Annotated in this window: 42 protein-coding genes and 1 tRNA gene; 14 read left to right on the plus strand and 29 right to left on the minus strand. The window is 58.9% G+C overall.

The genetic code is table 11. From position 1 onward, the window contains the following. Positions 1 to 204: 204 nt before the first annotated feature. The 20 genes from tyrS to uvrA form a co-directional block, all read right to left on the minus strand. On the minus strand, positions 205 to 1,470 hold the full coding sequence (gene tyrS, locus HMPREF2736_RS00015; protein WP_070422900.1) for a tyrosine--tRNA ligase: 1,266 nt from the start codon (positions 1,468 to 1,470) through the stop codon (positions 205 to 207). 18 nt (positions 1,471 to 1,488) lie between these two features. Next, positions 1,489 to 1,668 (minus strand): Trm112 family protein, encoded by a 180-nt coding sequence (locus HMPREF2736_RS00020; RefSeq protein WP_070422901.1) that lies wholly within the window; start codon positions 1,666 to 1,668, stop codon positions 1,489 to 1,491. After that, the gene (locus HMPREF2736_RS00025) at positions 1,665 to 2,315 is read right to left on the minus strand and encodes a hypothetical protein (protein WP_070422902.1); all 651 of its coding nucleotides are present in this window, start codon (positions 2,313 to 2,315) and stop codon (positions 1,665 to 1,667) included. The genes HMPREF2736_RS00020 and HMPREF2736_RS00025 overlap by 4 nt, the downstream gene beginning before the upstream one ends. After that, positions 2,302 to 3,891: a VWA domain-containing protein gene (locus HMPREF2736_RS00030; protein WP_070828599.1), complete on the minus strand. Its 1,590-nt coding sequence runs from the start codon at positions 3,889 to 3,891 to the stop codon at positions 2,302 to 2,304. The genes HMPREF2736_RS00025 and HMPREF2736_RS00030 overlap by 14 nt, the downstream gene beginning before the upstream one ends. Further along, positions 3,891 to 5,078 (minus strand): hypothetical protein, encoded by a 1,188-nt coding sequence (locus HMPREF2736_RS00035; protein WP_070828600.1) that lies wholly within the window; start codon positions 5,076 to 5,078, stop codon positions 3,891 to 3,893. Before HMPREF2736_RS00035 ends, HMPREF2736_RS00030 begins: the two co-directional genes overlap by 1 nt. 48 nt (positions 5,079 to 5,126) lie before the next feature. Beyond that, the gene (argH, locus tag HMPREF2736_RS00040; RefSeq protein ID WP_070828601.1) at positions 5,127 to 6,563 is read right to left on the minus strand and encodes an argininosuccinate lyase; all 1,437 of its coding nucleotides are present in this window, start codon (positions 6,561 to 6,563) and stop codon (positions 5,127 to 5,129) included. Next, a complete protein-coding gene (locus tag HMPREF2736_RS00045) occupies positions 6,564 to 7,766 on the minus strand; it encodes an argininosuccinate synthase (protein WP_070828602.1) in 1,203 nt (400 codons plus the stop codon). It lies immediately after the preceding gene. 65 nt (positions 7,767 to 7,831) lie between these two features. Then, positions 7,832 to 8,329: an arginine repressor gene (locus tag HMPREF2736_RS00050; protein WP_070449951.1), complete on the minus strand. Its 498-nt coding sequence runs from the start codon at positions 8,327 to 8,329 to the stop codon at positions 7,832 to 7,834. Further along, positions 8,329 to 9,267: an ornithine carbamoyltransferase gene (gene argF / locus HMPREF2736_RS00055; RefSeq protein WP_070828603.1), complete on the minus strand. Its 939-nt coding sequence runs from the start codon at positions 9,265 to 9,267 to the stop codon at positions 8,329 to 8,331. The genes HMPREF2736_RS00050 and argF overlap by 1 nt, the downstream gene beginning before the upstream one ends. Before the next feature lie 4 nt (positions 9,268 to 9,271). Further along, entirely contained in the window at positions 9,272 to 10,450 is a 1,179-nt protein-coding gene (locus tag HMPREF2736_RS00060) for an acetylornithine transaminase (RefSeq protein WP_070828604.1), read from the minus strand. After that, complete coding sequence (gene argB, locus HMPREF2736_RS00065) at positions 10,447 to 11,379, minus strand: acetylglutamate kinase (RefSeq protein ID WP_371326392.1); 933 nt, start codon at positions 11,377 to 11,379, stop codon at positions 10,447 to 10,449. The genes HMPREF2736_RS00060 and argB overlap by 4 nt, the downstream gene beginning before the upstream one ends. Before the next feature lie 15 nt (positions 11,380 to 11,394). Further along, the gene (gene argJ, locus HMPREF2736_RS00070) at positions 11,395 to 12,555 is read right to left on the minus strand and encodes a bifunctional glutamate N-acetyltransferase/amino-acid acetyltransferase ArgJ (protein WP_070828605.1); all 1,161 of its coding nucleotides are present in this window, start codon (positions 12,553 to 12,555) and stop codon (positions 11,395 to 11,397) included. A gap of 53 nt (positions 12,556 to 12,608) precedes the next feature. Continuing rightward, positions 12,609 to 13,661, minus strand: coding sequence for an N-acetyl-gamma-glutamyl-phosphate reductase (gene argC / locus HMPREF2736_RS00075; protein ID WP_070828606.1), 1,053 nt, complete (start codon positions 13,659 to 13,661; stop codon positions 12,609 to 12,611). A gap of 54 nt (positions 13,662 to 13,715) precedes the next feature. After that, positions 13,716 to 16,238 (minus strand): phenylalanine--tRNA ligase subunit beta, encoded by a 2,523-nt coding sequence (gene pheT / locus HMPREF2736_RS00080; RefSeq protein WP_070828607.1) that lies wholly within the window; start codon positions 16,236 to 16,238, stop codon positions 13,716 to 13,718. 14 nt (positions 16,239 to 16,252) lie between these two features. Continuing rightward, on the minus strand, positions 16,253 to 17,323 hold the full coding sequence (gene pheS, locus HMPREF2736_RS00085; RefSeq protein ID WP_083322912.1) for a phenylalanine--tRNA ligase subunit alpha: 1,071 nt from the start codon (positions 17,321 to 17,323) through the stop codon (positions 16,253 to 16,255). Positions 17,324 to 17,456: 133 nt separating this feature from the next. Further along, positions 17,457 to 18,275, minus strand: coding sequence for a TrmH family RNA methyltransferase (locus HMPREF2736_RS00090; protein ID WP_070828609.1), 819 nt, complete (start codon positions 18,273 to 18,275; stop codon positions 17,457 to 17,459). Between the two features lie 86 nt (positions 18,276 to 18,361). Beyond that, positions 18,362 to 18,748 carry a 50S ribosomal protein L20 gene (gene rplT, locus HMPREF2736_RS00095; RefSeq protein ID WP_070422916.1) on the minus strand — a complete coding sequence of 129 codons (387 nt, stop codon included), beginning with the start codon at positions 18,746 to 18,748 and terminating at the stop codon, positions 18,362 to 18,364. A gap of 52 nt (positions 18,749 to 18,800) precedes the next feature. After that, a complete protein-coding gene (rpmI, locus tag HMPREF2736_RS00100; RefSeq protein ID WP_070422917.1) occupies positions 18,801 to 18,995 on the minus strand; it encodes a 50S ribosomal protein L35 in 195 nt (64 codons plus the stop codon). Between the two features lie 36 nt (positions 18,996 to 19,031). Then, positions 19,032 to 19,553 (minus strand): translation initiation factor IF-3, encoded by a 522-nt coding sequence (gene infC, locus HMPREF2736_RS00105; protein WP_083279489.1) that lies wholly within the window; start codon positions 19,551 to 19,553, stop codon positions 19,032 to 19,034. A 281-nt stretch (positions 19,554 to 19,834) separates the two neighbouring features. Beyond that, positions 19,835 to 22,693: an excinuclease ABC subunit UvrA gene (gene uvrA, locus HMPREF2736_RS00110; RefSeq protein ID WP_070828617.1), complete on the minus strand. Its 2,859-nt coding sequence runs from the start codon at positions 22,691 to 22,693 to the stop codon at positions 19,835 to 19,837. A gap of 83 nt (positions 22,694 to 22,776) precedes the next feature. Here uvrA and HMPREF2736_RS00115 point away from each other — a divergent pair, with 83 nt between their 5' ends. The 3 genes from HMPREF2736_RS00115 to HMPREF2736_RS00125 all read left to right on the plus strand — a co-directional run bounded on the left by HMPREF2736_RS00115 (position 22,777) and on the right by HMPREF2736_RS00125 (position 26,770). Further along, positions 22,777 to 23,379: an MBL fold metallo-hydrolase gene (locus tag HMPREF2736_RS00115; protein WP_070828610.1), complete on the plus strand. Its 603-nt coding sequence runs from the start codon at positions 22,777 to 22,779 to the stop codon at positions 23,377 to 23,379. Positions 23,380 to 23,476: 97 nt separating this feature from the next. Next, positions 23,477 to 24,505, plus strand: a complete 1,029-nt coding sequence (locus tag HMPREF2736_RS00120; protein ID WP_070422920.1) for a DoxX family protein — start codon at positions 23,477 to 23,479, stop codon at positions 24,503 to 24,505. A gap of 75 nt (positions 24,506 to 24,580) precedes the next feature. After that, positions 24,581 to 26,770: a HelD family protein gene (locus HMPREF2736_RS00125; RefSeq protein ID WP_070422921.1), complete on the plus strand. Its 2,190-nt coding sequence runs from the start codon at positions 24,581 to 24,583 to the stop codon at positions 26,768 to 26,770. Positions 26,771 to 26,782: 12 nt separating this feature from the next. Here HMPREF2736_RS00125 and HMPREF2736_RS00130 read toward each other — a convergent pair whose 3' ends face one another. From HMPREF2736_RS00130 to uvrB, 3 genes are read right to left on the minus strand one after another with little or no spacing between them, the layout of a single operon-like run. Continuing rightward, on the minus strand, positions 26,783 to 27,229 hold the full coding sequence (locus HMPREF2736_RS00130) for a universal stress protein (protein ID WP_070422922.1): 447 nt from the start codon (positions 27,227 to 27,229) through the stop codon (positions 26,783 to 26,785). A 60-nt stretch (positions 27,230 to 27,289) separates the two neighbouring features. Further along, complete coding sequence (locus HMPREF2736_RS00135) at positions 27,290 to 27,748, minus strand: universal stress protein (protein WP_070422923.1); 459 nt, start codon at positions 27,746 to 27,748, stop codon at positions 27,290 to 27,292. A gap of 18 nt (positions 27,749 to 27,766) precedes the next feature. Further along, positions 27,767 to 29,866, minus strand: a complete 2,100-nt coding sequence (gene uvrB / locus HMPREF2736_RS00140) for an excinuclease ABC subunit UvrB (protein WP_070422924.1) — start codon at positions 29,864 to 29,866, stop codon at positions 27,767 to 27,769. Positions 29,867 to 30,014: 148 nt separating this feature from the next. Here uvrB and HMPREF2736_RS00145 point away from each other — a divergent pair, with 148 nt between their 5' ends. Genes HMPREF2736_RS00145 through HMPREF2736_RS00165 form a run of 5 tightly spaced genes read left to right on the plus strand, consistent with a single transcriptional unit; the run spans position 30,015 to position 36,932 of the window. Beyond that, positions 30,015 to 31,559 carry an ABC transporter substrate-binding protein gene (locus HMPREF2736_RS00145; protein WP_224212741.1) on the plus strand — a complete coding sequence of 515 codons (1,545 nt, stop codon included), beginning with the start codon at positions 30,015 to 30,017 and terminating at the stop codon, positions 31,557 to 31,559. A gap of 6 nt (positions 31,560 to 31,565) precedes the next feature. Beyond that, the gene (locus tag HMPREF2736_RS00150) at positions 31,566 to 32,513 is read left to right on the plus strand and encodes an ABC transporter permease (protein ID WP_070422926.1); all 948 of its coding nucleotides are present in this window, start codon (positions 31,566 to 31,568) and stop codon (positions 32,511 to 32,513) included. Continuing rightward, positions 32,513 to 33,502 (plus strand): ABC transporter permease, encoded by a 990-nt coding sequence (locus HMPREF2736_RS00155; RefSeq protein WP_070422927.1) that lies wholly within the window; start codon positions 32,513 to 32,515, stop codon positions 33,500 to 33,502. Before HMPREF2736_RS00150 ends, HMPREF2736_RS00155 begins: the two co-directional genes overlap by 1 nt. A 19-nt stretch (positions 33,503 to 33,521) precedes the next feature. Next, positions 33,522 to 35,171, plus strand: coding sequence for an ABC transporter ATP-binding protein (locus HMPREF2736_RS00160; protein ID WP_070422928.1), 1,650 nt, complete (start codon positions 33,522 to 33,524; stop codon positions 35,169 to 35,171). Positions 35,172 to 35,195: 24 nt separating this feature from the next. Then, positions 35,196 to 36,932 carry a choline/carnitine O-acyltransferase gene (locus HMPREF2736_RS00165; RefSeq protein WP_083284717.1) on the plus strand — a complete coding sequence of 579 codons (1,737 nt, stop codon included), beginning with the start codon at positions 35,196 to 35,198 and terminating at the stop codon, positions 36,930 to 36,932. 6 nt (positions 36,933 to 36,938) lie between these two features. On the opposite strand, the gene HMPREF2736_RS00170 is transcribed toward HMPREF2736_RS00165, so the two are convergent. The 3 genes from HMPREF2736_RS00170 to rpsA all read right to left on the minus strand — a co-directional run bounded on the left by HMPREF2736_RS00170 (position 36,939) and on the right by rpsA (position 39,527). Next, positions 36,939 to 37,292: a DUF4259 domain-containing protein gene (locus HMPREF2736_RS00170; RefSeq protein ID WP_070483611.1), complete on the minus strand. Its 354-nt coding sequence runs from the start codon at positions 37,290 to 37,292 to the stop codon at positions 36,939 to 36,941. A gap of 77 nt (positions 37,293 to 37,369) precedes the next feature. Continuing rightward, the gene (coaE, locus tag HMPREF2736_RS00175) at positions 37,370 to 37,963 is read right to left on the minus strand and encodes a dephospho-CoA kinase (protein WP_070771736.1); all 594 of its coding nucleotides are present in this window, start codon (positions 37,961 to 37,963) and stop codon (positions 37,370 to 37,372) included. A 100-nt stretch (positions 37,964 to 38,063) separates the two neighbouring features. Beyond that, positions 38,064 to 39,527, minus strand: a complete 1,464-nt coding sequence (rpsA, locus tag HMPREF2736_RS00180) for a 30S ribosomal protein S1 (protein ID WP_070422931.1) — start codon at positions 39,525 to 39,527, stop codon at positions 38,064 to 38,066. 290 nt (positions 39,528 to 39,817) lie between these two features. Here rpsA and HMPREF2736_RS00185 point away from each other — a divergent pair, with 290 nt between their 5' ends. Beyond that, positions 39,818 to 41,050, plus strand: a complete 1,233-nt coding sequence (locus HMPREF2736_RS00185; RefSeq protein WP_070449996.1) for a YkvI family membrane protein — start codon at positions 39,818 to 39,820, stop codon at positions 41,048 to 41,050. Positions 41,051 to 41,485: 435 nt separating this feature from the next. Here the strand turns inward: HMPREF2736_RS00185 and polA are convergent, their stop codons facing one another. Next, positions 41,486 to 44,089: a DNA polymerase I gene (polA, locus tag HMPREF2736_RS00190; RefSeq protein WP_070828618.1), complete on the minus strand. Its 2,604-nt coding sequence runs from the start codon at positions 44,087 to 44,089 to the stop codon at positions 41,486 to 41,488. Between the two features lie 152 nt (positions 44,090 to 44,241). Between polA and HMPREF2736_RS00195 the strand changes: the two genes are divergently transcribed. Next, a tRNA-Leu gene (locus tag HMPREF2736_RS00195) sits at positions 44,242 to 44,315 on the plus strand. Positions 44,316 to 44,447: 132 nt separating this feature from the next. Here the strand turns inward: HMPREF2736_RS00195 and HMPREF2736_RS11800 are convergent. Both HMPREF2736_RS11800 and HMPREF2736_RS00205 read right to left on the minus strand, forming a co-directional pair. Beyond that, positions 44,448 to 45,506 carry a tyrosine-type recombinase/integrase gene (locus tag HMPREF2736_RS11800; RefSeq protein WP_167617104.1) on the minus strand — a complete coding sequence of 353 codons (1,059 nt, stop codon included), beginning with the start codon at positions 45,504 to 45,506 and terminating at the stop codon, positions 44,448 to 44,450. Between the two features lie 4 nt (positions 45,507 to 45,510). After that, entirely contained in the window at positions 45,511 to 45,894 is a 384-nt protein-coding gene (locus tag HMPREF2736_RS00205; protein ID WP_070828612.1) for a hypothetical protein, read from the minus strand. A 480-nt stretch (positions 45,895 to 46,374) separates the two neighbouring features. Between HMPREF2736_RS00205 and HMPREF2736_RS00210 the strand changes: the two genes are divergently transcribed. The 4 genes from HMPREF2736_RS00210 (at position 46,375) to HMPREF2736_RS12090 (ending at position 50,311) form a co-directional block, all read left to right on the plus strand. Continuing rightward, entirely contained in the window at positions 46,375 to 46,596 is a 222-nt protein-coding gene (locus HMPREF2736_RS00210) for a hypothetical protein (protein ID WP_070828613.1), read from the plus strand. Positions 46,597 to 46,740: 144 nt separating this feature from the next. Continuing rightward, the gene (locus HMPREF2736_RS12840; protein WP_371326393.1) at positions 46,741 to 46,911 is read left to right on the plus strand and encodes a helix-turn-helix domain-containing protein; all 171 of its coding nucleotides are present in this window, start codon (positions 46,741 to 46,743) and stop codon (positions 46,909 to 46,911) included. Positions 46,912 to 47,151: 240 nt separating this feature from the next. Beyond that, a complete protein-coding gene (locus HMPREF2736_RS00220) occupies positions 47,152 to 48,906 on the plus strand; it encodes a DNA primase family protein (RefSeq protein ID WP_070828615.1) in 1,755 nt (584 codons plus the stop codon). A gap of 241 nt (positions 48,907 to 49,147) precedes the next feature. Continuing rightward, on the plus strand, positions 49,148 to 50,311 hold the full coding sequence (locus HMPREF2736_RS12090; RefSeq protein ID WP_141761558.1) for a hypothetical protein: 1,164 nt from the start codon (positions 49,148 to 49,150) through the stop codon (positions 50,309 to 50,311). Positions 50,312 to 50,828 lie beyond the last annotated feature (517 nt).

Raw genomic sequence — 50,828 nt, forward strand, 5'->3', positions numbered from 1 at the left:
CACAACGTAAACCAAAGTCAAACCCAAGTTCAACCAGCGTTTACCTTGAACACGTAACCTCATGAAATTAACTTGTTCCCTCTCGCCAGCCCCTCAAGGCCGCTCGAAGCAACGGATGAAGATATAACCACGAACTCACAAACAACACAAACACCCAGGCAGATGGTGGTTTCTGCCTGGGTGGTGTCGTCGATAAGCAGTTGCTTATGCGCGCTTAGCGCCTGCGAAGTTCTTCTTGCCTCGGCGCAGGACCAGCCATGTGCCGTGGAGGAAATCCTGGTCAGACGGCGCCCACGCCTCGTCTTCGACGCGCTCGTTGTTCACGTACACGCCACCTTCCTTGATGGAGCGGCGCGCTGCACCCTTCGACTCTGCAAGACCAGCACCGACGAGAAGCTCCACGATATCCGTGGTTTCGCCGGCTGGGATCTCAAAGACAGAGGTTTCAGAGACTGCCGATGCGAGGGTCTTCTCGTCGAGGTCAGTAAGTTCTGCGCGACCGAACAGAGCTTGCGATGCGAGTTCGACAGCCTCACGGGCTTCCTTGCCGTGGACCAGATCGGTCATCTCCTGCGCCAAGCGACGCTGGGCTTCACGCTTGAATGGGCGCTCCGCCACTTCGGTCTCCAGGCGGTTGAGCTCTTCCTGGTCAAGGAAGGTGAACCAACGCAGGTAACGGATGACATCGGCGTCCGCAGTGTTTACGAAGTACTGGTACCAGGTGTACGGACTGGTCATCTCGGGATCCAGCCACAGCGAGCCGCCACCAGTGGACTTGCCGAACTTCTTACCTTCGGAATCCGTCACCAGCGGAACAGTCAACGCGTGAACCTGCTCGCCGTCCATACGACGATTCAGGTCAACGCCCGCAACGAGGTTGCCCCACTGATCGCCGCCGCCAACCTGCAGCACGCAATTGTGGTTGCGGCGCAGCTGCACGTAGTCATTCGCCTGCAGCAGCATGTAGGAAAACTCGGTGTAAGAAATGCCGTCGTTCTCCAGACGACGCTTCACCGTGTCGCGGCCGAGCATCGTGGACAGCGAGAAGTGCTTGCCCACATCACGCAGGAACTCGATAACGCCAAGGTCTTTAATCCAGTCGTTGTTGTTGACCAGGCGTGCTGCATTGTCGCCATCAAAGTGCACGAAGCGCTTGAGCTGGCCGCTGATCCGGTCCGCCCAATCACGGACGGTGTCCGCGGAGTTCATAGAACGCTCCCCCACATCGCGGGGGTCACCGATCATGCCGGTAGCGCCACCAGCAAGCACGATCGGTGTGTGGCCTGCTTCTTGGAAGCGGCGCAGCATGAGCAGCGGAACGAGGTGGCCGGCGTGCAGCGAGGGACCAGTCGGGTCGAAGCCGCAGTACAGCACGATCGGCTGCTCGGTTTCCTTCCGCAGTGCGTCGAGGTCCGTGGACTGGTTGATCAGCCCGCGCCACTCAAGCTCATCAATGATGTTTTTGCTCATTGGGTTTTTCTCCGTCTTCTACTTTGCCGAGATGTATGGCTCTGCTTCGTCGATGAGCAGAACTGGGATGCCGTCGTCAATGCGATAGGCAATGCCGAGGCGTTCGTTGACCAGCAGCTCCCGCTCTTGGTCATACTCCAGCGTTCCCTTGTCTTTGGGACACGCGAGGACGTTAAGAAGCTTCGGATCCAGACTCATGCTTTCGGATCGTACCCGCTGCCTCCGTGGTAGCTGTCGTCGAGTCCGGGCAACTCACCGAGCTCTTGACGCAGGAACTGCGCTTGTGAATCCATGGCGCGCAGATTGTCGTCCAAAATCCCCTGCTGCACCCGCTCAGCAGCGCGAGTGAGCGTGGTTAAAGAGTCCACAACCACGCTCACCGCAGACTTGTCTCGGTACTGAGGGGCATCAAGGTACGTATCGACGACCTCCGGGTAGTACACATTGACTACATTCCACATCGTCTGCCGGTGCTTAGGCGTCGGCTCGAGGTGTTCCCACTCGGACAATACGAACTTGGAGGCTTTTTCAAACGCTCGCGCCTGCATCATCACCTGACGTGGTGGCTTCGCCGATTCCAACCGATCAGTCGTTTGCCGCAGCGCATTCTCGAGAACTTGCGACGTGGGCAGGGTTGGTGCTGCTGGAAGTTCCTTGGTTTTCCGGGACGGCGCAAGAGCCGCGCCGGCGCCATACGCGGCCGCCGCGGCGACCGGCCAGAACAGTCCGATACCTACCGCAATATGAACCACAACCACGAGGGTGGCCAGCACCAACCCAAGCTGGTTCTTGGGTGAGGCGAAATACCGGGCTGCTTTTCCCGCAGACGAATTATTGGAATCCACGAATCTCCTTAAAGGCAGCAGCCAGGTCGCCACCAAGCGCGTCAAACACCTCACCACCGGTGAGATCTGCAAGTGCTTGCATCTCTATCGCATTAGCATCGCCGTACAAGATAACGAACACAGGCACGTTACGCAGCTGTTCTGGCAATGCTTCATACTGCCTCTTGAATTCGACATAGTCTGGGGCAACGGTGCTTTCACCATCACTCAGCAAAACTATCGACGGAATACCTCCGTTCGGGTCCGTATTCCTCAATGCCTTCAGCAAGGTTTCATACACCGCGGTTCCGCCCTCAGCCTGGAGACCATCGACGAAGTCAGATAGTTTTTCAGCAGACTTCGGATCTTCCCGGGAGAAGCGAACTGTCAACGGTTCGTGTGGTGCGAAATCAAAGGCTTGCAACGTGACGGTTTCCCGGTCGCGTAGGGAGACGTCACCGGTGAGTGTTGAAGCGGAGCCGTCGATAAGCGAGTGCATGATGCTTTTCAGCGACGCCAACCGCTGCCCTTCCATCGACCCGGAAGTATCTAGCACAAACGTTGTTCGGCCTGGTTTGCGGTAGGAGTTGTCGTACGCATAAAGCAGCTCATCGACGACTCCCTCGTTGGCTGGGAACGGCAGCTCGATGACGTGTTGGTTGGCTATCTCCACCGGCACGTTATCCACGCCGGTCACAGGCCTGCGATAGGTCTGAGCGATGTCCTCTTGGTGTTCCAGGAGCCAGCGCGACAGCTCTTCTACCCGACCCCGCGCGTCTGCATGCGCAGGGTTAGCCAGTGCCGATAACGGGTAATCTGCGGAAATCACGCCATCGGCGGGGACAACAACCTCAATAGGCACACCTTGGGCCTTTAGCTGGTGAAGTGTTGCTTCGTAGTTGATGATGCCATCGCCTCGGGACGAGTCATTGACAAACGTCTCAGCCAGCCACCCGGAAGAACCGGAAACCATAGATTGCGCTTCGAACATTTCCTTGAGCTGTGGCCCAACGCGCTCCAAGTCAGTAGGGGAAATCGCATCGCCGGTGTCTGCGAGCGCAGTCGCCACCGAGACGAGTGCGGAGAATCCCGAGTTCGAGGCTTGCGGGTTGGTCATCCCGAACGTGAACTTGCCGCTTGCGGCAGCGTCGGCAAACTCGGCCCAGGTGGGCTGCTTGGTGTCCCAGCCGAGACGCTTTGCGCTGTCCTCCCATACACCGAACGCGACGGGGCTTGTGGCAATCTTTGTCTCACCGTCCAACTTGTCGGAGGCGCCGATCAGGTTGACGTAGCGGTTCGTAGCAAACCATGTGGCATCCACTTCCCCATCGAAACCTCCCTGTTTGAGCGTTTGGGAGTTTTCTAAAGTTCCGCCGGGGAACTGCATGTCGATAGTGAAGCCGAGCTCCTCTGCTGCACGATCAACCAATTCTTCGACGTCTTTGAGCTCGGTTGCAGCGACAATGGTCAGATCGGCATTACCGCTGGGCCCTGCGCCGGATGTATCAGGAGTATTGGAAGTGCCTTCTTCGAAAGTGCTACACGCGACGAGCACCAGAGACATGAACGCAGCAAGCGCCGCGACGAGGCGATTCATTATTCCTCCTCCTTCACCGGTGCGGGTTCTCCGCCATAGCGTTGACCGACACCGTCGATGAGTTGTTCAAGCCTGTCGTAGGAGGGTGGGTCGATGGAATTGACGTAGTCCGCAGGCGCATCGAGCCCTCGATCCTCCATCTCTTGGGCCAGGTTGCCTGAGGTCGCGGGCCGGAATCCGTGGTACGCGGCCAGCTTTTGTAGCTCGGGGTCGTTGGTGAGCAGACGACCGAGTTCTCTACCTCCCTCGCTCACCCCGACGATGCCGTGGTTAGCCAGCACTGTCGGACTGAGTTGCAGCAGCACCATATCGTCGCGGATTCGGGAACTATCTCGCATCTGCTCACCAATGAACTGTGCTTCGTACACCATCACCATCGGTACCGCTCCCATGCCTTGGCTGAGGTAGTCCGCAAAAGGGCCAGAGGATGACGCTTCGCTGTATCCCTGAGCGGTGAAGAAGGGCGCGATCTCGTCGACAAGAAAACCAACGTCATTGGCGCGATCGGGTTCTCGCTGTGCTACCTCCCACGCCAACAGCGACAGATACATCGCGGCGGAGTTTGAGGTGCGGATATCTGTCGAGCGGATCTGTACATTGCGTGGCGACGGAAACGCGTCCCCGAGGTCGCGCCATCGTTTTCCGGAGCGGGCCAAGTCCATGTACTTGTTCACGTCCAGTGTGTAAGCGCCGTTCTGCTCAGCCACGACTCCCTCAGCTACCAGTAGATCCGCAATCGGCTTCCAGCTCGCTACCGCCATCGGGGAGAAGAACGGGAAATCCACCGAGTAGCCACTGCCCTGTTCGCGCACCTTTTGCGTGGCAGGCCCGGAAGACGGGAAAACGAAATCTTGTGCGGCAATATCCGTGGTGGTAGCTATCTGGCGGGACCCCGCTGTTGTCACGCTGACGCTGTAGCCCAACGCTGCAAGTCTGTCCTTGACCTTGGGGTCTTCAAAGAAAGCCCGCTTTTCAGAGCCGATTACTCCGTGGAGTTGCTGCACGTTGCCCTGAGACTGGCGATTTGATTCACCGCCACTGTCTTTTTCGTCGCCATCACTGCCAAAGGGAAGAAGCCCCCGGCCTAAAGCGACTGCGGCGATGACCACTGCAATAAAAATGAGGCCAAGCACCACGGAGACTGACCGTCCCCGGGGCTTGGCTTCATAGGTATTTGGCGCATCCATATCCCAATGCTAAAGGGAAACTCTGAACTGCGCTCTGCGAACGTGTATTTACTTCTTCCGTACTGGCTGCTCTGCCCACTGGCGCGCAGCCTTGTTCGCTTCGCGCACACGCTCCCGCTGCTCCACCACACGCGGTTTCGCAGTACCGCCGCGGGTATCGCGGGATGCGACCGCCCCATCGACAGTAAGTACCTCGCGCACTTCGGGGAGCAGACGCTTATCGACGCCCGCTAGCTCCTCATCCGTCAGATCCACGAGATCGACACCACGGGATTCTGCGATGCGAACGCAGGCTCCCGAAGCCTCGTGTGCTTCGCGGAATGGAACGCCCTGGCGCACCATCCATTCGGCAAGGTCGGTGGCCAATGTGAACCCTGCTGGAGCCAGTTCGCGCATGCGGTCTTCGTGGAACGTCAACGTGGAAACCAGTCCAGTGAACGCCGGCAGGAGGATGGAGAGCTGCGTGACCGAGTCGACCAACGGCTCCTTGTCTTCCTGAAGGTCACGGTTGTACGCCAGCGGCATAGCCTTCAGCGTGGCGAGCAAACCGGAAAGGTTACCGATCAAGCGACCAGCCTTGCCGCGGGCAAGTTCCGGAACGTCCGGGTTCTTCTTCTGAGGCATGATCGACGAGCCGGTCGACCACGCGTCATGCAGCGTGACGTAACCGAACTCTGGTGTGGACCACGCGATGATCTCTTCGGCGAAACGAGAGATATCAATCGCAATCTGTGCCAGGACGTACGCGGATTCTGCAGCAAAGTCGCGCGATGAGGTGCCGTCGAGCGAGTTGTCGGTTGCAGAATCGAAACCAAGCTCCTCTGCGATCGCCTCTGGGTCGAGGTGCAGCGACGAACCAGCCAGCGCTCCGGAACCGTACGGCGAGACTGCCAGTCGCTTGTCGGCATCCTTGATCCGGTCCAGGTCACGCAGCAGCGGCTGGGCATGCGCCAACAGCGAGTGCGCAAGCAGGATCGGCTGTGCAGCCTGGAAGTGGGTCTTGCCAGGCATGATCGCGTCTGGGTGGGCTTCCGCCTGTGCGACGATCGCGTCGATCAGATCGCTGACATCGAGTGCGACACTTCGCAGGGCATCGCGCAGCCACATCCGGAACATGGCCGCAACCTGGTCGTTGCGGGAACGTCCAGCACGCAGGCGACCACCGATCTCGGGCCCGACACGGTCGATGAGTCCACGCTCCATCGCACCATGGACATCCTCATCGGTCGGCAGCGGACCGAACGAGCCGTCGGCAACGTCGCGGCCGAGTTGGTCCAGGCCGTCGAGCATGACGGCGAGGTCGTCGTCGCTAAGCAAACCTGCCTTGTTCAGCACCTTCGCGTGCGCCTTGGATGCGAGCACATCGTATGGCGCAAGCACCCAGTCAAAATGGGTAGACACGGACAGGGCGAACATGGCTTCCGACGGGCCGCCGGAAAAACGACCGCCCCAGAGCGCACCTTCGTTTGTCTTGTGCTGCTCCATTTACTTGCCGGCCTCGCGGTCGCGCTTGTTCGCGATCTGGGAGGACAGACCGTGCAAACGCACGAAGCCCTTAGCCAGGGTCTGGTCGAAGGTATCGCCGGTGTCGTAGGTAGCCAGGTTGAAGTCGTACAACGAGTGGTTGGAACGACGGCCGTTGACCGTGATCTGGCCAGCGTGCAGGACCATGCGGATATCGCCGGTGACGTGCTCCTGGGTGGACTCGATGAACGCATCCAGGGAGCGCTTCAGCGGGCCGAACCAGAGGCCGTCGTACACCTCCTCGGACCAGCGTGCATCGATAAGACGCTTGTAGCGAGCCAACTCGCGCTCAACGGTGACGTCCTCAAGAGCCTTGTGAGCGGTGATCAGCGCGACGGCGCCCGGCGCTTCGTAGACCTCGCGGGACTTGATGCCAACCAGACGGTCCTCAACCATGTCGAGACGGCCAACACCCTGGGCACCTGCGCGACGGTTCATCTCTTCGACTGCTTCGAGGACCGTGACCTTACGGCCGTCGATAGCCACCGGCTTGCCGGACTCGAAGGAGATGATGACCTCGTCCGGAGCGTTGCCGAGCGCCGGGTCCTCGGTGTAGGCGTAGAGGTCCTTTGTCGGCGGGTTCCACAGATCCTCAAGGAAGCCGGTCTCAACTGCGCGGCCCCACACGTTCTGGTCGATGGAGAACGGCGACGCGGCAGACTGCTCAATCGGCAAGTTCTTGCCCTCTGCGTACTCGATGGCCTTATCGCGGGTCCAGGCATAGTCACGAGCCGGAGCGATGATCTCCAGGTCCGGATCCTGGTTCAGGAATCCGACCTCGAAACGAACCTGGTCGTTGCCCTTGCCGGTGCAGCCGTGGGCGACGTGGGTGCCGCCGTACTTGTGACCAGCCTCAACGAGATGCTTGACAATCAGCGGGCGCGAAATCGCGGAAACCAGCGGGTACTCGCCCTGGTACATACCGTTTGCCTTGATGGTGGGCAGGCAATACTCCTCGGCAAACTCATCCTTGGCGTCCACAACAATGGACTCCACTGCACCGCAGTCCAATGCGCGCTGGCGCACTGATTCCATGTCCTCGCCGCCCTGTCCAAGGTCGAGGGAGACCGCGATCACTTCACCGCCGGTCATTTCAGCCAGGTACGGGATAGCAACGGACGTGTCCAAACCGCCTGAATATGCAAGAACAACGCGATTAGTCATGGTAGAACGATTCTCCTTCGAAAGATTTCATGAATAGTATGAGGTTACCTGCAGGGTAAAACTTTTTAGTCGCTGCCCCGGGCGTGTCCGCCGAAGAGTTCCACGGCAAGTTCTACGCCGGTGAGCGGTTCGCGTGCAAGAACAAAAATTGTGTCGTCGCCAGCAATGCAGCCGACAACCTGGTCGAGGCCTACGCGGTCAATGTAGCTGGCCAGGTACTGCGCCGCACCTGGGGGCGTGCGCAGCAGTGCAAGTTGACCCGAGCCATCCGCGGATACGACCAACTCGTCGATCATGCGGCGGAGCTTCTCACGGGGGCCAGTCTGCGCGTTTTCAAAACCATCGGCATCGCCGTTGATCGTGTAGTAGGCACGGCCGCCGCCAGATGGGCGGATCTTCTTCGCACCAAGTTCATCCAAGTCCCTCGACAGGGTCGCCTGCGTAATGTCGATGCCTTCTGCGAGCAGCAGCTCTGACAGCTGAATCTGCGAGGAAACACGAGTCTGCTCAAGCAACTCGAGGATCCGTGCTTGGCGTGCGGTACGGGATACAGGTTGGGACATTATTGGTGCTCCAGAAGCCAGGTCAGCAACGCTTTCTGCGCATGTAAACGGTTTTCAGCCTCGTCGAAGACGCGCGACTGCGGGCCATCAATGACCTCCGCGGCGACCTCGTTCCCGCGGTACGCGGGAAGGCAATGCAAGAATATTGCATCGTTTGCCGCGCGCGCCATCAGGTCCGCATCAACCTGGTAGGGCAAGAACGGTGTGCAACGATCCTTGCCGTCTTCTTCCATGCCCATCGAGATCCAGGTGTCGGTGATCACGACGTTCGCGTCTTCAGCAGCTGCAACATCATCAGTCACGGTGACACGGGCGCCGGTTTCTGCGGCGCGCTTCTCGGCGCGCTCGACAAACTCGGCACGCGGCTGGAATTCCTTGGGCGCGATAACAGTGATGTCCATCCCCGCTGTAGCGAAACCGATCAGGTACGAGTTAGCCATGTTGTTGTCACCGTCGCCGAGGTACACCGCTTTCAACCCCTTCAAACCAGCGGCACCTTCCTCGGGGCAGAACTCCTCGATGATGGTTTGCAGGTCCGCCAGGATCTGGCATGGGTGCAGGTCATCGGTAAGTGCATTGACCACAGGAACGGTGGCTGCCTCAGCCATGTCCACGAGGTTCTGGTGATCGTAGGTGCGCCACACAATTGCCTGTACGTAGCGGGACAGTACGGCACCGGTGTCCTGGAAAGATTCGCCCTTGCCCATCTGTGCGTGCCCAGTCTCAGTCACAATCGCCTGACCGCCAAGTTGCGCAATACCAGCGTCGAATGAGAACCGCGTACGTGTCGAGGTCTTGTCAAACAGGACTGCCACTGAAAGCGGCCCTTCCAACGGCCGGTGCGACAGCGGAGCCTTTTTCAGCTCCGCTGCGAGTGCAAGGACTTCAGCCTGTTCTGCTGGGGTGAGATCGTCGTCTGCGAGAAAATGACGAGCCATTGGTCTAGTTCCTTTCTGCGGCTTGTGCGATTGCGGCTGCGAGACGCTCAACCGCCTGCTGGATCTCGTTGTCGCTAATTACCAGGGGTGGGGTGAGTCGGATGACGGTGTCGGACGGCGCGTTCAGAATGACGCCGTGTTCGAGCCCATGCTTGACGACGAGCTTCGCAACCGGTTGCTCCAGCACAACGCCCAGCATGAGTCCCCGGCCGCGCACTTCCGCGACGCCGGGAACGTCCGTGGTTTCGTCGATAAGCACTGCTGCTTTGCGACGAACATTGGCCAGGAACCCATCGTCAATCGTGTCCAGCACCGCGTTTGCCGCAGCACATGCGACGGGGTTGCCACCGAAGGTTGTGCCGTGGCTGCCCGGAGTGAACAGTGTCGCGGCTTTACCGCGGGCTATCGTCGCGCCGATGGGCAGTCCCCCGCCGAGACCTTTGGCCATGGTGATGACATCCGGCACGACCCCTGCGTCTTCGAAGGCAAAGAAGGTCCCGGTGCGACCGACACCGGTTTGAACTTCGTCGGTGATGAAGAGGATGCCGTGCTCGTCGCAAAGCGAGCGCACCGCCTGCAAGAAGCCTTCGGGCGCCGGGATGACGCCGGTTTCGCCCTGAATCGGCTCCAAGATGATGGCGGCAGTATCGGTAGGGTTCTGCTCAACCAGAGCCGTCAGCGCATCAATGTCGCCATACGGGTAGAACTCCACGCCGGCGGGCAATGGCGCGAACGGGGCCTGCTTCTCTGGCTGTCCGGTCAGCGCGAGCGAGCCCATGGTGCGGCCGTGGAAACCATGCTCGGCTGCGAGGATGCGCCCCCGACCAGTGAGACGGGCAAGCTTAAACGCGGCCTCGTTGGCCTCTGCGCCGGAGTTGCTGAAAAACACACGGGCGGTCTCGTCGCCGACGCGTGCGCGCAGCTTCTCCGCTACTTCAACCACCGGATGGGAACCAAACAGGTTAGATACGTGGCCGAGAGTGGCCACCTGCTGCGACACCGCCTGCACGATGGCTGGGTTGGCATGTCCCAACGCGTTCACGGCGATGCCTGCGAGCATGTCGATGTACGTTTTCCCGTCGGCATCGGTGACGGTAGCGCCATCGCCAGAGACGAGTTCAACCGGCGGGGCTGGGTACGTGTCTAGCAGTGACTCCGACCAGCGTGTAGCGAAGTTGCTCATGCCTCATCCTTCCTAAAGATTGTGCCGTCTGGGTAGTGGGTGCGGTCATAATCGTCTGGAAGCACCATCGTGCCCACACCACCCATGGTCAGTAGTTCGAGAAGCACTGAGTGGGCCACACGACCATCAATAACGTGTGCCGCTTTCACCCCGCCCTGGACCGCGGTCAGGCAAGCTTCCATCTTCGGGATCATCCCGGTGTCTAGGCCCGGCAGCATCTTCTCAAGCTCGGCCGCCTCGATCTTGGACAAAAGCGAATCGCGGTTGGGCCAATCGGTGTAAAGGCCCTCCACGTTGGTGAGAACTACGAGGCGTTCCGCGCCGATCGCAGCTGCCAGCGCACCCGCGGCTTCGTCAGCGTTGATGTTGTAGACCTCGCCGTTTTCGCCCGGAGCGATGCCAGAGACGACCGGGATACGGCCGGCGTCGATGATGTCCATCACCGCTGCCGGGTTCACGTCGGTGATCGTGCCCACGAGACCGATGTCAACGAGCTCACCTTCCACTTCAACCTGGCGACGCTTGGCCGTAAACAAGCCGGCATCCTCGCCCGAGGTGCCTACCGCGTACGGGCCGTGGGAGTTGATCTTGCCCAGAAGATCCCGTCCTACCTGCCCAAACAGCACCATGCGCACGACATCCAGGATTTCCGGCGTGGTGACGCGGAACCCGCCGACAAACTCGCCGCCATCGAGGCCCAAACGCTTGAGCATCGCGCTGATCTGCGGCCCGCCGCCGTGCACGACCACGGGCTTCGCGCCCACAGTGCGCAGAAACACCATGTCTGCGGCGAACGCCGTCTTGAGGTCTTCATCAATCATGGCGTTACCGCCGTACTTCACCACCACAATCTTGTCGCGGTAGTGCTGCAGCCACGGCAGTGCTTCAGCAAGGACGGTGGCGCGCTGTTCACTCGTTAGATTAGGCATCAACTCACCCACCTCCTAGCTCGAGTACGCGGAATTGATCTCGACGTAGGCGTGCGAGAGGTCGGTTGTGCGCACGGTTGCGCTGCCCGCTCCCCCGGTGCCCAGGTCCACAACAACGTCGATGTCGGCTCCGCTCAAGTCAACGTCGCGGGCGCCCGGTGCGCCGGTCGACTGCTCGCAAACGGTCTGACCGTTGAAGGTTACGGAGATGTTCTCCGCATCCATCTCGGCATCGGCCATACCTACGGCTGCCAGCACGCGGCCCCAGTTCGGATCGGAGCCGAACATCGCAGTCTTGACCAGGCTGTCACGGCCGATCGCGCGCGCTGCGTTGAGCGCTTGTGCATCGTCGAGCGCTCCTTGGACGGTGATCGCGACACGCTTGGTCACGCCTTCCGCATCCGACTGCATCATCGCCGCTAGCTTCGCGCACGCTTCGTGCACTGCGGCGTTGAGTTCTGCTTGCGTTGGGGTCACGCCACTGGCACCGCTTGCCATTGCGACGACCGTGTCGTTGGTGGAAGTCGAGCCATCAATATCCAACGTGTTGAACGTCGTGGCACAGGCTTGCTCGAGCGCAGCCTGCAACGTGGCGCTGTCAGCCTTTGCGTCGGTGGTGATGCAGACAAGCATCGTCGCCAGCGACGGCGCCATCATGCCGGCGCCCTTTCCCATCGCTCCCACAGTCCAGCCGTCGCCCTTGACGACGACTTCTTTCGCCACCGTATCTGTCGTCCGAATCGCATCTGCAGCACCCGCTCCATCATCGCCGAGTTGCTTGACGACGACACCGATACCGGCTTCCACCTTGTCCATCGGAAGTGTGTCGCCGATCAGCCCCGTCGAGCAGACCGCAACGTGGGCTGGGTCGACCCCGATGCCTTCTGCGGTAAGGCGCTGCATGGCCTTTGCGTCTTCGTATCCTTGTGCGCCGGTACACGCGTTCGCGTTTCCCGAGTTCACAATCAGAGCTTTAATGGTGCCGCCAGCTGCAGTCTCACGGCTCACTTTCACTGGCGCTGCAAACACTTTGTTCCGAGTAAATACGGCTGCACCAGCGAACTCCGGGCCTTCGTTGACAACCAATGCGAGATCACGGTTGCCAGACGCCTTGATCCCGGCGCTGATACCTGCAGCGCTAAAGCCCTTCGGGGCAGTTACTCCGGTGGTGGTCATGAATTGTTCGTTTTTCCTTTCAACAGGGGTGGAGAGTCGTTGTGAAGTGGCGGTTACGGAGCCACCGCAGCTCGCGATAGTCCTGCCCCTTCGTCCCACCCGAGTGCAAGGTTCATGCATTGCACAGCGGCACCACCAGTGCCCTTGGTCAGGTTGTCGATGGCACTCGTCGCCACCAACTTGCCGGCGTGCTCGTCCACTGCAACCTGCACGGCACACATGTTCGCGCCCACGACATGCTGGGTCTGCGGCTGCGAGCCTGCCGGAAGCAGCCTGACAAACTGTTCTCCCTGGTACGCCTGTTCGTACGCGCTATTTACCGCCTCTGCTGTAACGCCCTGCACCAATGGTGCGGTCACTGTGGTGAGAATCCCACGCGGCAGCGGTGCCAGTACCGGGGTAAAGCTCACGGAAACCCTGGCGCCAGCAACACTCTCGAGATTCTGTTGGATTTCTGGTGTGTGCCGGTGCGTCCCGCCGACGCCATAGGCTTTCAAGGAGCCCATCGTTTCCGCGCCAAGCAGATCGACATTGGCCTTCTTGCCGGCACCGGATACACCGGTAATAGCAACGATGGTCAGATCAGGCTCCACGAGCCCCGCTTCGAGTGCCGGCCAGGCCGCAAGCGTTGCCCCAGTGGGGAAACACCCCGGGACAGCGACACGGTTTGCCCCCTGCAGGGCGGCCCGCTGACCCGGCAGTTCGGGAAGCCCGTAAGGCCAAGATCCTGCATGCTCAGAGCCGTAGAAACGCTTCCATTGCTCGGCATCGCGCAACCGAAAATCTGCAGCGCAGTCAATCACGACGACGTCCTCGCCGAGCGCCTGTCCGATCTCGGCGGAGTGGCCGTGCGGCAAGCCGAGGAACACAACATCGTGGCCAGCAAGCACATCGATTGTTGTTGGCTCAATGACCCGATCTGCAAGTTCCGGCAGATGCTGCATAAGATCGCCGACCTGCTGGCCAGCGGTTGATGCTCCGGTTAGCGCACCAATCTCTAACGTTCCCGCCAGGTAGGCGGGGTGGCCGAGTAGCAGGCGGAGGATCTCACCGCCCGCATACCCGGTGGCTCCGGCGACCGCAACCTTGATCACACTTTCTGACATAGCGGACAGTGTATCAGTTATGCAGTGCGCCGTAAGTTATTCACGGATTAATATTTACCCGCGCATTTCTGCGCCGAAGCGCTCCTTAGCCAACTCGGCTGCCTTGAGGCGAGCCTCCGAGCCTTCCTCTTCCTTCAGCGTGCGATCGGGCGCACGGAAGGCCAGGCCGAATGCGAGAGACTTCTTGCCCTCGCCGAGGGATTCCGAACGGTAGACGTCGAAAAGCGTTACGTCCTCGACAAGCTCACCTGCGCCCTCAACGAGAGTGCGACGGACGTCTTCAGCCGGAACTTCCTCATCGACGACGAGCGCGATGTCCTGGTGCAACAGCGGGAACGACGACAGGCGCGGCGCCGGAAGACGCTCCTCCAGCGGGATCGCAGTCAGGTCGAGCTCCATCGCGCACGTGCGCGCTGGCAGGTTTAGCTTCTCCAGAATCTGCGGGTGCAGCTCGCCAGCATGGCCAACGACGATACGCTCGCCAGCAGCATCGCGGACAAAGAGTTCCGCACAGCGCCCCGGGTGCCACGGCAGAACCTCGGCAGCGACGATGTCGAGTTCAACACCGCATGCGCGGGCGACGATCTGCGCAGACTGGATCGCGTCCGACCACTCATAGGCGCGCCCATTGCCCCACGGCCCCTCGAGCTCGACGTTGCCGAGCGCCACCGTTGCGGCATGCAGATTCTGCTTTGGCAGCGACTGAATAAGTTCTGCGACAACGTCGTCTGCTGGACGCTGGGTAACGGCCGGCAACGGCGAAACATCCGCGCGCTTCTCAGAGGTCTGTGCAACCGAGTAGAGCGCAATATCGCCACGGCCGCGGGCAACATTGCGGCCTGCTGCCTCGAGCATCGACGGCAGAAGCGTCGTGCCCAAGATGCCGTAGTCAGCATCCAACGGGTTCTGCACCTTCACCGTGTTGCGGCGCGGATCGTCTGCGTCGAGCCCCCACACGTCGAACGTGTCGTTGGCAATAAACGGCGTCGGGATGATCTCCGCGTAGCCGGAGTACGCCAGCGCGTGCGTGACCGCGCGACGGCGACGCTGCAGCGGGCTCAAGCCGCGACCACCACGCGGTGTTGGCAGGATCGACGGGATATCGTCGAGTCCCTCAAGGCGCACGACCTCTTCGACAAGTTCCACCGGAACGGTGATATCGGTACGCCATGTCGGCGGCGTGACCTGAAGGTTCTCACCCTCGCCTGCGATAGTGCAGCCGACCTCCTCAAGACGGCGCACAACCGTATCGCGGGAGTAGTCCACACCGATGAGCTCCGACGGGCGCGAGGCACGCATGGCAATCGGCTCACGCGGTTTAACGTCACCGACAAGCGTACGGCCAGCCTCGATCGAGCCGCCAGCGATCTCGACGAGGAGCGCACAAGCGGCATCCAGAGCGAACTCGACGATGGCGGGGTCAACGCCGCGCTCAAATCGACGAGAGGCCTCCGAGCTCAGCTTCAGGCGACGTGCAGTACGAGCAACAGTCAGCGGATCCCAGGTTGCAGCCTCGAAGTGGACGTTCACGGTGTCGTCGGAAATCTCCGACGTCGTGCCACCCATAACGCCGGCGAGGGACTGGATGCCGTTGTCGTCGCTGATCACCACATCGTCTGCGGTCAGCGTCCGCTCAACGTGGTCGAGCGTTTCAAACTTCTGACCGACCTCAGCATTGTGCACCCGTAAGCCGCCGGAGATCTTGTCGGCGTCGAATGCGTGCATCGGCTGACCAAGCAACAGCATGACGTAGTTAGTCACGTCAGTCGCCGCGTTTACAGAGCGAACACCGCTGAGCATGAGTTCACGCTGCATCCAGAACGGTGCCTGCGCCTTCGGGTCGATGCCCTTCACAGTGCGCAGGCCGAAGCGCTGCGCCTTCGTCGAGGCCTCAACCTCGACGGGGATGCTCTCGCCTGCCGGCTCCGGAACAGCAGACATATTAACGCCTGCGATCGACGGATCCTGCGCGACATCCTTAAACGCCAGGTCGAAGGCGGATGCGATCTCACGGGTCAGGCCGCGCGCAGACAGCGCGTAGCCACGGTCCGGGGTGACGTTGACCTCGAACACGGTGTCGCCGGAGCCGAGGATCTCGCGAGCGTCATCGCCCGGGGTCGCTGCCCCCGCCTCCAGTGTGATGATGCCTTCGCTCTTTGTAGCCAGGCCAAGTTCTGCTGCGGATGCCATCATGCCGTTCGAAATGTGGTCATAGGTTTTGCGCGCGGAGATAGCAAAGCCACCTGGCAATACCGCACCCGGAAGCGACACGATGACTAGGTCGCCTTCCTTGAAGTTTCGCGCGCCACAGATGATGCCCTGCAGTTCACCTGTGCCGTTGGCCTGTCCGACATCAACCTGGCAGTAGCGGATGGGCTTCTTAAACCCGGTCAGTTCCTCGATCTCGGCTACTCGGCCAATGACGAGCGGGCCGGTCACCTCAGGCAGCGGCTCGTAGCCCTCGGTCTCAAAACCGACGCGGACAAAACCGGCGTCCAATTCCTCGTCGGAGGGATTGAAGCCCTGGTTGCCTGCCTGATTAAGCAGGCGGGTGATCCAATTCTTGGAAATAAGCATTCTTGGTTCTCCTTTTACGCCTGCACGCCGAACGGAATAGTGAAACGGACATCGCCTTCGACCATGTCGCGCATATCCGACAGGCCATTGCGGAACTGCAGCGTGCGCTCAAGGCCCATGCCGAACGCAAAACCGGTGTACTCCTCCGGGTCGATGCCAACAGCACGCAGCACGTTCGGGTTGACCATGCCGCAGCCGCCCCACTCAATCCAGCCAGCGCCGCCCTTCTTGTTCGGGAACCAAACGTCCACCTCGGCAGACGGTTCGGTAAACGGGAAGTAGTTCGTACGCATACGGGTCTTGGTTTCCGGGCCGAACAGCACCTTAGCCAGGTGGTCGAGCGTGCCGCGCAGGTGCGCCATCGTCAGTCCCTTGTCCACAGCGAGACCCTCCACCTGGTGGAACACAGGGGTGTGGGTGGCATCAAGCTCGTCGGTACGGAACACACGGCCCGGGCACGCAATGTAGATCGGCACATCGCGCTCAAGCATTGTTCGCACCTGCACCGGCGAGGTGTGTGTACGCATGACCTGCTTGGAGCCTTCTTCGCCGATGTAGAAGGTGTCCTGCAGTGTGCGGGCCGGATGGTCCGGAATGAAGTTCAGCGCGTCGAAGTTGAAGTACTCCGCTTCAACCTCGGGGCCTTCGGCCACTTCCCAACCCATGCCGATGAAGATGTCGGCGATGTGCTCCGACAGTGTGGTGATCGGGTGCATCGCGCCGGCGTAAGCACGTGCGGTAGGCAACGTGACGTCAACCTTTTCCTCACGCAGCTGCTTCTCGCGGTGCTCTGCTTCGCGGACCTGGCGCAGCTGGGCATAGACCTTTTCGGCGCGGCCACGCGCCATGTTCACAAAGCGACCAGCGTTCTTACGCTGATCCTTTGGGATAGAGCCCAGCGACTTGCGCGCCTGCATGATTGGGGCCTTCTCCCCCAGGTGCGCGCGATGTGCCTCTTCGAGTGCTGCGAGATCCGCAGCCGCTTCGAAAGCAGCAACCGCGTCGTCTGCTGCCTTGTTCAGGGCTTCCTCGGTCAGTTCAATATCCGGAAGTTGTGTTGCGTTGTCGGCCACGCTTACGCTCACCCGCGCCTTTCCACAAGTGCTCTGCAGCTCAGGGCGTCTGCAGCGATGTCGGTTCAAAAGCGTCCACCACTTTACCCGTGGAGCCGACACATGAATGCGCTAGGGGGACATGCGATAGGTGTCGGTATCGCGATTACCTTTCGTCTGCGTCGAGCGCCTTTGAGGATTCCCAGAGGCACATGGATGCAGCGGTAGCGAGATTCAGCGATTCCGCGCTGCCCTTAATCGGGATGGAGATCCGGTGATCAGCATTGGTGAGAAGCTCATCGCTAAGCCCGTGGGCCTCGTTGCCAAACAGCCACGCTGTTGGGCGTGCAAGCACCTCGTCCGCTTGCGCGAGGGATGTCTCCCCCGACGCCGAGGTTGCCACCGTAGCTAATCCTGCAGAATGCAGCTGCCCAATTACCCGGTGGACATCACGGTCACGTGCCACTGGTACGTGGAACAACGATCCTGCGGTGGAACGCACCACTTTCGGCGACTCTGGATCGACGGTGTCCCCAGCGAAGATGACTGCATCCGCACCCAGCGCATCTACTAGGCGGATGATCGTGCCTGCGTTGCCCGGGTCGTTGGTCTCCACACACACTGCGACTAGACGGGGCCGGCCCTTGAGGATCGACGGCACCGTCCACAGCACCGGCCTACACACCGCGAAAATACCCGTGTTGGTCACCGCGTCGGCGAGGTGCTGAGCAGCTTTGTCGTTGATGGCATGCGTGTAGACATCCATGTAGCCAGCGGCGCGAACGATTTCCTCGAAACGCTCAGCCGCTGCTTCGGTGACAAACAAGTCTGTTGCTGCACCCGTAGCCACCGCCGCTTCCACGGCGTTCTCCCCTTCCGCGAGAAAAGCTTTTGCTTTGCGACGACCCGCCGCGCGTTTCAGCTTCGCAGCGTTGACCACACGCGGGGTGCGCTCAGTAAACGGCTGCTCAGAATCCAATGCCATGGCCGATACCTTACCGCGAACAAAAACCGCCCCGTCCCACCTGGTGTGGTGGGACGGGGCGGTGTGTCGTCGAAAAGCGAAAGCGCTTATGCGGCGTTCTTCGGAGCGTTGACGTCCTCCGGCAGAGCGTTCTTTGCAACCTCGCACAGGGCGGAGAATGCAGCGAAGTCGCTGACAGCGAGCTCGGCGAGGATCTTGCGGTCGACCTCAACCTCAGCCAGCTTCAGGCCGTGGATGAGGCGGTTGTAGGTGATGCCGTTCATGCGTGCACCAGCATTGATGCGCTGGATCCACAGCTTGCGGAACTCACCCTTGCGCTTACGACGGTCGCGGTAAGCGTAGGTCTGGGAGTGCAGCCACTGTTCCTTAGCCTTGCGGTAGAGGCGGGAACGCTGGCCACGGTAGCCCTTCGCGGACTTGAGGATTGCGCGGCGCTTCTTCTTAGCATTGACTGAACGCTTCACACGTGCCATGAGTCAAACTTCCTTTTCTTATCTCGTAATCGGTTGATTGATCGGGCAGTGCTTAGGACATGCCGAGGAGGCGCTTTGCGCGCTTGACGTCAGCCTTAGCGACGTCGGTGGTGCCGGAGAGCTTGCGGCGACGCTTCGAGGAGAGCTTCTCGTTCAGGTGGCGCTTACCAGCCTGCTCGCGGCGCAGCTTGCCCTTGCCGTTGACCTTGATGCGCTTTGCGGTGCCCTTGTGGGTCTTCTGCTTCATGGTGAAAGCCCTTCAGAGTGTCGGTTATTTCAAAACTTACTTTTTGCCCTTGCGAGCCGGTCCGAAGACCATCGTCATGTTGCGGCCGTCCTGCTTCGGGCGGGACTCGACCACACCCAACTCGCCGATATCCTCAGCGAGACGCTCCAGCAGGCGGTAGCCCAGCTCAGGGCGGGACTGCTCGCGGCCGCGGAACATGATGGTGACCTTGACCTTGTTGCCCTTCTCCAGGAAGCGCTCAACATTGCCCTTCTTGGTCTGGTAGTCGTGCTCATCGATCTTGGGACGGAACTTCTGTTCCTTGACCACGGTCTGCTGCTGGTTCTTACGGGCCTCGCGGGCCTTCTGATCCTGCTCGTACTTGAACTTGCCGTAGTCCATGATCTTGGCCACAGGCGGCTTAGCGTTCGGCGCCACCTCAACCAAGTCGAGATCCGCTTCGTACGCCAGCTTGCGGGCATCATCCGTACGGACAATGCCGACCTGCTCGCCGGACGGGCCGACAAGGCGAACTTCGGGGACGCGGATTCGATCGTTAATCCGAGCTTCAGCGCTGATGAGAACTCCTAGAGACTTCGAGAAACAATGTCGTTGCCGCTCTGGGTCACATTCGGGGTGATCTCACGCGAAAAACCCGCTCACCGAAAAACGGTGGCGGGAGATCGTCCAGGCATGCCAACATCTGGCACACCATTTGACCCGTATCCAACTCGGCTCAACGCCAGCGGCTTGGGGTGGGATTCACTCCTCTTGTGGCCCGCGCATCCGTGAAATGGACACGCTGGGCGGTGCGAAGTGAATAGTACACGCATTACACGCGTGCACCAAATCGAGCTCTCCTACCCTTTTATCAACACATCCTGGAGGAACTCGCCGGTGAAGGACCCTTCGACCTTGGCCACGTCCTCCGGGGTGCCCTGCGCAACCACGGTGCCGCCGCCTGAGCCACCTTCCGGACCCATGTCAATGATCCAGTCAGCGGACTTGATCACATCCAGGTTGTGCTCAATGACCAGCACGGTATTGCCCTTCTCCACCAGCCCGTTGAGCACCAGCATGAGTTTGCGGATGTCTTCGAAGTGCAGGCCGGTGGTCGGCTCGTCGAGAATGTAGATCGTGCGACCGTTAGAACGCTTCTGCAGCTCCGCGGCGAGCTTCACGCGCTGTGCCTCACCGCCGGACAGCGTGGTTGCGCTCTGCCCGAGTCGGACGTAGCCGAGACCGACATCTACCAGCGTTTGCAGGTAGCGGTGGATCGAGGTGATCGGCTCGAAGAACTCGGTTGCCTCGGAGATCGGCATGTCGAGCACCTCGGCGATGTTCTTGCCCTTGTAGCGCACTTCGAGCGTCTCGCGGTTGTAACGTGCACCCTGGCACACTTCGCACGGGACGTAAACGTCCGGCAGGAAGTTCATCTCGATCTTGATCGTGCCGTCGCCACGACAAGCCTCACAGCGGCCGCCCTTGACGTTGAAGGAGAATCGCCCGGCCTTGTAACCTCGAACCTTCGCCTCCTGAGTCTCGGCGAACAGGTTACGAATTTTGTCAAACACGCCCGTGTATGTCGCGGGGTTCGACCGCGGCGTGCGCCCAATCGGGCTCTGGTCCACCTGCACGAGTTTGTCCAGGTGCTCCAGGCCTTCGACCTTCTTCACACGCCCGGGCACTTGGCGCGCACCGTTCAGTTGGTTTTGCAGGGTTTTCGCCAGAATCTGGTTCACCAGCGTCGACTTGCCCGAGCCCGATACACCCGTGACAGCCACAAGTACGCCCAGCGGGATACTCACATCGACGTTGTCTAGGTTGTTCTCGCGGGCACCAACAACCTTGAGCATGCGCTGCTTATCGACGACACGTCGCTGCTCCGGAACCTCAATCTTCTTACGTCCCGCCAGGTAATCACCAGTGAGCGAGTCCTTCGCCTTCAGGATGCCCGCCGGATCTCCCTGGTAGACCACCTCACCGCCATACTCGCCAGCCTTGGGTCCGATATCGACGAGCCAGTCGGCCTCACGGATCGTGTCCTCGTCGTGCTCGACAACAACGAGCGTGTTGCCGAGGTCGCGCAGCTTCTTCAGCGTTGCGATCAGGCGCTGGTTGTCTCGCTGGTGCAGTCCAATGGACGGCTCGTCAAGCACGTACAGGACGCCGGCCAAACCGGAACCGATTTGCGTCGCCAAGCGAATGCGCTGTGCTTCACCACCGGACAGCGTGCTGGCAGAGCGCGCGAGCGTCAGATAGTTCAGGCCGACGTCGAGCAGGAAGTGCAAGCGCGCCTGGATTTCTCGCAGCACTGCGCCAGCAATCATTTCCTCGCGGTAGCCCAACACCAGGTTGTCCAGGTACTCGGACGCATCCTCGATGGACAATTCCGTCAGCCCTGCGATGGACTTCTCCCCGTGCGTCGTTGATACGAGACGCACTGCGAGGATCTCCGGCTTCAGGCGGGCACCCTTACAGGTCGGGCACGGCACCTCGCGGGTAAACGCAAGGAGGCGCTCTTTTTGCGTATCCGATTCGGCCTGTTCAAGCTTGCGCTCGATGTAGCCCACAATGCCCTCGTAGGCGGCGGTGTAGGAACGTTGACGGCCGAAGCGGTTCTTGTACCGGACGTTGATCTTGGTCGACGAGCCGTGAATCAGGTGTTTCTGCTGCGTTTTCGTCAGCGAACTCAGCGGAGCGCTTGCGTCGAAACCCTCTTCCTTCGCCAGTGCCTCGATGAGTTTGGTGAAGTATTTCTTGTTCGGGCTCGAGTTCCACGGCTGGAACGCATCAACCGCAGGCGCATCCGGATCGGGAATGATCAGGTCAACATCAATCTCTTTGCGCACGCCAAGGCCGTCGCAGGCCGGGCAAGCGCCGAATGGCGAGTTGAACGAGAACGCGCGCGGCTCGTACTCCTCCACGTTGAGCTTGTGCCCGTTCGGGCAGGCCATCTTCTCGGAGAAGATCTGTACGCGCTCCGGGTCGTCAGCGTCGAGATCCACAAAGTCGAAGCCCACGAGGCCGTCCGCCAGCTTCAGCGCTGTCTCCACGGAGTCAGTGAGACGCTGCTTTTGGCTCGCCTTGACCATCAAGCGGTCCACCACAACGTCGATGTTGTGCTTGATCTGCTTTTCCAACTTCGGCGGGTCGGTGAGTTGGTAGGTCTCCCCGTCCACGTTCACACGCGCATAACCCTGGGCGGCGAGGTCAGCAAACAGGTCCTGGAACTCACCCTTACGCTTGCGCACGATCGGCGCAAGCACCTGGAATTTCGTGCGCTCTTCGTACTCCAGGATCCGGTCAACGATCTGCTGTGGGGTCTGTCGCTCAATCACAGCGTCACATTCCGGACAGTGGGCGGTACCCGCACGCGAGTACAGCAAACGCAGGTAGTCGTAGATCTCAGTAATCGTGCCTACCGTCGAGCGCGGGTTGCGGTTGGTTGACTTCTGGTCAATGGACACCGCTGGGCTTAACCCATCGATGTAGTCGACGTCGGGCTTGTCCATCTGCCCCAGGAACATGCGGGCATAGGACGACAGCGACTCAACGTAGCGGCGCTGGCCTTCGGCGAAGATGGTGTCGAAGGCCAGCGAGGACTTGCCCGAGCCCGACAGTCCGGTGAACACCGCCATTTTGTCGCGGGGCAACTCGACATCTACGCCCTTGAGGTTGTGTTCCCGAGCACCACGCACAATAAGTTTGTCGGCCACGTCTTCGCCTTTCGTCGATTCGTACTCCCAAGAAACTACCAACGTCGCGCGCTATACAAACATTCCTTACTACTGTGGCGGGCATGAGTACTTCGCTGAAGCTGCACCAGGTTTCCGTATCCGCCATGGACAACAACTGCTACCTTCTCTCTTCCGGGGAGCAAGGTTTGCTTATCGACGCCGCCGATGAGCCCGACACCCTCCACGCCATGGCCCGCGACGCCAGCGTGGAAATTACCGCGGTTCTCACAACACACCGCCACCACGACCACACCCGCGCTCTGGAAGCAGTGCTGGAGGCAACCGGCGCCACACACTACGCACCGTTTTTGGATGCCCCGGCACTTCCCGTCGCCCCCGATGTGGAACTGCGCGACGGTGACACCATCGAGTTCGCCGGCCATCGCATTCCTGTGGGTATCTTGCGCGGGCACACTCCCGGCGGCGCGTTTATCGCGGTAGACATCGACGGCACCCCGAACCTTTTCGTGGGCGACTCCCTATTCCCGGGGGGCTTGGGCAAAACCCAGTCCGAGGGTGATTTCGTGCGACTCTTCAACGATGTGAAACAGAAGCTTTTCGACGCCTTCCCCGACGACGCAATCGTTCGCCCTGGCCACGGAAAACCCACCACGCTGGGCGCAGAACGGCCGCACCTTGACGAGTGGTGGGAGCGTCGCTGGTAAGTGGCGTTGTGCAATAGGACACAGCTGGCCTGGCGCAAAATCGCTACACTCGGTGGGAGCACAATCAGCTACAAAACGTAAGGATTTGGGTACATATATGATTCGCAAAATCGCACGCCCAATGCTGGCATCGGTCTACGTGATCGACGGCGTTGAGACGTTGTTGAACCCGGCAGCCCACAAGGACTCCGCAAATACTGTCCTGAAGAAGCTGCGCACCGCTGTTCCAGCCGAGTACCGCGGCTTCGTTCCGGAGGATCCGGAATCCGCCGCAAAGATTGTCGGCGGCGTTAAGGCTGGCGCTGGCTCCCTGTTCGCAATCGGCAAGTTCCCGCGCCTGTCCGCCACCCTGCTGGCTGCAACCGCGATCCCGACGGTGATTGGCCGCCACGCATTCTGGGAGGCCGACAGCGAGGAAGAGAAGGCTCGTCGTCGCAGTGGCGCCCTGACCGACCTCGGTCTTGCTGGTGGCGTGCTGCTGGCAACTGTTGATACGGCTGGCAAGCCGAACATGAAGTGGCGTGCACAGAACGCCGCTTCCGTTGCGCAGAAGAACATCAAGCAGGCGCTGCCGACCAAGTCTGAGACCGAGAAGGCCTTTGACAAGGCTGGTGACTGGTTCTCTGACCGCACCGACCAGGTTGCCGATTACATCGACGACAACAAGGGCGACTGGAAGAAGGCCGCTTCCAAGGCCGGCGATACCGCTAGCGACTGGTTCGACGACGCTAAGAAGCAGGCTTCGAGCTTCCTTTCCGACGCTGGTGACTGGCTCGATGACGCTGCAGACAAGGCAGAGGGCAAGGTCGATGACCTGAAGCCGTCGAAGATCCAGCAGTTCAAGGCGAAGCGCAAGGTCAACAGCGTTGTTGGTGACCTGCAGGATCAGCTCAACGATCTGCAGCCGTCTACTCTGGACAAGTTCAAGGCGAAGCGCAAGGTCAACAAAGCAACCGCGAAGGCTCAAGACAAGGCGCAGGGTGCCATCGACAAGCTGGAGAAGGCTTGGGACAAGCTCGATGCTGATCCGTCCTGGATCACCAAGCTGAAGTGGAAGCGTAAGGCCAAGAAGGCTGAGAAGCGCGCGAAGAAGCTGGTGAAGAAGGCTCAGAAGAAGCTCAGCTAAGCACTGAACTTAGTTGAACGTTACGGCCCCGAGGCGTTGGGAATATTTCCCGCCTCGGGGTTGTTTGTTTTGGGGATGCAGGATTTACAGCACAATCTTTCACCTGACCCCGTCGCCGACGAGCAGTCTCACGCGGATACGTTGTTCGCACACCTCGACGCCGAGGTGGCTCGTGCCCGTGCGAGGCTCGAAGAGGTTCAGCGTGATGTTGATCCGGACAACCCGGATTCGGACGCTCTTGTGCGGCGAGAAACTGAGTACCACGGCCTCAATGCCAAATTGGACACGCTTGGCGTTGCTGAAGCCGGGCTTGTCTTTGGGCGCATTGACGTTGCAGACGATGAGCCCGAAAATCCAGTGCCGGGGCGTGAGGATTTGGACCGGCGCTACATTGGTCGACTCGGCATTGACGACCGCGAGGATAACTACCGCACGTTGTTGCTCGATTGGCGTGCCCCGCTCGCACGCCCCTTCTACCTTGCGACGACCGCCCACCCAGAGGGCGTGGAGACGCGCCGAAATATCCGCATGCGGGGGCGCAAGGTTACTGCGGTAGATGACGAGGTGCTGTCCGGCGACAACGCAGACACATCGGTGGCCGGGGTTGGCTCTGAGGCTGCGCTTCGCCGTGCGATGAATGAAGCGCGCACGGGTCATATGCGCTCAATCGTGGAGACGATCCAGCGCGAGCAGGACGAGATCATCCGCGATCCAACCCGCGGCGTGATGGTTGTACAGGGCGGTCCGGGTACGGGCAAGACTGCGGTTGCCCTGCACCGTATTGCCTATTTGATGTACACGTGGCGCGAGCAGCTCAGCCGCACCGGCGTGCTTATCGTGGGTCCGAACCCGGCGTTTTTGGAGTACATCTCCCGTGTGTTGCCGGAGCTCGGCGAGACTGGCGTAGTGCTTTCCACTGCTGATCAACTCGTCCCCGGGTTTACGCCTACGGGCAGCGATTCGATCGCGGCTCGGGAGGTGAAGGGGTCGGAGGAGATGGTGACGATTCTCAAGCGCGCCGTGCAAGCCTACGAAACTGTTCCCGACAAGCCGGTCGTGCTGACGATTGATTCAGTAGCCATTGAGGCCACGCCCGCCATGATCAAGGCCGCGCGCACTCGCGCACGTCGCTCCCGCCGGCCGCACAATCAGGCGCGTCCGTTCTTTGCAGAACACCTCACCCAATCGCTGGCGGAGGCTTTGGCCCAAAAGATTGGTGAAGATCCCCTCGGTGGTGCCAACCTGCTGTCTGCTGCAGACGTAGATCAGCTCCACGATGACCTCGCCGATGAGCCACAGGTGCTAGCGCTTATCGACGAGCACTTCCCCGAGCTCGACCCCACCGACCTACTCGGTGAGTTCCTCACCGATGAGGATGCGATTGCGCACGCTGCTTACGACTACGACGACTACACACGTGCGGCGCTGCTGCGCTCCCCGGAGGAGGACTTCTCCCCCGCCGATACTGCACTTGTGGACGAACTGGCGGTGCTGATCGGCACCGTCGATCCGGAAGAAGCCCGCCGCAAGGAAGAAGCCGAGTGGCGCGAACTCGTGGAGGAGGCCGAAGACGCGCTGGATATCCTTGCCTCGTCCGAGTCCACCGATAACGATGACGACCAGTTTGAGGCGGAGATTCTTTCTGCGGCTGACGTGATCGACGCAGAGACGCTCGCTGCTCGTCAGCGGGTCACTGATAATCGTTCTACCGCGCAGCGCGCCAGTGCGGATCAAACATGGGCCTATGGACACATCATCGTCGACGAGGCGCAGGAGTTATCCCCAATGGAATGGCGCATGGTGTTTCGCCGGTGCCCGGCAAGGTGGATGACCCTTGTCGGAGATACCGCGCAGACTTCCTCGCCAGCAGGCGTGGACGATTGGACCGCAGCACTCGAACGCTTTGTGGGTCAGCGCTTCCGTCTCCACGAGCTGACGGTGAACTACCGCACGCCGAAGGAAATCTCAGATTATGCGGCGGAAGTTCTGACACAAATTGATCCGGAGGCGACTGCACCGACGGCAATCCGATCCACCGGCATTCCGGTTGATTTTCTGCCGGCAGGTGCGGAGGTCGTCGACAAGCGGGATGGGTTGCATGCGGTGATCGATGTGCACAACGTCGACGAGATGAAAGGCCTCGAATTCGACCACGTCACCGTGGTGGAGCCACAAAAAATCGTAGAGGCCTCGCCACAAGGGTGGCAAGACCTCTACGTCGCTGTCACCCGCGCCACGCAGACGCTGACGGTGATCGGGAACTAAGCGGGAAACCGCTTAGTTCACGGTGTGGACGATCATGACGTCGCAGTTGGACTGACGCGCGACATCAGCCGGCACCGAACCGAGCAGACGGCCGGTCAGCGAGTTGATGCCACGGTTACCGACGATGAGCAGGTCAGCGTTGTTGTCGTTGACGATCGCCATGAGCGCCTCAACCGGGGTACCCGGACGGGTCGCGGTCTGGACGTCGGGTGCACCGAAGGAACGTGCGTGCTCAGCGGCACCCTCAAGGTTCTCTAGAGCCTTCTGGTCACCGAGGATGGTCACGGAGTCCTGGCGCAGGGCCTTGGCAGCCTCATCCTCGTTCTCGTAGTAGGCGGTGCCGATAACGAGGGTGGAGCCGAATGCAGCAGCCAACTTAGCGGCACGCTCTACGGCCAGGAGGGACGACTTGGACCCGTCGGAGCCAACAACAATGGTCTTGTACGGGGAATCGGCCATGTGGAAATCACCTTTCAAGATTACGGCGCGGATATCGGGGACATTCTACCCACGAAGGATTTAATTGTGTCCCTCAGACCGGGTATCGACGAGCATGACATCCACCGGCGCCTTCTTCGCCACGTTGCCCGGGATATTGCCGAAGATCCGGCCCGCCATGGAACGCATGCCCTTGTTACCTACAACGAGCAGATCAACGTCATATTCCTGCACCGATTCCACCAGCACGGTCGCGGGTTGGCCGCCTGAGGAGACCAGGTTGATTTCCTTCGCCTGCTCCTCTTCAGCAATCTTCTTTGCCTCAGCCAAAATGTTGCGCGCGTTCGTCTCCGTCACGATGTCGACACGGCTGAGCTCCGCGTTGGTGGAGTTCAGCATCGACCCAGACGCCGTGTAGTGCGCGCAGATAATCGTGAGTTTCGCGTCGTACACGCGTGCAAGGCTTGCGGCGGCACGCACGGCGACCATGGAAGTCGGTGAACCGTCAGTACCGACGGCGATAGAAGTGTAGGTGTGCATGAGGATTCTGTCCTTTCGCTAATTTCCTGTGTCTTTAATACCACGCAGTTCGCGTTTGAGGTCAGCGATCTCATCCCTGAGGCGTCCCGCCAGCTCAAACTTCAGTTCCCGAGCGGCGTCGCGCATCTGGACGGTGAGGTCGTCGATAAGCTTTTGCACCTCGTCAGAGGCCATGTTCGCCACATCTGGCTTCTCCGCGACAGCGGTGTCTGAACTCAGCGACGCTGGCGCGTCCGCATCCGCGTTCTCGTAGACCTGATCCAAAATGTCGGCGATAGCCTTGCGCAGTGGCTGCGGGTCGATGCCGTGTTCCTTGTTATATGCGATTTGTTTTTCGCGGCGACGCTCGGTCTCGTCGATTGCTTCCTGCATCGATTCGGTGATCTGGTCCGCGTACATGATGACCTCGCCGGAGACGTTTCGGGCTGCACGACCGATCGTCTGGATGAGCGACTTCGTCGACCGCAGGAAACCTTCCTTATCGGCGTCGAGGATGGCGACGAGCGAAACTTCAGGCAGGTCGAGGCCCTCACGCAGGAGGTTAATGCCGACCAAGACGTCGAACTCGCCAAGGCGCAGCTGGCGTAGCAGTTCGACACGCTGCAGGGTATCAATGTCCGAGTGCAGGTAGCGGACCTTGATGCCGTTATCCAGCAGGTAATCGGTGAGATCCTCGGCCATGCGCTTTGTCAGTGTGGTCACAAGCACGCGTTCGTTTTTGTCCGTGCGGCCGCGGATTTCGTCGATAAGGTCATCGATCTGTCCCTTCGTCGGCTTCACGGTGACCTTCGGGTCTACCAGGCCAGTCGGGCGGATGACCTGCTCGACGAACTCGCCTTGCGCTGCCTCAAGCTCGTAGTCGCCCGGGGTCGCGGACATGTAGACCGTCTGGCCGACGCGCGCTTCGAACTCATCAAACGTCAGCGGGCGGTTATCCACCGCGGACGGCAAACGGAACCCGAACTCCACCAGGTTGCGCTTTCGCGACATATCACCCTCGAACATGCCACCGATCTGTGGGACGGTGACGTGCGACTCGTCGATAATGGTGAGGAAGTCTTCCGGGAAGTAGTCGATCAGTGTCGCCGGCGCAGAGCCCGCGGGGCGACCATCCATGTGGCGCGAGTAGTTCTCAATGCCGGAGCAGAACCCGACCTGCTGGATCATCTCCAGGTCATACTCAGTGCGCATACGCAGGCGCTGAGCCTCCAACAACTTTCCTTTGTTCTCCAACTCCTCGAGGCGGTCTGCAAGCTCTTCTTTAATCGCCTCGATCGCCTTTTCCATGCGCTCGTCAGTGGCCACATAGTGCGTTGCCGGGAAGATCCGGACCTCGTCTTCCTGGCTGAGCACATCGCCCGTCAACGGGTGGATGTAGTAAAGCGAATCCACTTCGTCGCCAAAGAACTCCACACGCACCGCGACTTCTTCGTAGGCCGGAATAATGTCCACGGTGTCGCCTTTGACGCGGAAGGTACCGCGCTTGAAGTCGATGTCGTTGCGTTCATATTGGACGTCGACAAGCAGGCGGAGGAAGCGATCACGTTCCACCTCTTCCCCGACGCGCAGGACAACGGAGCGATCCAGGTACGACTGCGGGGTACCCAAGCCATAGATGCAGGACACCGAGGACACCACGACGACGTCGCGGCGCGACAACAATGCGGAGGTTGCGGAGTGACGGAGGCGCTCGACGTCGTCGTTAATGGACGAATCCTTTTCAATGTAGGTATCCGTCTGCGCGATGTAGGCCTCCGGTTGGTAGTAGTCGTAGTACGACACGAAGTACTCCACCGCATTGTTCGGCAGCAGTTGGCGAAGCTCGTTGGCCAACTGCGCAGCCAACGTCTTGTTCGGCGCCATCACAAGGGTGGGGCGCTGTTGCTTTTCGATCAGCCATGCCGCAGTTGCGGACTTACCGGTACCGGTCGCACCCAGTAGCACGACATCGCGCTCGCCGCGGTTGAGGCGTTCATCCAACTCGGCAATGGCGCGCGGCTGGTCGCCAGAGGGTTGGAACTCTGACACCACCTCGAATGGTTTTTCGCGCCGCTCAATCTCACCGACAGGGCGAAACTCGGACTGCGCGAGGACTGGATGTTCAGCAGCAAAAGCCATGCTCGCCAGTGTATCGACGAAACCAAAAACTGGATCTATAAGTAAATCTGCTTGCAGGCAATCACTAAAGACAATACCTTTGTACTTATAGATTTAACAGCGCACTACCAGCGCACGTCGGAAAGTACAGGTGAAGCGTTCTATGCAGATGACTCGAAGACAGATGCTGCGGGCGACCGTGCTGGGTGGAGCGACCCTTGCCTTGGCGTCGTGTACCACCGCCCCCGTCGAGGAGATAAACACCTCTGGTCCACCTCGTCGCGGCGGCAGGCTCCGGGTGGGGCTCGTCGGAGGTTCTTCCACCGACACCGTAGATGCGCACATTCCAACGAGTGCTTCTGACGGCACGCGTTTGATCAACATGTACGACTCGCTCGTACGCTACGACACCAACTACGACCTGCAGTACCGCCTCGCCACGGCTATTGAGCCAAACGACGACGCGACGGTGTGGACCATCACGCTGCGCGATGGTGTGCAGTTCTCAGACGGTCGACCGGTGCGCCCTGAGGACGTCATATTCTCCTACGACCGTATTCGCGATCCCGACAACCCGAAGTCCGGTGCTGCATCGATCAACCACATCGAATCGATGGAGGTCACCGGACCGAATGAGTTGCGCATCTACCTCAATGCCCCGGACGCGACGCTCATTGACAGTCTTGCCGAGTATCAAATGGGCATCGTGCCGGAGGACTACGATCCCAAGAACCCGATCGGCAGCGGCCCTTTCAAGCTTGAGCACTTCTCCCCCGGCCAGTCGACGAAGATGGTGCGCAACGAGAACTTCTGGGGAGAGACTCCCTACCTAGACAGCGTTGTCATCATCGACTTCCAGGAGGAGGACGCCATGCTCAACGCATTGCTGTCTTCCCAGGTTGACGCAATCGGCAGCCTGAACCACTCGCTTGCACGTGTGATCGATGCAGACCCGCGCTTGGACACCCTCATTTCGCAGACCGGCATGTGGTTGCCGCTGACGATGCGCGTGGACGTTGCACCGTTTGATGATGTCCGCGTGCGCCGCGCCATGCGCCTTGCCGCGGACCGCCCGCAATTGGTGGACCAGGTCTACTCCGGCGAAGGTCAAGTGGGCAACGACATGTTCAGCCCGTACGACCCCGCCTACCCGGAGGACATTCCCCAGCGTGGGCAGAATATCGAGGAGGCCAAGCGTCTTCTCGCGGAGGCGGGCTACCCGGACGGTATCGATGTCACCCTCAACGCCGCTGAAATCCAGACCGGCGCGTTACGTAGCGCCCAGGTATACGCAGAGCAGGTCCGTCCTGCTGGCATCAACGTAACTATTAACCAGGTTGATTCCTCGACATTCTTCGCCGACGGCAACTACCTGGAGTACCCGTTCGCGTTGTCGTTCTACTACACGCGAAACTTCCTCCAGCAGGTCAACCAGTGTGCAACGGCGGATTCACCGTTTAACGAGACCCACTGGGTGGACCCGGAGTTCACTGCGTTGGCCAATGAGGCCCGAACGATTGTCGACGACGAAAAACGCAGCGAAATGATCCACGAGCTGCAGCAGCGTCTCTACGACGACGGCGGCTACATCATCTGGGGCTTTGCCAACCAGATTGACGCGTACCACAAATACGTGGTGGGGCTTCAAACCCACCCCGGCGGTATGCCGCTGGGCCAGGCCATGTTCGAGCGAGTTTGGATTGCGGAGGCATAAGCACACATGGGCAAGTTCATTCTTCGCAGGCTCGGGGTGAGTGTCTTCATCCTGTTCGCTGTATCCGTCATCATTTTCTGCGCGACGTTGCTTCTGCCTGGCTCGCCGGCTACGGCAATTTTGGGCCAGCAGGCAACGCCGGAACGTATCGCGGCGCTCGAGGCAGAAATGAATCTCGACCAGCCTCCGGTCACCCGCTACTTGCTGTGGCTGGGAGGCATTTTCACCGGTGACTTGGGCACATCGACGTCCACCGGTGGCCCAGTTTCTGAACTGCTTGGCGAGCCACTGGTGAATTCGCTGGTACTCATGCTGCTCGCCGCGGCAATTTCGATCCCTGTCGGCGTGCTCCTGGGTGTGTATGCGGCGTGGTGGCGCGGTTACAAGCGCGATTCGGCGATCACCTGGGTGACGTTGATTCTCGCTGCGCTGCCGGAGTTCGTCATCGGTATCGCACTGGTCACGTTGTTCGCTACCTCGGTGTTCCAAATTTTGCCGGCAGTGACCATGTCACCTCCGGGCAGTCGTGTGTGGGAGTTCCCAATGCAGCTGGTGTTGCCAACCTTGACTCTCGCGTTCGTCGTCACGCCTTATGTGGCGCGTATGACTCGCGCAACGATGATCGAGGCACTGGAATCGGGCTACGTCGAGATGGCGCGACTGAAAGGCGTGCCCGAGCGTCGCGTGGTGTTCCGTCATGCGCTGCCCCACGCGGTCGGGCCTATTGCACAGGTCGTCGCAATCCAGCTCGCGTGGCTGGCTGGCGGCATTGTGGTCGTCGAGTATCTGTTCCGCTACCCCGGCCTCGGCGTCGCGCTCATCGATGCGGTGAACTACCGCGACGTACAAGTTGTTCAGGCTGTCTCACTGCTGATCGCCGCGGTATATGTCGTGGTCAACCTACTGGCGGATCTTGTCAGCATTGCGGCTAACCCGAAGTTGAGGAGTAACTGATGTCTGCACCAGTACACCCCCAAGAACCAGGGAAAACCCCGAAACCCGTGGTCGACGATTCTGAACTGAAAACGTCGGTGTCCAAGCCGGAACCATTGCTGTCCCGAATTTGGGCACAGTCCGAAGGCAAGGTCGGACTCGTCTTGACGGGGCTTGTCATCGCGTTGGCGGTCGTCGGGTATTTCTTCGCCGAGCAGATCACCGGTCGCAGCACAACGGAGTTCATCGGCCTGCCATTTACGGACATCGGAGTGTTTGGCACCGATAACCTTGGCCGTTCGGTGCTGTCTCGCTTCGTTGCCGGTGGCCTCATCCTGTTGGTGACCGCGTTTTTGGCCACGGTCCTCGGCATGGTTGTCGGCACCATCATCGGCATGATTGCGGGATACGCAGGTGGCAAAGTCGATTCGGTGCTGATGCGGCTCAACGACGTGATTTTGGCGTTCCCACAGCTAATTTTTGCCATGTTGGCCATCGTTATTTTTGGCCCCTCAGCAACCGTGCTCGTCCTGGTCATTGGTTTGACGCACGCGCCTCGCATTGCCCGTGTGGCACGTGCTGCGACGATGTCCGTGACAAACGAGGACTACATCCGCGCCGCCCAGATGTATTCGGTGCCGCACTGGAGAATTCTCATCCAGGAGATCGCGCCCAACATCACCGGCCCGCTGGCTGTGGAGGCGGGTCTGCGTCTGACCTACTCCATTGGTTCGATTGCCTCGCTGTCCTTCCTTGGCCTTGGCATCCAGCCGCCGGCTGCGGACTGGGGTTTGATGATCAACGAGAACCGCATCGCACTATCGCTGCAGCCGTGGGGCGTGCTTCTGCCGGTGGCTGCGGTTGCTGTGCTGACTATCGGCACCAACATGTTGGCCGACGCCACAGCGCGCGCCACCGCAACCACTGCTACACCGCCAAAGCGCGGCCGCAACCAGACCATCGACCCGGAACGGGTGCCGAAGCACGAGCCCATCCGCCACAACGGATAGCAGCAAAGGGGAATGACGAATGACTACCGCGATATCCGCGAACCAAGACGGCAACACCAAGTCGTCAGATGATTTTGTGCTCAGCGTGAGCGACCTTCGCCTGGGCACGTTGGAAGGCGCTGAGATCCTCCACGGTGTGGACTACACGCTGAAACGGGGCGAGATTGTCTGTCTAGTCGGCGAGTCCGGCTCGGGCAAAACTACTGCCGGTTTGGCTGCTATGGGTCATCTTCGCCCGGGACTGATGCTTTTCGACGGCACCGTGACCCTCCATTCCGCAAACGGAACCGACTATGACGTCCTCAACCTCAGCGAAGCTGATCTGCGGGAACTTCGCGGCAGCCGCATCGCGTATGTGCCGCAGGATCCGGCACTGAGTTTGAACCCGACGATGCGTATCGGTGAACAGATCCGTGAAGTGCTCGACGTGCACTCCTTCGATGGCGATGCTGGTGCTCGTGTCCGCGAAGTCATGCGCGACGTGGATTTGCCGGACACCGACGAATACTTGGCCCGTTGGCCGCACCAGCTCTCTGGTGGCCAACAGCAGCGCGTCGGTATCGCAATGGCGTTCGCCATGTACCCGGACGTGCTGATTCTCGACGAGCCTACGACCGGCCTCGACGTATCCACCCAAGCCCACGTGCTGGACACCGTGCGCGAGATGACGCACAAGAACGACATCGCTTCGTTGTACATCACGCACGATCTTGCAGTGGTGGCTGAGTTGGCGGACCGTGTCGTGGTTATGCTGCGCGGTGACATCGTCGAAGAAGGCCCTGCGCAGGCGGTGCTGTACAACCCACAGCACCCGTATACTCAAAAGCTTCTCGCCGCGATTCCAGATTTGCCGGGTCGAAAGAACATCACCGGCCACGGCATCGCCTCTGCCGTCCAGGTTGAGGAGCGCGATAGCGCTGCCCCGCTGCTGCAGGTGAACAATCTGGAGATGGCCTACGGCGACAACAAGGTCCTCCACGGCATTGATCTCACGCTCGAGGAGGGTGAGTCGATTCTTCTGCTCGGCGAGTCTGGCTCCGGCAAGACAACGTTGGCTCGATCAATCGCAGGTCTCAACCCTGGCTACACCGGAGAGGTGCGCCTGCGGGGCGAACTGCTTGAGCACGGCAGCCGCGAGCGCACCGTGGATCAGCGTCAGTACGTTCAGTACATCTTCCAGTCGCCGTTTTCCTCGTTGAACCCGCGGCGCACGATCGGTGAGTCGCTGAGCGTGCCACTTGTCATGTCGGGCAAGTTGTCGCGGAAGGAGCACCGCAGGGTCGTCGAGGACGTCTTGGAAGCTGTCCAGCTCGACCGGAGTTTCTACGACCGTCGCCCGGGTGATCTGTCCGGTGGTGAGCGCCAACGCGCTGCGATTGGGCGTGCGCTCGTGAATGCTCCTGACGTGTTGGTGTGCGACGAGATCACGTCGGCTCTCGATGTGTCGGTCCAGGCATCGATCCTCGAGCTTCTTGCAGACCTTCGCGCAGAGCGCGGTCTATCGATGCTGTTTGTCACCCACAACATTGCGCTGGCACGTCACACCGCCACGCGTATTGCGGTGCTGAACAAGGGCGTTATCGTGGACGAAGGGCCAGTCGATGATGTTCTTGAGCGGCCAACGCACGAGTACACCAAGTCCTTGTTAGCAAATATCCCGGAACTTTAACTCTCTTTGAAGAAAGGCTTTTAAGTGCCCATTACTCCGCACCCGTTGACGCGCGATCTGAAAGCTTTGCCAGTTCCGGATCTTTCGTCCACGCTCGAGGCTTACATTCATGCGCTTGAGGCGGTTCTCGACGAGACCGAGCTTGCAGAAGCGAAGGCGATCGTCGCTGACTTCGCGCAGTCGCAAGCCCCGCGTCTCGACGAGGCACTGCGGCAGCGCGCAGCAACCCGTGAGGCCGAAGGCACGAACTGGCTTTCCGACGAGTGGTATTCGAGCTACCTGGCAACCCGTGGGCCACTGACACTGACGACGAACGTGGGTTTCCAGCTGGCGCTGCCATCTGAGGAGACTGGCTTGGACCGTGTGGTTGACGGCATCCGGCGAGCGTTGGTTGTTCACCTCCAAGCTGCGGGAGATGACTTGCCGGACTACGTGGACGCGCGCGGCAACCGCATTACCCAAGACCAGTGGTTTGTCTTTGGCGGAGGGCTGCGCCACCCGAGTGCCGGTGAGGATGAGATCATCGTCGCCACCGCAGGCACTGCCAACCGCGAGATCGGCGTGTTTGTCGATGGGCACCTTTACGCAGTACCCGTGACCGACGAGGCTGGCGAGCCGATTGCAGCTCCGAACCTGCGAAACGCGCTTGAGACGGTTCTGGACGCCCCGCGCAAGCAGAGCGTGGACTTCAACGCGGCATCGCTGCTCGGCTCCGAAACGCTTGCAGAAGTACTGCCGGACATGTTGGCACAGGGCGACAACGGCGATGTGTACAAACGTCTGCAGGAGTTCCTCTTCACCGTCGACCTGATCGACTACGGAGTAACCACACACGCTTCCGACGAGGAGCGGATCAACGAACTGACCTTCCTCCCCCGTGGTGCATGGACGTACAAGCCGCTGAGCTACCAGTTCAGCCTGACAGATCCCTGGAGTGCAGTGCACGTTGAGCACTCGTGCCAGGACGGCGGAACCCTCGTTACCGCGATCACGCGCATGCAAGAAGCGGAGATCGGTGTCGGCGCAGATTTCGTCGCAAAGCCGCAGGAACTGCGCTGGGATCTCGATAACGCGCTCACCACGCGCATCGAGAAGAGCGTTGCCGAGGTTGCGGGCGCGGCGGAGAAATTGCGTACCCGCATCGTGCACGTGCCGTTTGACCAGCCTGCGGACCTGCCGTTGAAGTTCAGCCGCGATGCTTCAGCGCAGTTAATGATGACTATCGCGCAGCAACTGACCTACGGCCGAGTACGCGCGGCATATGAGGCCGTTGACATGCGTGAGTTCCGTGCCGGACGCACGGAGTGCTTGCGCGCCGCCACACCCGAGGCTGCTGCTTTTGCGCGAGCGCTTGTGGAGGGTACGGCTGAACAGGCTGGCCTCGAGGACGCCATCAACGCGCATCGGGCATGGGTGAAGCGGTGCAAGTCTGGCAACGGCTTCGACCGACATATCCAGATGATGGCGACTATCGACGACACTCACGCATTCTTCAACGACACGCGTGTAACCGCTGCTCGTCGCGATTTCTTATCCACGACCTCGATCGGCGGCGCTGCTCAGATCGTTCGCTACTGCTTCGCACCGGCGTTGCCAGAAGGGTTCGGCATCGCGTATACCCCGCTGCACGACGATACGGAGTATTGCGTCTCCTGGAACGCAGCGACTGCCGAACAGCCGGAAGAGTTCCTGGCCAACCTGACAAAGGCCGGCGAGTTGCTCTGGCAGTTCTGCGCTACGTTGAGCACAAACGCTGAGTAAGGACAGTCAGACGGCGTACTTTCGCACTTCGGCAAGCCACTGGTCAAGTTCGCCTGCGTCCTCCCACATGGAGTAGAGCTCCGAGCCACCTGGTCGAAGAATCGAACGGGCGCGCCGTCTGATCCACTGCCGATCGTCGAATGTGAACGGCGAATCGACGCCGGCACCACTATGTCGCTCGGGGAGATGTCCGTTAAGCATGGCAGCAAGCGCGATGACGGATGCAGCCTCATCAGTTCCCAGCGACCCAAGCCCACAATCGAAACGGAATTGGGCAATGTCGAATGTGCCGTTGACCACTGCGTCAACCGCTTCGATTGCGGGGTCGTTATCAAACGGCCCTGTATCCCAAGTTCCCATACCGCGTCACGCTAAAAGGCGTAGGTAAATCAATGATTGCCATAGAGTGAATTTCCGCGGTATTTCCAGTGAGAAACTCACGCGTCAATCATCCGTACGACCTTTTCTACCTGTGCTGCAAGTGCCTCGAGCGGCCCGTTGTTATCCACAACGATGTCGGCTGCCGCCCGTCGGGTGTCGTCGTCAACCTGCTGCGCGATGCGCGCCCGCGCGTCCGCTTCAGTGAGCCCCCGCTTGTCGACGAGCCTGCGTACCCGCTCGTCCACATCAACATCGACGACGACCGTCATGTCCATGTCGTGGTGTAGGCCGAGATCCACAAGCAACGGCATGTCGTAAATCACCGCGCGAGCGCCTGCCTTCTCTGCCTCATCGAATCGCCGGTTGGATTCAGCGCGGATGGCCGGGTGCGTTAAAGCGTTCAATTTCTCCGTTTGCTCCGTCGAAGAGAAAGCGCGTTTCGCCAGCTCTGCGCGGTTTAAGGCGCCGGTGTCGTCGATAAGGTCCTCGCCAAAAACCTCCGCGACCTGTGCGAGCACCGGTGAGCCTGGTTCCATGATCTCTCGTGCGATCTGGTCGGCGTCCACTACCGGGAAGCCTTCGTCTGCCAGCATTCGTGCGACTGTGGATTTGCCGCTGCCGATTCCGCCCGTGAGTCCAACTTTCTTCATGCATGTGAAGATAGCAAAGCGCCCCGCCCACCATGACGGTGATGCGGGGCGCTGACGCTGATTGCTTAAAGGCAATCCCTAAGCACGAACTCGTCGTGGCTTAGTTGCCAGCAAGCTTGTCGCGCAGAGCAGCGAGCTGCTCGTCGGAAGCCAGCGAGCCGATGTTCTCCTCAGCCTGGTCAGCTGCCGGAGCTGCAGCTGCAGACTCAGAGGAGTAATTGGCCTGATCGCCAGCCTGCTCTGCAGCCTCGGCTGCAGCGGCGCGGTGACGCTCGATCTGGGCAGCGTGTGCCTGGTGGCGACGCTCTGCCTCGGCGTAACGAGCCTCCCACTGCTGGCGAGCCTCGTCGTAGCCTTCCATCCACTCGTTGGTCTCCGGGTCGAAGCCCTCCGGGAAGATGTAGTTGCCCTGCTCGTCGTAGGAGTCGGCCATGCCGTAGCGAGACGGATCGAACTCTTCGACGAAGTCCTCGTCAGCCTGCTTGAGCGACAGGGAGATACGACGACGGTCCAGGTCGATGTCGATGACCTTGACCATGACCTCTTCGTTGACGTTGACAACCTGGTCCGGAACCTCGACGTGGCGCTGAGCCAGCTCGGAGATGTGGACGAGGCCCTCGATGCCCTCTTCGACGCGGACAAACGCACCGAACGGAACCAGCTTGGTGACCTTGCCCGGGACGATCTGGCCCACAGCGTGGGTGCGGGCGAAGACACGCCACGGATCCTCCTGTGTCGCCTTCAGCGACAGGGAGACGCGCTCGCGGTCGAGATCGACGTCGAGCACCTCGACAGTGACCTCGTCGCCAACAGCGACAACCTCAGACGGGTGGTCGATGTGCTTCCAGGACAGCTCGGAGACGTGGACGAGGCCGTCAACGCCGCCGAGGTCAACGAATGCACCGAAGTTGACGATGGAGGACACGACGCCCTTGCGGACCTGGCCCTTCTGCAGCTGGTGCAGGAAGTCGGAGCGGACCGCAGACTGGGTCTCCTCCAGGTAAGCGCGACGGGACAGGACCACGTTGTTGCGGTGCTTGTCCAGCTCGATGATCTTTGCCTCGAGCTCCTGGCCGATGTACGGATCCAGGTCGCGAACACGACGCATCTCGACCAGCGATGCCGGCAGGAAGCCGCGCAGGCCGATGTCGAGGATGAGGCCGCCCTTGACGACCTCGATGACGGTACCGGTAACCGGCTGGTCGTTGGCCTGCAGCTCCTCGATGGTGCCCCAAGCACGCTCGTACTGAGCACGCTTCTTGGACAGCATCAGGCGGCCTTCCTTGTCCTCCTTGGTCAGGACAAGCGCGTCGATCTCATCGCCGACCTCGACCACGTCCTCCGGGTCAACGTCGTGCTTGATGGAGAGCTCGCGGGTGAGGATGATGCCCTCGGTCTTGTAGCCGATGTCGAGCAGGACCTCGTCGTGGTCAACCTTGACCACGGTGCCGGTGACGATGTCACCGTCGTTGAAGTACTTGATGGTCTCGTCGACTGCGGCGAGGAATTCCTCAGGGCCACCGATGTCGTTGATGGCAACCTGGGGTGCGTTGGTAGTGCGCATAAGTAGTATGTGCTCCGAAAAAATAGGAGATCGTGATTGGACAGAAGCGTCTCTCTCAGCAGCGTAAGCGCCGAAACGCTCGCGGTTGCTGATCTCGCAGCGGGCTGGTCGCCACACCCTCCTATTACGATGGACGCCAAGCTCGCGCGTAGACACGCCCGCACGAGTTTAGACACTTTCCGCTGCTAGAGCAAATGATCTGGACCCCGGGCACTGCAACGCAGTTTATAAGCAAGGGACTACCATGACGTAAGTCCATAACTCTACAACTCAGAAAGTGTGTTCACCCTATGTGGAAACGCAGCCTTGCCGTCGCAGCATCGTTCGTCGGCATCGTCGTCGGAGCGGGTTTTGCCTCCGGCATGGAAGCACTCCAATACTTCGTCGCCTACGGCACCCAGGGCTTTTGGGGTGTAATCGTTGCTGGCGTGACCATGCTGCTAGCCGCCACCGCGTTTGTCACATTCGGGTCGTATTTCCTCGCCGACGAACACAATGAAGTCTTCTACAAGGTGGCATCGAAGCCTGCCGCGTTCCTCATGGACTGGTCTGCGGTTATCTGCATGTTCTCCGTTGGCTTCGTCATGTTTGCTGGCGCAGGCTCGAACCTGAACCAAGCATTCGACTGGCAGATTTGGGTGGGCGCGGTACTCATGCTTGCACTGATGCTTATCGTCGGCCGATTCGACGTTGACCGCGTCGCCTCTGTCATCGCTTGGGCAACTCCCCTGCTGGTGATCTTTGTGCTCATCGGCGCGATCTATTCGTTCACCCAGATCAGCGTCGACTGGTCTGAGGTGGATAACTTTGCGCGCAACGAAGTAAACCGCGCTGACGGCACCCCGTACTGGTTCTTGGGTGCACTCAACCACACGGGACTAAACGCCCTATGCGGTGTCTCGATGGCGATCGTGATGGCCGGTGATGAGTTTGACACTAAGAGCACGCGGATTGGCGGAGTCCTTGGTGGACTCATTTACGTGGCACTTCTTGCCCTTCTTGTAGCCGCGCTGCTCATGCAGGTCGAGGCAGTAAACGGCCACGACATGCCACTTTTGACCGTGCTGGATAACGTCCACCCAGTCCTGGGCTTCATCATGACCTGGGTGATCTTCCTCATGGTGTTCAACACCTGTTTGGGCATGTTCTACGCGCTGGCAAAGCGACTCACCAGAAAGAACCCAGAACGCTTCTACCCGGTCTATGCCATCGCCTGCATTGTCGGTTTTGGCCTTTCCTTCGCCGGCTTCCAGCCGCTCGTTTCCAACCTGTACCCGATCCTGGGCTACCTCGGCCTGTTCGTGATGACAGTGATGACCGTCGTCTACTTCCGCCACCGCACCCGCCTGAAAGAAGAAGGCGAGCGCCGCGCTCAAGCTGTTGAGGCCGCGCTTGACGACGACACCTCGGACGAGATTGAAGATCTCGCTGAAGACTCCAATCTCGAGGAGGATGAATTTAAAGAAGCAGTTGAAGACGCCGTCGAGGATGCCTCCGACGAGAAAACCGTCAGTGACGTGTAGGCCAATCAGGCCTCGCTAACACCCCAGCGGGGGTAGGTGTCGGGGGTAGAATTTTGGCACTTACCCCCACGTAACTAAAGGATCCAAAAAGCCGTTCACCTGTCCACATAAGCTGCGACTTATTAGACATTCCGTCACATGCTTAACAGTTACTGTGTATTGCTTGTGCGCCCGCTCAGTAGCAATTAAGGTTTTACCTGGTTCTTGAGGAATAGCCCCAGAACAGAGTGAAATCTAAGCACTGCCTGAGGCTCGGTACCTAATCGAGAACCCCGCCGCTAGGTGGTAACAAAATAGAAAGAGGAAATGGCCTGGGGGGTTGGGCCACGTCGGGGGATACGGTAACTGGGGACGCCGTACTCGAGGCGGGCATCAGATGAAGTTTGCGTGCTTCACGTGATGCCCGCCTCGTGCTTTCCCGAAACGTACTCGCGGCTAGTGCGCCGCCTCTTCCCAGTTTGCGCCAGTACCTGCAGACACCTCTAGCGGGACGAGGAGTTCGATTGCCTTGTCCATTTCGCGCTCCACGATCGCTTGGACGGCGTCTAGCTCGCCCGGGGCAACCTCGAGCACCAACTCATCGTGCACCTGCAGGAGGACACGTGATGCGTAGTCGCGCAAGGCGTCGTCGACACGAAGCATCGCAACCTTGATGATGTCCGCAGCAGTGCCCTGGATCGGGGCGTTCAGCGCCGCACGCTCGGCGTTCTCCCGCGCGATTCGGTTGTCACTTGTGAGTTCCGGCAAGTAGCGGCGGCGACCGAACACCGTCGAGGTGTAGCCGTCGCGACGCGCCTGCTCGACGACCTCATCAAGGTAGCGCTTTACCCCGCCGAATCGTTCGAAGTAGTTCTCCATAATGCCCTTCGCCTCACCGGCAGAGATCGACAACTGTTGCGACAGGCCGTAGGCAGACAAGCCGTAGACGAGGCCGTAGGACATTGCCTTGACCCGGCGACGTAGCTCTGGCGTGACCTGATCGATCGGAACATCAAACACGCGGGAGCCAACGAAGTTGTGCAGGTCCTCCCCCGCCCGGTACGCCTCGATCAGGCCCTCGTCTTGGCTGAGGTGCGCCATCACACGCATCTCAATCTGCGAGTAGTCGGCGGTAAGCAGGCATTCGTAGCCCTCGCCAACTACAAATGCAGAGCGGATCTTGCGCCCGGCCTCAGTACGCACCGGAATGTTCTGCAGGTTCGGCTCCGCCGAGCTGAGACGCCCCGTCGAGGCCACAGTCTGATTAAACGTGGTGTGGATCCGGCCATCCGGCTGCACCGTCTTAATCAAGCCTTCCACCGTGGACTTCATCTTCTGGTGCTCACGGTGCGCGAGCAGATAATCGAGGAACGGGTGCGGATTCTTCTCTGCGAGTGCTTCGATCTCAGCCGCAGCAGTCGAGTAGCCCGTTTTCGTCTTCTTCGTCTTCGGCAGCGCAAGCTTGTCAAAGAGCACGACAGAGAGCTGCTTCGGGCTAGATAGGTTCAGGTCCGGCTCGTCGACCAGCTGACGCGCCTGCTCTTCGACCTGCTCAACCTTGTGCGTCAGGTCCTTGCGCAGCCCCTCCAGAACGTCCAGATCAACGGCGATGCCAATGTGCTCCATTTCCGCGAGCACCGTGACCAGTGGCAGTTCGAGGTCCGCGTACAACTCGTAGGAGTTGATCTCGCGCAGGTCCTTGGACAACTCTGCGGCAAGCTCCAGAATCGCCGCAGCCGCATCCACGTCGCCCGAATCATCCAGCAAGCTCAGCTGATCAGAGCTGGTGCTGAGCTGGCGCTGCAGGTGACGCTGGTACACATCCTCGAGCGCATACGTGCGCTGGCCGGGACGCAGCAGATACGCCGCGATCGCAGTGTCGTGTGCGATACCGCGCAACTCGATGCCACGGCCACGCAGCATGTGATAGGCAGCCTTGGCTTCGTGCAGGAACTTCGGGTCATCCGACTCGAGCCAGGTCTTCAGCGCCTTGTCCTCATCAGCCGACAGATCGGCGGCAAGTTTCGCAATGCCGTGGCGCTGCTTATCGACGATAGCCAGCGCCGTCAGATCACCCGATCCAGGCGTCGCGTTACCGGAAAGGTACAGGGCAAGGCCTTGACCTTCATGAGACTTCAGCCAGGTGTCCAGAGACTCGTTATCAACCGTCACGTCAGCCAGCTCCACCGTCTCAGGTTCGGGTGCGCTGCGATCGGTCGGTACCGCGGCGAGCACGCGTTCGCGCAGATTCACGCCGAACTCGAGGTCGTCGAAACGCGCCGCAACCTGGGCGACATCGGCTGGTTTGAGTTCGAGATCACCCGGCGCCACGGGCAGTTCCACATCGGTGACCATTGCGGTGAGTTCGCGGTTCAATCGCACCTGGTCAATGCGTTCGCGGAAGTTGTTGGCTGCTTGCCCCTTCAACTCATCCGCATGCTCGATAAGCCCCTCGAGCGTGCCGTACTGCGTAATCCACTTGGTGGCGGTCTTCTCCCCCACTTTCGGCACATTCGGCAGGTTGTCTGACGGGTCGCCACGCAGGGCCGCGAAGTCCGGGTACTGCTCAGCCGTCAGGCCATATTTCTTCTCCACCTCCGCCGGGTTAAAGCGCGTCATCGTGGACACGCCACGCATTGGGTACAGGAGGGTCGTAGTGTCGTCCACAAGCTGGATGTAGTCGCGATCACCACTGACCAGAACAATCTCGTAGTCACCATCTGCACGAGCCTGGGTCACAAGCGTGGCGACGATATCGTCCGCCTCAAAGTTCTCCTTGCTCAAGGTCACAATGCCGAGATCCCCCAGCACGTCCTCAATCAGCGGAACCTGGCCTTTAAACTCAGGTGGAGTAGCCTCACGCTGCGCCTTGTACTCCGGGAAACGCTCCGTACGGAACGTCTTTCGGCCCACGTCGAACGCGACGGCAGCGTGCGTCGGCTTTTCGTCGGAAAGAATATTGGCAAACATGGACAAGAATCCGTACACCGCATTCGTGTGCTGCCCACCCGACGTGGAGAAGTTCTCCGCAGGCAACGCATAGAACGCGCGGAAGGCCATCGAGTGGCCGTCGATCAACAGCAAACGCTTGGATTTTTCCGATGTTGTAGTCACGGTCAGCCAGTCTAGCGGGCGCCACGACACGACCTTCCGCACCTAATCAACCTGCGATTTCACACATCGGGGTGAACTGCGATACACTTTCGCGCGTCGCCCCAGTAGCCCAATTGGCAGAGGCAACGGATTCAAAACCCGTCCAGTGTGAGTTCGAGTCTCACCTGGGGCACAAAATATTACCCCCTCGCGACCGGCAACAACGAGGTCAGAGGGAGGAATAGATCAAAAATAGTAGATAGAAAACCGCAAATAGAGCACTCTTGACACTGCTGGTGCCGTACAAGTGCCGTATGCGGCGCTTCTAGAGGATTGAATCCATCGCCGTAGTCAGCGCGTCAAGATCGCTATCAAACAGCTCCGTGTAGTGGTCTAGGGTCATCGAAATGTTCTTATGCCCCACTTGACGCGAGATTACTGAGATAGGTGCCCCCACACTTACCATCAAAGAAACAGCCGTGTGACGAAGATCATGGGAAGTGACATGAGGGAAATCATCGTCTACAGCCCGGATGCGTGCCACAGCGCAACCGAGCCAGGACTTAGGGCCCTCAGGTCGTTTTAACGGCTCCTGGGTTCCCTTTTTGGTAAACAGGAAGTCCGTCTTTTTCTTCCCCTTACATAGTTCCTTCAGCTCCTCATCGAGTTTCGATGAGAAAGCGATCACTCGCCTCGACCCCTCAGTCTTCAATGCTTCTTTAACATGAACGGCATTACCAACAGTGACCGCCTGTCGCTTAATACTGATGCGGTGGCGCGCAAAATCGATGTCACCAACTTGGAGCCCAGCAACCTCACCAAAACGCATGCCGGTAGTTGCCTGAAGCCTAATTAGCTGCTTCTTATCGCCATTCGCCTCATCTATCAGCATTTCAAGCTGTTCAAGGCTCATGTAGACTTTCTCTCCGCGCCGCACTTTAGGCAGCTGCACTCCGTTGCAGGGGTTGCTCGACAGACAGTTTTCGAGAACAGCGAGTTTTAGAGCCCCGGAGAATATTCCATGAATGGTTCGTACAGTCTTTGGCGCAAGTTCATCTGCTAAGTCGTTCACCCAATCTTGAACATCGCGTCGCGTTACCTCACCGACAGGTACATGCTCCCAGCGCGGTTTGATTCTGTTTTTTAAGTATTGCTCATAGGAATACCTAGAAGAAACAGCAAGGTTGTGTCGCCGATCCTGCATGTATCGCTCAAGGAATTCACCCACGGGAATGCGACGAGACCTAGAGTTAATCCAGGTCCCTTGGTTTTTTGAGTGCTGCAATTCAGCTATGAAAGCATTCGCTTGGGCTTGTGTTTTAAAAACTCGGGTACGCCCTTTGCCTTCCTCGCGAAAATCCACACGCCATTTCCCGTTAGGCATCTTCCTAGCCTTCATCTTCGGATTCCAGCCTCTCCAGCATGTCCTTGAATACAAGCTCTCGCATACGCCGCGTCACGTGGGTATACGCCTCGTCTGGATCTGGGCGAACCATGTGGGCCCTGGCCTCTTGGATCGCCTTATGGTCGATGAATTCATAGTCATACAGGACAATTACGGGATTTAGCTCTAAGGCTTCCGAAATCATTAGCAAATCGCCAGCAGTCCAACCTTCTTTAATCAGCGTCTGCGCGCGCCCTAAGGACATTTTGATAGCGTCCGCGAGATTTTGAGCTGTAGGGCGACCTTCCTCCCCTTTGAGGGACTCCACATAGTCCCGAATATCCGGGTACTCAGGGTTTTGGTGCCGAATCAGTCCTTTTCGGGCCATTTCTGGGTCTCCTTTTGGCTGGAAATTGCTTAATGTGACTAAAGTCACATTCTAACCGGGAGGTCTCATAACACTATTTATAACCTGCCCATATGCACGATTATATTACCATATAAACATGCCACATTGCAAACATTTAGCGGTATATAACTTTTATTAGTTCAGAAAGTTCTCTTTGTTCTATTTTTTATGTACAATAATGTGCAGTCCCCAAAGGGCGGAGACACTAACCCGAAAGGAAGGACATCATGACCAACACTCAGAACTACAACAATCCAGCCCTCGCTGAAGCAGCCAAGAAAATCGGTACTCTCTTCGACATTGATTTCGTAACGTTCGAAGGCAAGACCTACCTCACAGAAATTAATGCAGATAACTACTGGGGGTACGCAGGGCTCCCATACACTGACGCACAGCAAGCAGTCTCTAACTTGATCCTCATCCTCGAAAAAGGCGAGATCGAAGAATTCGATTACGTCGATGGGTTCCTCCCCGACCTTTTTGGAAACCCTGACCCCTCTCCTAGAAGAAAAGTCCGAGGAAGAAATCGAAGAGGCAATAGATCAAGCATTTCTCCGCCAGGATCTAGAAGGCTTCCTCCGCTTCCACTCCATCAGGGAAATGCTCGAAGAGGTCGAAGAATCAGCCGAGAAATTCCTCAAAGAGGAAATCGCAGAAAGATTCGACTACTTCATCGAATAGTACCCCCCTCAAATAGCCCTATCCGTTAAAGCGGGCAGCAGGGTGCAAACCCCCGCTAGGGCACCAGGCTCAACACGGAGCCGAGTAAACCGAAAGGTCAAAACAATGTCAATTCTAGAAACGCTAAATCTAGACCCACAGAAAATGCTAACCACCTCCGAAGCCGCGGATCTGACTGGCATGAACCCAATGACAATCCGACGAGCAATCACAGATGGCACCATCCACGCGTTCACCCCACCAAGCGGAAAAAAGTATATTTTCCAGGCAAAAGAACTTGAGAATCTCCTTATCCCAGTACGGCCAGCCGCTTAGCCCACTAAGAAAACAAAGGAAAGCCGATTCATTATGCATTCGCCAAAGAACGTCATCCACAGCGTCACCGTTTACGAGTTTATTGACGATAACGGAGACCTCGGACTCGCTGTCTTGCCTGAAGGCAACCCCTCCATGATGCAAATGGTCGCACTACTCGAAATGGGAAAACTAGAAATCGCACACAACCGAACCCTGAAAACCATTCGGGGATCCATATAGAAAGAAAGAAGAAGTTTTATGACCAAAACACGCAGGAAAGGAAACACAGCTAAGCCAAGTCAATTCCTTCGCACAACCAAACCCGAACAAATCCTGCCCGAAGACCGAGCTGCCAGTGCCGATGAATACTTCAGCTTCGACCGGTCACGAATCAATGACATCACCGTCTACAGCGACGAAGCCACCGTTGCCGACGTTGTAGCTAGAGCCATTTCACCAAAAGTTCGCTACGTCCACGATATGGCAACATGGTTCGAATTCGGAGATAACAAGGCTTGGCACGCCTCAAAGGATGCCGGCCACAGAGCAACCGCAAGCCTTCTACACCCGACAGTGGATGAAGCGGGGGAACGAATTCTCTCTCCAATCATCACCTACAAACCCGATGAACTGACGGCAGACGACAAAAAAATACTCTGGGAAACGTGTCTCAAGGACATCACTCGTTTCCGTGCTGTCGAAATCGATGGAGAGTTCGAGATCTGGGACGACCTAACCGGCAAACGTTATGTCCATGTCAATGTAACTAACCCTTTTAACACCAGCCGGGCACTCAATAACATTGTTCAGCTGGCCTCGCTAAAATCAGCAGCTCGAAGTGAAACAGCTGATTTCGACTGCCACCCGGAAATCCTTGCCGCTCGACGCTGGTACTACAACCTGGACACCGCAAAATTTGAGAAACCAGATTCGACAAAGCTTGTAACCCGCTCCATCCCACACGACATCGACCCGCCACAAGCCTCTGATTACCGGGGATCAAGATTTCAACGATTCCTCCGAGAGGTCATCCCCGACGATGAAACTCGTGAATGGTTCCAACGAGTCATCGGAAGCACCCTATGGGGGCGAGTCCTTGAGCACATCATCCTTGTACTTCTCGGGAAAGGTCGGAACGGAAAATCTGTACTGCTCGAAGCCATCAAATATGTACTAGGCGACAACGCGATCACCCTGGCGCGCTCCATCATGGAGTCCGGTACTTCCAAACACCCAACCGAACTGATGGATCTCATGGGTGTGCGCCTAGCAATCCTCTCTGAGACCGAGCAAGGCCAGAAGTTTCCTTCCTCACTTCTAAAGACACTTTCGGGCGGCGACACTATCAAGGCACGAGCTCTTTACAAAGATTTTGTCGAGTTCGAGCCGACCCATAGCCTGCTGCTCGCAACAAATTTCCCACCAAATGTGGACCCAGGTGAAACTGCATTGTGGAGCAGGCTCACCATGGTGCCCTTCACTGAGAAGTTCGTCAAAGAGGCCGATGCGAAAGAAGGCGACCGCATCGCCGACCCGAACCTCACACAAACCCTGCGGACACAGGAAGAAGTAAAAGCGATTCTGTATTGGCTCCTGGAAGGCGCGAGGAAATACAAGGACGAAGGACTTGGCCCCACACCGCCACAGATCCTACAAGCAACCCGAACCGCACAGCAGGAATCCAACCTCTGTAGCTTCTTCGCTCAAGAATGCTTCACAGTTGACCCCGAAAACGGCAAAGAAGTCAGGGCGCAAACTGTTTTCTCGATGTGGGAAGCATTCAAGGAAAAGCAAGGTGCACTGCAGTATCTCAAGCCTTCAACGGTGCGCGACGCCTACATGATCGCTGATGAGATCGGGTGTGAATATTTGAAGAATAACGGTGGGGCTGCTCCCGCGAGACTCGTCGGTATCAACCTCACCGCCAACGGACGAGAGTTCGTTAACTCCTTCGTCGGCCCCGTCCCCTGGGCACAGGAGATCCAGTCCATTTTCAACTCACCCCAGGCCTGATCTCACCAAAAACCGGAAGGGCCTAGCTCTCACTGCCCGATCTAATTCTAGTCGTGGCAGTGCACGGCTTAAACACTTTCAAAAATGTTATCTCTCCGCCCTCTCCGCCCATTCCGGTCAAAAATTCAAAAAGTTTTTTAAAGGGATCCTTAACCAACCGATAGCCGAGAAGCAAAACACTTTTTAAGAACTTGGCAGGAATGGGCGGAGAGGGCGGAACAACAGACAAGGAAATTTCAACATGAAAAACACACAAATAACTATGCCGCGAGATATTCAAGAGATGCTCGCTTATTCAGGCGAAGATGATGCGTTGCTCGCATACCAGGCAGCAGTGGATCTGATTGATGCCGGAATCCCCGTTGGTTTCCCACCGCACGATGGGAAGTGGAGTGGCCACGCACTGACGTCTTATGAAGCTATGCGTCGGGGCCATCCACTGGAACGTAGGTTCAAAATTTCGATGTATAAGCCTTTCAGCTCCGTGGAAACAACAGCCGGAGTCTACTCGGCGATACGTGAGGATCTTGCTCTCCAACACCCGGAAAACCCTGCACCTACCCCTGTCATTCCTTTGGGAGAAAGTGGCGTTATCGCGGTGTGTGTGGAAGGCGATGAAGCCGCTAAACGGTGGAAGCAGCTTGCCCCGTTTCTTGGTATGGCTGATGAGAAACCTTCATTGCGTTGGGTCTACGGAGACAGTCGTCGATACTATTATTTGCTTTCACTTGCCCCTGGTTTTGATATCAGTGCATTGAGTCGAACGGGAATGTTGTGGGGTGACGAAACGGGTGGAATTTTCCTGATGCTTAATGATTGTTGCATCCCGGTTCCTTATACCCATCCGAGTGAGATTGGTGGGCGTGAATCAGTCGCTGTGCGCGGTGGTACTGTGGTCTCTCCAAGCCCAGTTTCGAAGCAGCTTTCTTATCTACTCGCCACTGCGGCAGTTGATGAGGATCGATGCAGAGGCCTGCAGTATTCAATTGGAAAAATGTTGGCGGGCACGTTGGATTCAGGGTCGAATGGGCCAGCTCGAAGAGCATGGGTCAAGACTGTTTCATGGGAACAGATTCTTGGGCGCGCAGGGTATGAACTGTGTGATGAATTGTTCGCGTCTCCGTGTTCTGATGGTTGCCGTTTATGGCGTCACACGGTTACTGGTTTAGTTGTGTTCGCACATGGTCCGTACTGTCTTGAATCGTTGCGGCAGGGTCTTTGTTTGGAAGCTGCAGCAGGTCGAATCCCTCCTGAGTTCCGTTCGATTCGCAGGGCGTGGCATGAGCCGAAATCTAACGTGTTGTTAGGTATGGACACTATTAGTTTTAGTGCTCACGAGGTGGTAACAGCTCTCTTCTACGGGGGTGACTGGTTCCGCTTTTATAAGGGAACTGGCATTGGGTGACGGGTGTTTTCGCTTCCTCCACAGCACCCTCCAGCATGGCGCTCAACCTGTTGGAGGGTGCTCCCTTTAGACCCCGTTATATTCCGCATTTTCCTCCCTTTTTGCCGCAACGTGGAGTTTTGGCTAGCCGGGTTAGAAGCTTCGGAGGTGTATGTGTTTTCAGACTGTCGAGCAGGGAAAATAACACCCTTTTGCGTGACGGTCAGCTTCTGAGGTGCTTGTTTTTCATCCGGTCGCTCCTCTGATTCGTCTTCCGCTTTGGTTTCTCGAGCGGTGTATTGGGACTCCTACATGCCATCCTCCGGGCAGGTTTCCGAGGCTTTTTCTCTGGCTTCATCTCGATGATCCTCCGGAGCTTTTTACGGAAAACGGATTTTGAGCCGATTCGCGAAAAACACAAGGGCGGTGCTTTGTAAATTCAGTTGATGATGCGTTGTTGCATTTGGTGGACATGAGCGCAAGCGTCGTGTGGACAGGTTTCCTGAGAGTGTCCGATTGTTTGTGTGCGGGGGCTTGG

Origin of the sequence: Corynebacterium sp. HMSC036E10 (assembly GCF_001836265.1) — a bacterium.
GTDB lineage: Bacteria > Actinomycetota > Actinomycetes > Mycobacteriales > Mycobacteriaceae > Corynebacterium > Corynebacterium coyleae.

Excerpts from the sequence above, each read along its gene's own strand:
- tyrS (WP_070422900.1), bottom strand. The coding sequence starts at position 1,470 with ATGAGCAAAAACATCATTGATGAGCTTGAGTGGCGCGGGCTGATCAAC.
- HMPREF2736_RS00020 (WP_070422901.1), bottom strand. The coding sequence starts at position 1,668 with ATGAGTCTGGATCCGAAGCTTCTTAACGTCCTCGCGTGTCCCAAAGAC.
- HMPREF2736_RS00030 (WP_070828599.1), bottom strand. The coding sequence starts at position 3,891 with ATGAATCGCCTCGTCGCGGCGCTTGCTGCGTTCATGTCTCTGGTGCTC.
- HMPREF2736_RS00035 (WP_070828600.1), bottom strand. The coding sequence starts at position 5,078 with ATGGATGCGCCAAATACCTATGAAGCCAAGCCCCGGGGACGGTCAGTC.
- argH (WP_070828601.1), bottom strand. The coding sequence starts at position 6,563 with ATGGAGCAGCACAAGACAAACGAAGGTGCGCTCTGGGGCGGTCGTTTT.
- HMPREF2736_RS00045 (WP_070828602.1), bottom strand. The coding sequence starts at position 7,766 with ATGACTAATCGCGTTGTTCTTGCATATTCAGGCGGTTTGGACACGTCC.
- HMPREF2736_RS00050 (WP_070449951.1), bottom strand. The coding sequence starts at position 8,329 with ATGTCCCAACCTGTATCCCGTACCGCACGCCAAGCACGGATCCTCGAG.
- argF (WP_070828603.1), bottom strand. The coding sequence starts at position 9,267 with ATGGCTCGTCATTTTCTCGCAGACGACGATCTCACCCCAGCAGAACAG.
- HMPREF2736_RS00060 (WP_070828604.1), bottom strand. The coding sequence starts at position 10,450 with ATGAGCAACTTCGCTACACGCTGGTCGGAGTCACTGCTAGACACGTAC.
- argB (WP_371326392.1), bottom strand. The coding sequence starts at position 11,379 with ATGCCTAATCTAACGAGTGAACAGCGCGCCACCGTCCTTGCTGAAGCA.
- argJ (WP_070828605.1), bottom strand. The coding sequence starts at position 12,555 with ATGACCACCACCGGAGTAACTGCCCCGAAGGGCTTTAGCGCTGCAGGT.
- argC (WP_070828606.1), bottom strand. The coding sequence starts at position 13,661 with ATGTCAGAAAGTGTGATCAAGGTTGCGGTCGCCGGAGCCACCGGGTAT.
- pheT (WP_070828607.1), bottom strand. The coding sequence starts at position 16,238 with ATGCTTATTTCCAAGAATTGGATCACCCGCCTGCTTAATCAGGCAGGC.
- HMPREF2736_RS00090 (WP_070828609.1), bottom strand. The coding sequence starts at position 18,275 with ATGGCATTGGATTCTGAGCAGCCGTTTACTGAGCGCACCCCGCGTGTG.
- rplT (WP_070422916.1), bottom strand. The coding sequence starts at position 18,748 with ATGGCACGTGTGAAGCGTTCAGTCAATGCTAAGAAGAAGCGCCGCGCA.
- rpmI (WP_070422917.1), bottom strand. The coding sequence starts at position 18,995 with ATGAAGCAGAAGACCCACAAGGGCACCGCAAAGCGCATCAAGGTCAAC.
- HMPREF2736_RS00115 (WP_070828610.1), top strand. The coding sequence starts at position 22,777 with ATGAGTACTTCGCTGAAGCTGCACCAGGTTTCCGTATCCGCCATGGAC.
- HMPREF2736_RS00120 (WP_070422920.1), top strand. The coding sequence starts at position 23,477 with ATGATTCGCAAAATCGCACGCCCAATGCTGGCATCGGTCTACGTGATC.
- HMPREF2736_RS00125 (WP_070422921.1), top strand. The coding sequence starts at position 24,581 with ATGCAGGATTTACAGCACAATCTTTCACCTGACCCCGTCGCCGACGAG.
- HMPREF2736_RS00130 (WP_070422922.1), bottom strand. The coding sequence starts at position 27,229 with ATGGCCGATTCCCCGTACAAGACCATTGTTGTTGGCTCCGACGGGTCC.
- HMPREF2736_RS00135 (WP_070422923.1), bottom strand. The coding sequence starts at position 27,748 with ATGCACACCTACACTTCTATCGCCGTCGGTACTGACGGTTCACCGACT.
- uvrB (WP_070422924.1), bottom strand. The coding sequence starts at position 29,866 with ATGGCTTTTGCTGCTGAACATCCAGTCCTCGCGCAGTCCGAGTTTCGC.
- HMPREF2736_RS00145 (WP_224212741.1), top strand. The coding sequence starts at position 30,015 with ATGACTCGAAGACAGATGCTGCGGGCGACCGTGCTGGGTGGAGCGACC.
- HMPREF2736_RS00150 (WP_070422926.1), top strand. The coding sequence starts at position 31,566 with ATGGGCAAGTTCATTCTTCGCAGGCTCGGGGTGAGTGTCTTCATCCTG.
- HMPREF2736_RS00155 (WP_070422927.1), top strand. The coding sequence starts at position 32,513 with ATGTCTGCACCAGTACACCCCCAAGAACCAGGGAAAACCCCGAAACCC.
- HMPREF2736_RS00160 (WP_070422928.1), top strand. The coding sequence starts at position 33,522 with ATGACTACCGCGATATCCGCGAACCAAGACGGCAACACCAAGTCGTCA.
- HMPREF2736_RS00170 (WP_070483611.1), bottom strand. The coding sequence starts at position 37,292 with ATGGGAACTTGGGATACAGGGCCGTTTGATAACGACCCCGCAATCGAA.
- coaE (WP_070771736.1), bottom strand. The coding sequence starts at position 37,963 with ATGAAGAAAGTTGGACTCACGGGCGGAATCGGCAGCGGCAAATCCACA.
- rpsA (WP_070422931.1), bottom strand. The coding sequence starts at position 39,527 with ATGCGCACTACCAACGCACCCCAGGTTGCCATCAACGACATCGGTGGC.
- HMPREF2736_RS00185 (WP_070449996.1), top strand. The coding sequence starts at position 39,818 with ATGTGGAAACGCAGCCTTGCCGTCGCAGCATCGTTCGTCGGCATCGTC.
- polA (WP_070828618.1), bottom strand. The coding sequence starts at position 44,089 with ATGGCCTTCCGCGCGTTCTATGCGTTGCCTGCGGAGAACTTCTCCACG.
- HMPREF2736_RS11800 (WP_167617104.1), bottom strand. The coding sequence starts at position 45,506 with ATGCCTAACGGGAAATGGCGTGTGGATTTTCGCGAGGAAGGCAAAGGG.
- HMPREF2736_RS00205 (WP_070828612.1), bottom strand. The coding sequence starts at position 45,894 with ATGGCCCGAAAAGGACTGATTCGGCACCAAAACCCTGAGTACCCGGAT.
- HMPREF2736_RS00210 (WP_070828613.1), top strand. The coding sequence starts at position 46,375 with ATGGGTTCCTCCCCGACCTTTTTGGAAACCCTGACCCCTCTCCTAGAA.
- HMPREF2736_RS12840 (WP_371326393.1), top strand. The coding sequence starts at position 46,741 with ATGCTAACCACCTCCGAAGCCGCGGATCTGACTGGCATGAACCCAATG.
- HMPREF2736_RS00220 (WP_070828615.1), top strand. The coding sequence starts at position 47,152 with ATGACCAAAACACGCAGGAAAGGAAACACAGCTAAGCCAAGTCAATTC.
- HMPREF2736_RS12090 (WP_141761558.1), top strand. The coding sequence starts at position 49,148 with ATGAAAAACACACAAATAACTATGCCGCGAGATATTCAAGAGATGCTC.